Genomic DNA, 53,798 nt, shown 5'->3' with positions numbered 1-53,798 from the left:
GAGTACGGACAGCGCAACGTCCGCGTCAACGCCGGCGACACCGTCGAGGTGCTTCGCGGCGACGCGGCCGGGACGGAGGCGGAAGTCGTCGCCGTCGACCTGTCCGCGGAACGGATCACCGTCGAGGACGTCACCGTCGAGAAGGCGGACGGGGAGGAGGTTCCCCGCCCGATCCCGGCGAGTAACGTCCGGGTGACCGAACTGGACCTGGACGACGAGCGCCGGGAGGCGCGGCTCCAGGAGGATAACGAATGACGCGACATCAGAAGCGACTGGCAGTACCGAACTCCTGGCCGGTCGAGCGAAAGACGAACACGTTCACCGTCAAGGCCGGCGCCGGCCCGCACGGTGAGGCGGGCGTTCCGCTCGTCGTCCTGCTGCGGGACGTGCTCGGCTACGTCGACTCGACGAAGGAGGCGCGCTACGCGCTGAACAACGACTCGGTCCTCGTCAACGGGGACGCGGTCTCGGACGAGCAGCGTCCGATCGGGATGTTCGACATCCTGGCGTTCCCCGAGCGCGGGGAGTTCTTCCGCGTCTTCCCCGACGAGGGCGGTCGGCTCGCGCTGACCCCCGTTGACGAGGAGGCCGCGGGCAGCCGGCTCGGGAAGATCACGAACAAGTCGGTCGTCCCCGGCGGCGCCGTCCAGCTGACGCTCCACGACGGAACGAACGTGCGCGTCGACGCTGACACGCCGTACGACACCAAGGACTCGATCGTCGTCGACAACGAGACCAAGGAGGTCGTCGCCCACTTCGAGTACGAAGAGGGCGCGCTCGTCACCGCCGTCGCCGGCCAGCACGCCGGCCGGATCGGCGAGGTCGACGACATCGACGTGACGCTCGGCTCGGGCTCGAACACGGTCTTCGTCGGCGACGACGAGGACGGGTACGAGACGGTCGAGGAGTACCTCGTCGTCATCGACGAGAACTTCACCGGCGACGACGCCGAGGAGGCGGGTGATTCGGATGAGTGAAGCCGAGAGCGCATCTCACGAGATGCGCGAGCCGTACCTCGAGAAGGTCGTCGTCCACATGGGCGTCGGGCAGGGCGGTGAGCCGCTCGCCGACGCCGAGGAGATCATCGAGGAGATCACGGACCAGCAGTCGGTCCGGACCACCTCGAAGCGCACCATCGCCGAGTTCGGGATCCGCAAGGGCGACCCGATCGGCGTCAAGGTGACGCTGCGGGGCGAGGACGCGCACGAGTTCCTCGCGACCGCGCTCGACGTCACCGAGATCTCTCGGAGCCAGTTCGACGACACGGGCAACCTGAGCTTCGGGGTCGAGGACCACACCGACTTCCCGAGCCAGGAGTACAACCCCAACATCGGCATCTACGGGCTCGACGTGACGACGACGATCGTCCGGCCCGGCTACCGCGTGTCGAAGCGGGACAAGGCGACGGCGTCGATCCCCGCGAAACACCGGATGACAGTCGAGGACGCGGCCGCGTTCCTCGAGACCAACTTCGACGTAGAGGTAACGGAATGAGCGAAGCGAACAACGACACGGGCGAACACGCGGCGAAGCGCACCGACTCCCGGCACACCTGCCGGCGGTGCGACCGCGAGCAGGGGCTTGTCGGCAAGTACGACATCAACCTCTGCCGGCAGTGTTTCCGCGAGGTCGCCCGAGACATGGGATTCGAGAAGTACAGCTGATCATGACAGGAAACGATCCATTCACCAACGCGCTCGCCGGCATGGACAACGCCGAGAGCGTTGGCCACCTGTCGTACACGGTTGAGCCCGCCTCCAACATCATCGGCTCCGTCCTCGAGGTCCTCTACGACCGCGGGTACGTCGACGGCTTCGAGTACGTCGACGACGGGAAAGCCGGGAAGTTCGAGGTCGAACTGAAAGGCGCGATCAACGAGTGTGGCGCCGTCAAGCCCCGCTACTCCGCGGGTGCGGACGAGTTCGAGAAGTGGGAGAAGCGGTACCTCCCCGCCCGTGACTACGGGACGCTCATCGTCACGACGAGCCACGGCGTCATGAGCCACTACGAGGCCCGCGATCAGGGCATCGGTGGCCAAGTGATCGCATACGTCTACTAACAATGAACAGAGTCGAAATCGAGATTCCGGACGACGTCTCCGCCGAGACCGACCACCTCGAACTCACCGTCGAGGGTCCCAACGGGAGCGTTACGCGACGCCTCTGGTACCCCGACGTCGAGGTCACGGTCGAGGACGGTGTCGTCGCGATCGCCTCCGAGAACGAGGACGCGAAGACGAACGCCACGGTCGGCACCTTCGAGAGCCACGTCGCCAACATGATCCACGGCGTCACCGACGGATGGGAGTACACGATGGAAGTGTACTACGCCCACTTCCCGATGCAGGTGACCGTGGAGGGCGACGAGGTCGTCATCGAGAACTTCCTCGGCGAGCGAGCACAGCGACGCACTCCGATCCGCGGGGACACGGACGTACAGGTCGACGGCGAGACGGTCACCCTCTCGGGCTCCGACAAGGAGGCCGTCGGGCAGACCGCCGCCGACATCGAACAGCTGACGAAGGTGACCGACAAGGACACGCGCGTCTTCCAGGACGGCGTGTACATCGTCGAGAAGCCCACCGGAGGTGCCTAACCAATGGCCGAAGAACTGGAAGACATCAGCGGTGTCGGTCCCTCGAAGGCGGACGCCCTTCGCGAGGCCGGCTACGAGACGGTCGAGGACGTGAAGGCCGCCTCCCAGTCGGAGCTCTCCGAGGTCGACGGCGTCGGCAACGCGCTCGCAGCGCGCATCAAGGCCGACGTCGGCGGGCTGGAGGTCGACGAGGAGGCGGACGCGGAGATCGAAGACGAGACGGACGAGGAGGCGGAGGCCGACGAGGCCGACGCCGACGAGGACGTCGAGACGGAGCTTCGCCCCCGCGGTCACGCCGACAAGACGCCGGAGCTGGACGACGAGACCGCTCGCGCGCTCGCACAGAAGCACCGCGAGGGGAAACCGCAGTTCAACCGGCAGGACTACCACAAGAAAAAGCGGATCCCGACGTCGTGGCGCAAGCCGCGCGGCGGGCTCTCTAAGCAGCGCCGCCGCATGAAGGCGAAGGGTCCCGTCGTCGAGGCGGGGTTCCGCTCGCCGAAGGCGTCCCGCGACCTGCACCCGAGCGGCTTCGAGGAGGTCCGCGTGCACAACACGGACGACCTCGAGGGCGTCGACGGCGACACGCAGGCGGTGCGTATCGCCTCGAAGGTCGGCGGTCGCAAGCGCGAACTGATCGAAGACGAGGCGGAGGAGCGCGAGATCCGCGTGCTGAACCCGACCTACGTCGAAGTGGAGGTCGACGATGAGTGACCTGAAAGCGCAGAAACGGCTCGCCGCGGACGAGCTTGACGTCGGCAAGGGCCGCGTCTGGCTCGACCCCGAGGCACAGGAGGAGATCGAGGACGCCATCACGCGAGAGGACGTCCGCGAGCTCATCGAACAGGGCACGATCCGCGCGAAGGACGCGAAGACGAACTCCCGCGGACAGGCCCGCGAGCGCGCCGCGAAGCGCTCGTACGGACACAAGTCCGGCGCCGGGACCCGAAAGGGGAAGGCCGGCGCGCGACAGAACACGAAGGACGACTGGAAGGCGCGGATCCGCGCGCAGCGCGCCCGCCTGAAGGAGCTCCGCGACGACGAGGACGTCCTCGACGCCAGCGAGTACCGCACGCTCTACAACAAGGCGAGCGGCGGCGAGTTCGAGGACGTCGCGCGGCTGGAGGCGTACATCCAGACGCAGTACGGTTACGAGGTGACAGAGTAATGGCGACAGGACCACGATACAAGGTGCCGATGCGGCGCCGCCGCGAGGTCCGGACGGATTACCATCAGAGGTTGCGCCTGCTGAAATCGGGCAAGCCTCGCCTGGTCGCCCGGGTGAGCAACGCTCACGTCAGGGCGCAGCTGGTGACTCCCGGACCCGACGGCGACGAGACCCACGCGGCCGCCTCCAGCGAGGACCTCGCTGAGTACGGCTGGGACGCCCCCACGGGCAACCTCCCCAGCGCGTACCTCACCGGGTACCTCGCGGGCGCCCGCGCCGTCGACGCCGGCCTCGACGAGGCCGTGCTCGACATCGGGCTCAACACGGCGACGCCCGGCAACAAGACGTTCGCAGTACAGGAAGGAGCGATCGACGCCGGCCTCGAGATCCCGCACAACGACGGCGTGCTGGCCGACTGGTCGCGTACGCGAGGCGAGCACATCGCCGCGTACGACGAGCAGCTCGACGAGCCGCTGTACGGCGGCGAGTTCGACGCGGCCGACGTACCCGAGCACTTCGACGACGTGCTCGCGACAATCCAGGAGGACCATGAGTAGACACAACGACGGCTGGGAACCGCGGACGCGACTCGGCCGCAAGGTGCAGAACGGCGACATCTCGTCGATGGAACAGGCGCTCGACTCCGGCCTCCCGCTGAAGGAGGCGGAGATCGTCGACCAGCTCCTCCCGGGGCTGGAAGACGAGGTGCTGGACATCAACATGGTCCAGCGCATGACCGACTCCGGCCGCCGCGTGAAGTTCCGCTGCGTGGTCGCCGTGGGCAACCGCGACGGCTACCTCGGCTACGCGCAGGCCCGGGACGACCAGGTCGGCGGCGCCATCCAGAAGGCGATCGACGTCGCGAAGCTGAACATCATCGAGGTGGACCGCGGCTCCGGCTCCTGGGAGGACCAGCCCGGCGGCACGAACTCCCTGACCCGCACGGCGAAGGGGAAGGCCGGCTCCGTCACCGTCGAGATCAAGCCCGCCCCGCAGGGGCTGGGCCTCGCGGCCGCGGAGACGGTCCGGAACATCTTGGAGCTCGCCGGCGTCGAGGACGCCTGGACGAACTCCGACGGCAACACCCGCACGACCGTCAACCTCGCGAAGGCGACGTTCAACGCCCTGGAGAACGCGGCGCAGTCCCGCACTCCGCAGCACGCGCGCGAGGTCCACTACGACGAGGTGAGCGAGTGATGCAGGCGATCGTACAGCTCCGCGGCGACGTCAACCTCGAGTACGGCGTCGAGGACACGCTCGATATGCTGAACATCGGGCGCGTCAACCACGCGACGTTCGTCCCCGAGACGGAGTCGTACCGCGGCATGATCACGAAGGTGAACGACGTCGTCGCGTTCGGGGAACCGAGCGTCGACGCCGTCGCGACCACCATCGCTCGTCGCGGCGAGCCCCTCGAGGGCTCCGCCGACGTCGACGACGAGTGGATCGACGACAACACCGACTACGCCGACTTGGAGGCGCTGGCCGAGGCGCTCGTCGCCGAGGAGACGACCCTGCGCGAGCAGGGGCTCTCCCCGACGCTGCGGCTCCACGCGCCCCGCGGCGGTCACGAGGGCATCAAACACCCCGTGATCGAGGGCGGCGAGCTCGGGAAACACACGACCGAGGAGATTGACGGTCTCCTGGAGGCGATGCGATGACGAGCAAGAAACGTCGACAGCGCGGGTCCCGAACCCACGGCGGCGGCACGCACAAGAACCGGCGCGGCGCCGGTCACCGCGGCGGCCGCGGCGCGGCCGGCCGCGCGAAACACGAGTTCCACAACTACGGACCGCTCGGCAAGTACGGCTTCAAGCGCCCCGAGGACGCGCAGACGGAGGTCCTCGAGGTCAAGGTCCAGAAGCTCGACGAGGACGCGGCGCTGTACGCCGCGGAGGGCCTCGCCGAGGAGGACGGCGACGCGTACGTGGTCGACGCGCGAGACGTCGTCGACGACGGTCACGACGCCGACGTCGTGAAGGTGCTCGGCGGCGGACAGGTCCGCCGCGAGCTCCGCGTCACGGCCGACGCGTTCACCGCCGGTGCGGTCGAGCTGATCGAGGAGGCCGGCGGCGAGGCGGCGCTCTCCGAGCGCGCCGAGGAAGCCGCTGCCGAATCAGAAAACACTTCAGACGACGAGACTGACGAGGCGTAATCATGAGCTGGAAGGAGGCCGCCGAACCGGTGCTCTCGCGGATGCCCGTCGTGGAGCGACCGGCGGGTCACGTCCCGTTCAGGCGCAAGCTCACGTGGACGGCCGGAATCCTGATCGTCTACTTCTTCCTGACCAACATCAACCCGTTCGGGTTGGCCGTCGGTCAGGGGTCCGACTTCTTCGGGCAGTTCCGGTCGGTGCTCGCCGGCTCGTCCGGCTCGCTGTTGCAGGTCGGTATCGGACCGATCGTCACGGCGTCCATCGTCCTCCAGCTGTTGGGCGGTGCGAACCTGCTGGGCCTCGACACCGACGACCCGCGGGACCAGGTCCTGTACCAAGGCCTCCAGAAGCTGTTGGTGATCATCGTGACGGCGCTGACGGCCGCGCCGATGGTGTTCACGGGGCAGTTCCTGCCCGCGGACCCGGCCGTCGGACAGGCCCTCGGTATCGGGACGTTCGGCGTTAAGTCGCTGATCTTCGCGCAGATCTTCGTCGGCGGCGTCCTCCTCCTGTTCATGGACGAGATCGTGAGCAAGTGGGGCGTCGGCTCCGGCGTCGGGCTGTTCATCATCGCGGCGGTGAGCCAGCAGATCGTCGGCGGCTTCTTCAGCTTCTCCGCGCTCGGCGCGCCCGGCTTCTTCGCGAACTGGTACTCGATCGCGACTGGCGGCACCCAGCTGGGATCGCCGTTCACCTCGGCCGGGCTCGAGTCGCTGCTGTTCGAGCCGGGGAACATCCTCGCGCTGTTCACGACCGTGTTCATCTTCGGGATCGTCGTGTACGCGGAGTCCGTCCGCGTCGAGATCCCGCTGTCGCACGCCCGCGTGAAGGGTGCTCGCGGCCGCTTCCCGGTGAAGCTCATCTACGCGTCCGTCCTGCCGATGATCCTCGTGCGCGCGCTGCAGGCGAACATTCAGTTCGTCGGCCAGCTCCTCTCCTCGCAGTGGGCGGGGATGCCGGCGTGGCTCGGGGTGTACGGCGAGCAGGGACAGCCCACGTCCGGGCTGTTCTACTACCTGAACCCCATCCAGCAGCCGGAGCAGTGGATGTGGTTCCGCGGCGCCGCGACCGGCGAACCGTGGATGATCGCGGTCCGGCTCGCGATCGACCTCACCTTCATGATCGTCGGCGGGGCGATCTTCGCCATCTTCTGGGTCGAGACGACCGGGATGGGCCCGGAGGCGACTGCGAAGCAGATCCAGAACTCCGGGATGCAGATCCCCGGCTTCCGACGGAACCCGCAGGTCGTCGAGAAGGTGATGGAGCGGTACATCCCGCAGGTGACCGTCATCGGGGGCGCCCTCGTCGGGTTCCTCGCCGTGATGGCGAACCTGCTCGGTACCATCGGCTCGGTCTCCGGCACCGGACTGCTGCTCGCGGTCTCGATCACGTACAAGCTGTACGAGGAGATCGCCGAGGAGCAGCTGATGGAGATGCATCCGATGATGCGCCAGATGTTCGGGAACGAGTAACGACCGCTTCCCGCTTCTCGCGGTCTCTTTCTCAACGCGTTCGCAGCTACCGCTCCGTCGAGCGGACTCGCTCCGCGACGGCTTCGAGCGTTCGGAACTCCTCGGCCGAGTACGCGATGACCCGGACGTCGGTCAGCGTCGTCGGCTCGTGTGCGTCGATCTCCTCGCAGACGGTCTCGGCACCCGCCTCGAAGCCGAGGCCGGCGGCACCGGTTCCGAGCACCGGAACGACGAGCGACTCGCAGCCCAGTTCCTCTGCGGTCGCCAGCGCGTTCCGGGTCGCGTCGCCGACGCTCTCGGGAGTCGCGCGTCCGTCGCCGTAGTGCGGCATCGCCGCGGCGTGGATCACGTGGTCGGCGTCCAACTCGTACGCGTCGGTGACGGCGACCTCACCGAGATCGATCGGGCCCTTCGCGACGGCGGCCTCGTTTATCGGGCCGCCCGCGTTCCGACGGAGCGCGCCGGCGACGCCGCTTCCCATCTGCAGGCTGGTTCCGGCGGCGTTCACGAGCGCGTCTGCGCGCTGTTCGGCGATGTCGCCGCGGATGACGTCGAACTCCATACGCGACGCTTTCGTCGGCGATCCGGTAACGCTAACGGCCGGATCGGTCCGCGAGAACGGGAGGGGGACACCGTGAGTCAGCCGTGTTACGAATCGCTCCGCTGGTCTTCGTCTCCGTCCGACTCTTCGATCTTCTCGCCCACCGTCTCTTCGACCTTCTCGTCGACGGTCTTCTCGACGGTTTCCTCGACCTTTTCGTCCACCGTCTCCTCGACCTTCTCGCCCACAGTTTCCTCGACCTTCTCGCCGACGGTCTCTTCGACGGTTTTCTCGACGGTCTCCTCGACCTTCTCGCCCACGGTTTCCTCGACCTTCTCGCCCACTGTCTCCTCGACTGTCTTCTCGACGGTCTCCTCGACCTTCTCGCCCACCGTCTTCTCGACCGTTTCACCCACCGTCTCCTCGACGGTCTTCTCGACGGTCTCGCCGACGGTCTCCTCGACCTTCCCCGACACCTCCTCGCTGACGGTGTCGCTGACGTCGTCGGCGACCTCGCTGACCTCCTTGTTGACGGTGTCGCCGACGGTCTTCTCGACGGTCTCCTCGACGGTCTCCTCGACTTTCTCGCCGACGGTCTTCTCGACTTCCTTGCTGACGGTTTCGCCGACGCTCTTCTCGACCTCCTTGCTGACGGTTTCGCCGACGGTCTTCTCCACTTCCTTGTTGACGGTGTCCCCGACGGTCTTCTCCACTTCCTTGTTGACGGTGTCGCCCACGCTCTTCTCGACCTCCTTGCCGACCTGATCGGCGACCTCCCGCGTCATCCAGTCGGGGTCGAACCGGGCCATCTTCCAGACGACGTGGACCACGTAGGAGGCGAACACCCCGATCCCGAACGCGACGCCGACGTCGTTCACGTTCAGCGTCGCGATGAGGACGATCGATAAGACGATCAGCGCGCCGTACGCGAGGTCGGTGAGCGCGTCGACGCGGGCCGGACTCACCATCGCCGATCCGCCTCCGCGGTCGCGTCGCGGTCGCGCGTCGGGCGGCCGTCCCGGTCTCGGTTGAACGTAGCGTACATCAGTGTGTCCACGTATCCGCGGTGACGGGCTAAAAGCCCCGCTTCATGGCCGCCGCGTTCCGAACGGACGCGAGCGGCGCGTCGGGGGAGGTCACCGGCGGAGCGCGGTCCTTTTGTGCCGGATGGCCGAAACCGAGGCATGGACATCGAGGAGGGCGGTCTCACCGTCTCCGTCCCCGAGGCCCGCGACGGGGCAAGCGAGGGCACCGGCGGCGGGGTCTTCTTCAACCCGACCCAGGAGCTGAACCGCGACGTCACCGTCGCGGTGCTGCGCGCGTACCGCGAGCGCGAGCCGCGCGCGGCCTCCTACCTCGACGCGATGGCCGCCTCCGGGGTCCGCGGCGTGCGCGCCGCCGCCGAGGGGTACGACGTCACCTGCGCCGACGTCGATCCCGACGCCGTCGACCTCGCGGCCGAGAACCTCGCCGCCAACGACCTCGACGGGGAGACGGTCCACCGCGACGTCAACGCGCTGCTGTACGAGGACGTCTTCGACGTCGTCGACCTCGACCCGTACGGGACGCCGATCCCGTTCGCGGACGCCGCGCTCGCGAACGCGCGCAACCTCGTCTGCGTCACGGCGACCGACACCGCCCCCCTCTGCGGCGCGCACCTCAACAGCGGGATCCGGAAGTACGGCGCCGTCCCGCGCAACACCGACTACCACCCGGAGATGGGGCTCCGGACGCTGATCTCCGCGCTGGTGCGCACCGCGGCGCGCTACGACAAGGCGGCCCGCCCGATCGTCTCGCACGTCTCTCGCCACTACGCGCGGACCTACCTCGAACTGGAGTCGGGAGCGCAGGCGGCCGACGCCTGTATCGACGAGCTGGGGTACGTCGACAACTGCGAGGACTGCCTCTGGCGCGAGCCGACCCGCGGGCTGATCGCCGATCCCGTCTCGACCTGCCCCGTCTGCGGCAACGACCGCGTGCTCACGGCCGGGCCGCTGTGGCTGGGGCCGGTCGCCGACGCCGACTTCGCCCGCGCGGTCCGCCGACGCGTCACCGACGACATGGGCGAGGCGAAGCGCGCCCGGAAGCTGCTCGGGACCGTCGCCCGCGAGCTCGACACCCCCACGCATTACGACCAGCACCGGCTGTACAAGGAGTGGGGCGAGCCCGCCATCGGCATGGACGAGTTCGTCGACCGACTGCGGGGGGCCGGCCACGAGGCCAGCCGCGCCCACTACCGCGGCACCGCGGTCAAGAGCACGGCGTCGATCCCCGAGATGCGGTCGGCCGTTCTGGACGACGCCGCCTGACGGCTCTCGTTGTCGACGCGGCCTCCCTTCCCGTCACCGACGCCGACACCCGCCCCGCTTTTGTCGCTATCGCCCGAACTCCAGAGCGTGCCCCGACACTCGACCGCCGCGATCGGAACGGTCCGCCGCGTCGTCGACACAGCGATCGACCGGCAGGTGACGTTCCTCGCCGCCGCCATCGCCTACTACGCGTTCGTCTCGCTGATCCCCGCGTTACTCCTGCTCGTCGTCGTCGCCAGCGCCGTCTTCGGCGAGGCGCTCGCGGACGAGCTCCTGGCGATTGCCGGCGACTTCCTCACGCCGGCCGGCCAGGAGGCGGTGACCGCGGCGATCGCCTCCGGCGGCGGCCGGACGGGCGCGGGCCTGTTCGGCGTCGCCGTGCTGCTGTGGTCGACGCTGAAGGTGTTCCGCGCGCTCGACACGGCGTTCGCCGAGCTGTACGACGTCACGGAGCCGCCCGACTTCGTCAAACAGCTCACCGACGCCGGCTCGGTCGTCATCGCCGTCGGCGTCGGCGTCGGCGTGATGGTCGCCGTCGGCGCGTTCGTCGCGGCCGCCGACACGGTCCCGATCGTCGAGGCCGCGAGCATCCTCGCGTTACCGGGCTTCCTCGCGGTCGTCTTCCTCCCGATGTACTACCTCCTGCCCGAGCCCCCGATCGGGATCCGGGAGGCGCTCCCCGGGGCCGCCTTCGCCGCCGTCGGCTGGACGCTGCTGCAGGCCGGCTTTCAGGTGTACGCCGCGAACGCCGGCCAGTACCAGGTGTACGGCGTGATCGGCGGTGTCCTCCTCCTCGTCACGTGGCTGTACCTCGCGGCCACCGTGGTCGTGATCGGCGGCGTCGTCAACGTCGTCCTGGCGGAACGGGGCGCCGGCGCCCCACCCCCCGTCGACGACGCGGACCGGCAGTTACAACACGACCGCGGCCGACCCACGGGTATGAACGGCGAGTCGGACGGCGCGGGCGACGCCGGCGACGAGGAACGGCCGACCGGAGCGCCGGACGTGGCGGCGCTCCAAGAGGAAGTCGGACGGCTGCGGGCGGAGTTCGACGAGTTCGAGGACGACGTCGAGCGGCGCACCGTCGACAAGCCCGCGGTGGAGTCGGAGCTGAAACGCTACGTCCGGTCCCGGATGCGGCGCGGCCACGCCCGCGGCTGGGGGCCGTACCTCGTGCTGCTGTACGGGACGGTGCTGATCTTGGGCGCGTTCTCCTTCCTCGACGGCCTCTACGCCATCGCCTCGATGCTCATCCTCGGGCTGTCGACGCTGGGGCTGTACACCCTCTTCATCGTCGTCGGCATCGGTCTCAACCTGATCGAGACGCCCGGGAAGGCGCTCGACTACGCCCGCGACCGGGGCGACGACTGACCCGTGACGGGACTCGTCTCCGCGGAGCGCGGGGTCGGCGGGACCGCCCTCGCCGACGCGCTCCCCGAGGCCGTCGTCGTCTTCTTCGCGGCCGTCACCCACCTCGCGGACCCGTGGTTCCTCTTCGGGATCTTGGCGGTCGCCTACTGGTTCGCCGGCGACCGGCTCGCGGCCTCGCCGCGCCGCGCCGGCGCGACCGCCGTCGCTGCCGTCACCTGCGCGTACGCCGCCGTCGCGCTCGGCAAGGCGTGGTTCGCCCTCCCCCGACCGCCGGGAGCGATGGGACCGGCCGACGTGCCGACGTGGCTCCCCGGTCTGCTCGCGGGATGGTACGAGGCGCAGGTGCTCTCCGACGGCTTCGGCTTCCCGAGCGGACACGCCACCGGCGGCGCGGCGGCGTACCTCGCGCTGGCGCTGCTGTACGACCGCGCGTGGACCGACCGGACGCGACTGCTCGCGGCCGGCGTCGTCGCCGTCGCCGTCGCCGCCTCGCGGGTGATCATCGAGGTCCACTACCTCGTCGACGTCGTCGCCGGCCTCTGCCTCGGCGCCGGCGTCGTCGCCGTCGCGCTGTGGCTCGCCGGGGACCCGCGGCTCCGCCGGCGGAACGCCTCGTGGGTGGACCGGCGCGAGCCGACCGCCGGGCTCGACCCCACCCCGGCGTTCCTGCTGGCCGGGGTCGTCTCGACCGCCGCGGCCGGCGTCGCGTTCGCCGGCGGACACACCGGGGAGGTCGTCGAGGCGGGGATCGGGATCGCCACCGGGCTCGGCGGCGCGGCGGGCTGGCGGCTCGTCTCCGGCGACGAGCCCGCGGTCCCGGTCCGGATCGCGGTCCCGGCGCTCGCCGTCACCGGCGCGCTCTGGGTCGGCGCGTACTCGCTCGCCGACTCGCTCGTCGTCACGCTGGCCGCGACAACCGCCGCGGTCGTCGCCGTCGTCGCGCTGCCCGCACTGCCGGCGCGGATCGGTGCGGTCCGGTCGGACCGCACCGCGAGCGACTGGTCGAACGGAAACGACTGAGAAAGAAAGAGAGAACGGCCGAAGCGGAGCCTTTCAGAACGTCTCGAGGTAGCGGTCCTCCTCCCACTGGGAGACCTGGGTGAGGTACTCGCTGAACTCCTGGGACTTCGCCTCGGCGAACTTCTCGGAGGTGTGCGGGCCGAGCGCGTCCTGGATGACCTCGTCGGTTTCGAGGGCGTCGACCGCCTTTCCGAGGTTCGCCGGAAGCGTCTCGATGCCGTACTCCTTGCGCTTCTCGTCGTCGAACTCGTAGATGTCTTCGCGGACCGGGTCGCCGGGGTCGGCCTCCGTCTCGATGCCGTGGAGGCCGGCCGCGATCATCGACGCCAGTCCGAGGTAGGGGTTACAGGACGGGTCGGGGCTGCGGACCTCGAAGCGCGCGGAGACGCCGGCCGCGTCCGGGACGCGGACGAGCGCCGAGCGGTTCGTGTCGGACCACGCGACGTAGATGGGCGCCTCGTAGCCGGGCACCAGGCGCTTGTAGGAGTTCACGGTCGGGTTGGTGACGGCCGTGAACGCCTGCGCGTGGTTCAGGATGCCGCCCATGAACTGGTAGGCCGTCTCGCTCAGGTTGAACTCGTCGTCGTCGTCGGCGAAGGCGTTGCCGTCGTCGTCGAACAGCGAGATGTGGCTGTGCATCCCCGAGCCGTTGATCTCGGCGATCGGCTTGGGCATGAACGTCGCGTGGAGGTCGTGCTGCGCCGCGACCGCGCGGACCACGGCGCGGAACGTCGCGATGTTGTCCGCGGCCGTGAGCGCGTCGTCGTACTTGAAGTTGATCTCGTGTTGCCCTTCAGCGACCTCGTGGTGGGACGCCTCGATCTCGAAGCCCATCTCCTCGAGGGTGAAGATGATCTCCTTGCGCACGTCGCTCGCGAGGTCTTTGGGCGCGAGGTCGAAGTAGCCGCCGTTGTCGTGGGGGATCGTCGTCGCGTTGCCGTCGTCGTCCGTCTTGAAGAGGAAGAACTCCGGCTCCGGCCCGATCGAAACCGTGTACCCCATGTCGTCGGCCTTCGAGAGGACGCTCTTCAGCACTTGGCGCGGACCGCCCTCGAACGGTTCCCCTTCCGTGGTGACGATGTCACAGATGATCCGGGCGGCCGCGGAGCCGTCCTCGCCGTCGCTGCGCCACGGGAGCACCGCGAACGTGTCGGGGTCGGGGACGAGGCGCATGTCCGACTCCTGAATGCGCACGAACCCCTCGATGGAGGAGCCGTCGAAGTAGATCCCCTCGGTGAACGCTTTCTCCGCCTGGTGAGCCGGCACGGAGACGTTCTTCACGACGCCGAGGATGTCGGTGAACTGGAGCCGCAGGAAGTCGACGTTTTCTTCTTCGATCTCGTCGAGTACCGCCTGTTCTTCGGCCGTGAGGCCGCCGTCTGGTTTCGCGTGTTCGTCCGTCATGTTCTGGACGCTTCGTTAGTTATCTGCCAGTATAAAGGCCTTATCGCTTGGTGCATGAACCGCCAGTGCGGCAATAATGCTGGACGTTCGTAAAATTATAAACCCCCGAACGCGTGGATAGGTGTGATGACGTACGAAAACCTCGACGCCAAACTCGTCAATTCGCTTCTCAGCAACGGTCGCGCGAGCCTCCGGAGCCTCGGAGACGAGCTCGACGTCTCCGTGACCACCGTCTCGAATCACCTCCGCGACCTCGAGGACGAGGGCGTGATCCGCGGGTACACGCCCATCGTCGACTACGACAAGCTCGGCTACGACGTGACCGCCGTGCTCCAGCTGAAGGTCGAGGGGAGCGCGCTCCCCGACGTGACCGAGAGGCTCCGCCAGGAGAAGCAGATGGTGAGCGTCTACGAGGTCACGGGCGATTACGACGTGATCGCGATCGGCAAGTTCACCGACACGGACGGGATGAACGACCAGATCAAGTCCATCCTCACCGACGCCGACATCCGCGAGTCGAACACGAGCGTCGTCTTGAACGCGGTCACCGAGAACGAGCAGTTCGACCTCGACCTCAACGAGGAGTAGTCCGGACGCGAGCGCGGAGCTCCGGTCCGACGCCCTACTGCCGCCCGGCCGCCGCCTCGAGGACCTCCACGGCCGGCAGCGGCTCGCCCGTCAGCGCGCGGATGTACGCGCCGCCCGCGATGGAGACGTGCGAGAAGTCGTCCTCGCTCAGGCCGTACATCTCGATGGCGCGCGAGGTGTCGCCCCCGCCGACGACCGAGAAGCAGTCGGTGTCGGCGATGGCCTCCAGCACGCCGACGGTGCCGTCGGCGAACCGCTCGTCCTCGAAGACGCCGAGCGCCCCCTTCACGAACACCGCGTCGGAGTCGCGGATCGCGGGCTCGTAGGCCGCGACCGTCTCCGACCCCACGTCGAGGTACCCCGTGTCCTTCTCGTCGACGTCGTCGACGGCGACCTCCGCGCGCTCGCCGTCTTCGCCCTCGTACGCGAGGTCCGTCGCGAGGCGGATCGCGTCGCCTCGCTCCTCGAGCACCGACTCGATCAGCTCGCGGTTCTGCTCCCACTGCTCGTCGAACAGGTCCGACCCGCCGACGTCGTGCCCGACCGGGTGACCCGCGGCGCGCAGGAACAGTTCGCCGGCGACGCCGCCGAGGAGGAAGCGGTCGACCCGGTCGTCTAAGGCGTCCATCACGCCGATCACGTCGGTCGCCTTCGTCCCGCCGACGACCATCGTCACCGGCCCGTCGAACTTGCGGGTCGCGATGGCGGTGTTGGCCTCGTACTCGGTCTCCATCACGCGGCCGGCGTACGCGGGGAGCGCGAGCGGGAAGCCGACCAGCGAGGCGTGCAACCGATGCGCCGCGGAGTACGCGTCGTTGACGTACGCGTCGAACCGCGGCGCGAGCGTCCGGACGAACTCGGTCTCGGCCTTCTCCTCGGGCGACGCCTCGGGGAGCTCGTCCTCGCACATCCGGGTGTTCTCTAACAGGAGGACCTCGCCCGCGCCGAGCGCGTCGATGGCCGAAAGCGCCTCGTCGCCGTACGTGTCCGGGACGAAGGCGACGTCGCGGCCGACGTGCGCCGAGAGGATCGCGGCGTGGCCCGACAGCGACGTGAAGTCGTCGCGGCCGGGGCGGCCCTGGTGGGCCATCAGTACGACGCGGTGGCCCGCCTCGGCGAGTTCGCGGACCGTCTCCGCGTGACGCTCGAAGCGGCGGTTGTCCTGCGGTTCTCCGTCCTCGATCGGCGAGTTGAGGTCGAGCCGAACGAGGACGCGCGAGTCTGCCGGGATGTCGTCGATGGTGTCGAAGGTAGCCATGGGTGAACGGTCGTCGATTGGATATTTAATAAGTGGTTCTCCGGGGGAACGTTGCCGCCCGGTGGGCGCGTCGCGTGAGAGACCGAGCCGCGTCGGCCCCGCCGGGCGCGGTCGGCCGCTTACGCCTCGTCGCGGACGTACGCGGCCATGTCGAGCATCCGGTTCGAGAAGCCGTACTCGTTGTCGTACCAGGTGAGGATCTTCAGGAGCTTCCCGCCGGCGACGACGTTCGTCGACTGCAGGTCGACGTAGCTGGAGAAGGGGAGGCCGACGATGTCGCTGGAGACGACCTCGTCGTCGGTGTAGCCGAGCACGCCCGCGAGCGGACCGGAGTCGGCGGCGTCGCGGAAGGCCGCGTTGACGTCCTGCTCGGTGACGGTCTCGTCGAGGCTGACGACGAACTCGGTGAGCGAGCCGTTCGGGACCGGAACGCGCATCGCCATCCCGTCGATCTTCCCCTCGAGCTGCGGGAGGACCTGCTGTGCCGCGCCGGCCGCGCCCGTCGAGGTCGGCACGATGTTCTCGGCGGCCGCGCGCCCGCGGCGCGTCTTCGCCTTCGGGCCGTCGATGAGCGCCTGCGAGCCGGTGTACGCGTGGACGGTGGTGAGGGTGCCGGCGTCGACGCCGAACTCGTCGTCGAGCACCTTCGCGACCGGCGTGATGGAGTTCGTCGTACAGGAGGCGTTCGAGACCACGTCGTCGCCGTCGTACTCGTCGTGGTTCACGCCGTAGACGAGCTGCTTGACGGGCTTTTCGCCCTTCGGCGGCGCCGAGATGATCACGGTGTCCGCGCCGCCGTCGAGGTGCGCGCTCGCGTCGTCGTACGTCCGGAAGACGCCCGTACACTCCAGGGCGACGTCGACGTCGAGCTCGGCCCACGGGAGGTCCGCGGGGTCCTGCACGTTGTACAGCGGGACCGAGGTGCCGCCGATGGTCAGCGAGTCGCCCTCGCGCTCGACGCCGTCGAGCCGACCCATGACGGTGTCGTACTTCGCGAGGTACGCCATGTCGTCGAACTCCATCACGTCGTTGACGCCGACGAGCTCGATCCGCGGCGCCTCCAGCACCGCCCGGAACACGTTCCGCCCGATGCGGCCGAATCCGTTGAGCCCGACACGCACGACCTCGTCGTCGCTCACGTCGTCGGCCGCGTCGAGATATGATTTACTCATATACGAAAAAGCGAGCCGCAGATACTTAAATCCGGCCGAGTCGGCCTGAGATCGTCACTATCGTTGGATTTCGTTACGATCGCCGTCGGCGACCGTGACGGATTCGCGCTCGGGTCGCGGCGAGTCCGCGGTCGGTCGCGGCGCGCCCGTCCTCCCGCGCGCCGCCGACCCGAGCCGGCCAAAACGGCGACCGACAGAAGGCTTATCGGGGTCACCGCCCTCACGTGAGATATGGATAGAGACGACCGTGACGATCCGTTCGGCGATTTCTTCGAGGAGATCGAACGGATGATGAACGAGATGGCGGGCGGCGAACCGGGCACCGAGGACGCCGGCTTCGGATCGGCGACGCACGTGGACGCGTACGCCACCGACGACGGCGTGCGGCTCGTCGCCGACCTCCCGGCCGTCTCGAAGGACGAGCTCTCCCTGCAGTGCGACGGCGAGGCGCTCACCATCTCGGCGGCCTCCGACCGGCGGGAGTACGACGAGACCGTCGATCTCCCGGTCCCCGTCGACGAGCACTCCGCGAACGCGACGTTCAACAACGGCGTCCTCGAGGTCGCGTTCGACCGCGACGACGACTCCGCGTCGATCGACCTCGAGTAGCGGGTCGCCGCGCTCCCCCGGTCAGTTCTCCCCCGCTGCGGTCCGCTCGACGAGCCCCGCGAGCCGGTCGTAGAATTCCGGCTCGTACTTGGTCGCCGCGTCCACCGTCGGGCGCGCGTTGGTCTCGTTGACGACGAGCCGGTCGTCCGTCTCGAGCAGGTCGACGCCGAGGTAGTCGATCCCGAGGATCTCGGCCGTCCGCTCGGCCAGCTTCCGGGCTCGCTCCGGGAGGTCGACGCCGGTCGCCTCGGCGCCGCGGTGGACGTTGTGTTTCCACCGGCCGCGCTCGCGGGCGTCCGCGGGGAGCTCTCGGCGCACCGCACCGGCGTACGCGCCGTCGACGACCATCGCGCGGTAGTCGCGCGCGTCGGGGAGGAACTCCTGGATCAGGTACGACTTGTCGCCGGTCGCGCGGTAGTCGTGGACGAGGTTCAGGTAGTCGACGACGCCCAGCAGGGAGTCGAGGTCGCCGGCGGTCGCGACGCCGACGCCCCGTGTCGCCGAGTTCGGCTTGACGACGACGGGGTACGAGAACGGCGAGACCGCCTCGGCGACGACCGCCTCGTCGACCGGATTCGACACCAGCGTCGTCCGCGGCGTCGGGAGCCCGGCGTCGTCGAGCGCGGCGAGCGCGCCCGCCTTGTTCCGCGAGGCGAGGACGGCGTCGCGGCCGTTCACCCACGGCACCGACAGCCGCGCGTCGACGACGGCGCCCTCCATGAGCCGGGAGGGGTAGACGAAGCCGACGTCGAAGCCGTCGAACTCGCCGTCGCGACTCCCCTCGCCACCGTCTCCGCCCTCGGCGCGCTCCCCGCCCGAGACGCGGAGCGACCGCTCCTTCGCCCGCACGTGCTCGACGGCGATCCCGCGGTCCGCGAGCGGCCCGCGCACCCGGTCGAACGTCTCCGCGTCGGTCGTCATCGCGAGCCGAAGCATACGCTCGCTCGGGGCCGTTCGGACTTAAAAACGGTGCGGCGGTCGGCGGTCGCTCGTCGACGCCGCGGGGCGCCGGGGTCGGCCGCGCGGAGTCTCGGCGCCGCTCCCGTGGCGCAGCCGGCTCGCTTCGCGATTGCCCCGCGCTCGCGCTACTGCAGGTGGCCTTCCTCGCGGAGCTGCTCCGCCTCGCTCTTCTCGTAGCGCCACGCGATGTCGCCCTTCTCGTCTTGCCAGTCCCACGGCTCGACGAGGACGATGTCGTCCTCGCGGATCCAGACCCGCTTCTGCATCCGCCCGGGGATGCGCGCGGTCCGCTCCTTCCCGTCGGCGCAGCGGACGCGTACCCGGTTCGCGCCGAGCATCTCGACGACCTCCGCGAACACCTCGTCGTCGTCGGGCATCCGGAGGTCGTTTCGACCGTCGCCGTCTCCGTTGCTCATGCGTACGCGGTGATACGCGCTCCCGGAAATAAAAGGGCCGCTCTCCCCGCGGAAGCGCCCTTTTTAAACGCCGCGGCGTCGATCGGCGAATATGCGCGACACGCTCGGATCCACCGGTATCGTCGGCGTCGCCCTCGTCCTCCTCTCGGTCGGGCTGTTGACCGCGTACGACCCCGTCGTCGGCGGCGGGACCGCCCTCCTGCTGGCGGGGCTCGGGCTGATCGCGAAGGGCGTCGCCGACTCGGCGATGCGGACGTTCGGTCTCAAGTAACCGTCCCCCTCGTCTCGGACCGTTCCCGAAAGAGTGATAACCGACCGCCGACGCGGGGCGGTATGGTCGAAATACCCGCGGCCGCCGTCGAACTGGCGGAACTCGTCGCGGTCGTCATCGTGGCCGCCGCGGCCTCGGCGGCCGGCATCGTGCTCGAACAGTTCGGGCTCTCGGCGGCCTCCGCCGGCGACCTCGTCCTCGCCGCGTGGGCGGTCGGGATGGGGCTGCTCGCGCTGTACGTCGGCGTCGTCGCCCTCGGCTACGAGCAGGCGCTCCCCCGGCTACAGCGGCTCGCGGGCGGCGAGTAGGGCCGACGCGCAGTGGTCGCTCATCCGGTCCACGTCGCTCCCCGAGGAGGCGTACGGCTTCGAGGGGGGCACGTCGGTGCCGAACGACCCCATCGCGACGACGTTCGGCGTCGTCGCTCACGAACCGCTACACGGGCGCGGGCGACGTAGGTCCGGGAGCCGAGCGGTCGGGGTCCGGGCCACAACACCCTCCTTTTTACTCGGCGTCGACGAGGGTGGAGTCGTGGACGAAATACTCACGAACTGGCTCCTCGGTCTGATCGCCGCCCTCCTCGCCGTGCTCGTGCTCGACTCGACCGGGCAGTCGTTCCTCGACCCGCTCGCCCCGGTCGCGAACGTGCTCGCGCTCGTGACGTTCCTGGCGTTCGTGCTCCTGACGGGCGCGTTCCTCGTGTACACGGCGTCGTTCCGAAACGCGTAGGTCGCTCCCGCGGCGGTCCCACCGGTGCGGATACCTTTTTACTCCGCGTCCGTCTGGTCGCCGTATGGAGTACACCACGCTCGGCGACACCGGCACGACGGTGTCGAAGATCTGTCTCGGCTGTATGAGCTTCGGCGACCCGGACTGGCGCGAGTGGGTCCTCGACGAGGAGGCGGGGAAAGAGATCGTCGGGCGCGCCTTAGAGCTCGGGGTGACGTTCTTCGACACCGCCAACATGTACTCGAACGGCGAGTCGGAGCGCGTCCTCGGCGAGGCGCTGGAAGGCCACCGCGAGGAGACGGTCGTCGCCACGAAGGGGTACTTCCGGATGGACGAGTCGAACCCGAACTCGGGCGGGCTCTCGCGGAAGGCGATCGAACAGGAGCTCCAACACAGTCTCGACCGGCTCGGCATGGACGCGATCGACCTCTACCAGATCCATCGCTGGGACTACGACACGCCGATCGAGGAGACGCTGGCGGCGCTCGACGACGCCGTCCGCCGCGGCGACGTGCGGTACATCGGCGCCTCCTCGATGTGGGCCCACCAGTTCGCCGAGGCGCTGCACGCGAGCGACCGCGAGGGGTACGAGCGGTTCGCCACGATGCAGAACCACTACAACCTCGCGTACCGCGAGGAGGAGCGCGAGATGCTCCCCCTCTGTGAGAAGGAGGGGATCGGCGTGATGCCGTGGAGCCCGCTCGCGCGCGGCTACCTCACCCGGCCGCACGAAGCGGTCGACAGCACGCTCCGCGGCGAGACCGAGGAGCACCTCTACGAGCACCCGTACCGCGAGGGCGGCGGCCCGGCGGTCAACGAGCGCGTCGCGGAGCTGGCCGACGAGAAGGGCGTGAAGATGGCCCAGATCGCGTTGGCGTGGCTGTTCCACAAGGAGCGGGTCGACACGCCCATCGTCGGGACGACCAGCGTCGAACACCTGGAGGACGCGGTCGAGGCGCTCGACATCGATCTGTCCGCCTCGGACCAAGAGTGGCTGGAGGAGCCGTACGAGCCGGTCCGCGTCTCCGGACACGAGTAATCCGCAGACTCGCGCGATCGGCAGACCCGCGTGACCGGCGGCGACGGTCTCGCGCCCGTTTTAATCCCTTCCGTGGCGTTTTAGGAATTTAGTGATAAGCTATTACTGTGCCAACACGTACAACGGAAGCATGGGAGATGACGACGACCGGTCCCCCGTCCCATCGAGCACCGAGTACGCGCGCACCCGGACGCGGTGCCCGAACTGCGGCAACCGCGTGCCCGCGGTCGGTCGCGACGCGGAGACGACCGAGTGTCCGAACTGCCACCGGCCGGTTCGCCCCTGAGACCCGAAACGCCGCGACGGCGAGGCGAACGTCGCGATCGGGTACCTCGGTATAAACGCACCGTCGGTGCCCGAGCAACAACCCTTTTCGGCCGGGCTACCGAACCGAGACCCATGGCAGACGACGAGACCAACGACGCCGACGCCGGCGAGGAACAGGGTGGCACCGCCACCGAAGATCAGGGCGGCGACGCCGCCGAAGATCAGGGCGGCGACGACGCCGAAGAGAAGTCCTTCCGCGAGCGCGTCGAGGAGATCCGCGAGCGACGCGAGCAGGAGCGCGAGGAGGGCGACCGGCCCGATCCGGAAGAGATGATGGGCGGCGGCGGTCCGCCGGGCATGGGCGGCGGCGGTGGCGGCGGCAACCCGTTCGCGCAGATGATGTCCGGCATGATGGGCGGCGGTGGCGGTCCGGGCGGCGCCGGCGGCCCGCCGGGGATGGGCGGCGGTCCCGGCGGTCCGGGCGCACGCGGCGAGGAGGGCGGCGACCAGGCCGGCAACGAGGAGCTCGTGCGCGAGGTCCGCCAGCTCCGCGACGAGGTCCGCGACGCCACCCGTCAGCTCCAGCGCATCGCGCAGGCGCTCGAAGACGACTGACTCGGCGAGAGCTCTCGGACGTCGCGATTCTGCTTCGTTTTTGTACCCGCCGAAGCGGTGCGCCTGTCTCCCGATCGATAGCGGGAGTACGTCTCTCAGTGTGATGGTGTGGTCGTTTATGACGCGGAGCGTGGCGGTGCTGTCGACTACTTATGAGTTGGCGACGACTCCGCGGTGACAACCTCCAAAGCCCAGACCGCATACAACCCAACCTCACACCTCCCCAGCCTCGCCGCTCGCTCCGCTCGCGGCGTCCCTCGCGCGTGCTGCTCGGCCGCGAGACGGCCTCGCAGGCACGCGCCACCGCACCTCTCATTTATAAGCGACCATCGTTGTCGCTCGCGATCGTTTAAATACCGACCGTAGTCGCCGATCTGTAACACTCACTTTCGCTATCGATCGCACACTGCGCGTCACCGGCGATCGAACGCGTGAAAAATCGCACCGCGGGCGTCGAACGACCGATTCGCTACGCCGTCAGCACTCCGACCAGCCGCACGACTCGCACGTCTTGCAGCCCTCGGAGTAGTAGAGGTTCATCCCGCCGCAGTCGGGACACTCGGGCGACTCGCCCGCCGCGATGAGCTCCTGCATCGCGTCGTCGGCGCCGGCCGCGTCGTCCTCGGCCGCCCCGTTCGCGGTCGGGCCGTCGGTCGCCGCGCCGGCGTCGACCGCGCCGCCGTCGGTCTGGCTCGTCGGCTCGCTCGCCAGGTCGCGCTCGACGTCGTCGAGGCTCTGCTGTTGGGGAATCCCCTTGTCGATCTCGTCGTCGAGATAGCGGCGGAGCGCGGTGCCGATCGCGTCCGGGATCGACTGGATCTGCTCGCCTTTGTCCCAGGCGACCTTCGGGCTCCGGGTGCCCTGCAGCTCGTCGACGATCTCGTCGGGGTCCACGCCCGAGCGGAGCGCCGTCGAGATGACCTTCGCGAGCGCCTCCGTGAAGGAGTTGGTGTAGCCGCCGGAGTGGCCGATGTTCGCGAACAGCTCGAACGGCCGGCCGTTCTCGTCCTCGTTGATGGTGACGTACAGCTTGCCGTACCCCGTCTCGACGCGCTGGGTGACGCCGTTCAGCGAGTCGGGGCGCGGGCTGCGCTCGCTGTAGTCGATCCGCGGCTGCTCGCTCGCCTCCAGCAGGTCCGCGATCTCCGTGTCGATCGCCGCCTGCACGTCCTCGTTCTCGAGGAACGCCTCGACGCCGCCGAACACCTCGCCGATCTGCTCGACGATCGCCTCGGCCGCCTCGCTCTCGTCGGCGAACTCCGCGTTCTTCGCGCGCGTCGTGAGCACCTGCTTCGAGCGGGTGCCGTCGCGGTAGACGGTGACGCCCTTCCCGCCGTGGTCGTAGATGTAGCGGTACACTTCCTCCATCTCCTCGGCGGTGGCGTCGTTCGGGAAGTTACACGTCTTCGAGATGGCGGAGTCGACGCCCTCCTGGCAGGCGCACTGGACCGCCGCGTGCTGCTTACCCGAGAGGTCGCCGGTGACGACGAACAGCTCGCCGATCGCGTCCGGGACCGTCTCTAACCCGTCCACGCCGTCGAACTCGTTGGCCGCCATCTGCTCTTGGGCCTCCTCCTTGACGGCGTCGACGTCGACGTCGTTCTCCTCTAAGGTGCGCAGGAAGTAGTCGTCGAACTCGACGAGCATCTCGTCGCCCTGCACGTCGTCGGAGACGTTCTTGTAGTAGGCGACGTTGTAGATGGGCTCGCAGCCGCCGGTGGTGTTCCCGATCATCGACGTCGTGCCCGTGGGCGCGATCGTCGTCGTGTTGTGGTTGCGGATCGGGAAGCCGTCCGCCCACTCGTCGGCGTCGAGACCGGTGTAGTGTTCGAACCACTCGCGGTGCTCGGTGGGGTTCGCGTACTTCGACTCCTCCCAGTCGTTGAACGTCCCGCGCTCCGTCGCGAGCTCGTGGGAGGTCTGCTTCGACGCGTGGTTGATGTGGGTCATCAGCTGGCGGGCGACCTCGTTGCCCTCCTCGGTGCCGTACGGGATCCCGAGCTGGATGTACAGCTGGGCGAGCCCCATCACGCCCAGCCCGATCTTCCGCATGTCGCGGACCTTCTGCTCGATCTTCTCGACCGGGAAGTCCGACATCGTCACGACGTTCTCGAGGAAGCGCGTGCCGTAGTCGATCCGCTCGTCGAACTCCTCGAAGTCGATCGCCTGCTCGAGGAACGCCGACATGGCGGCCTCCTGCGAGTCGTACTCGTCCGCGTGCGCCTCGGACCAGACGCGCCAATCCGGCGCGTCCTGCGCCGCGAGCGTCGAGAGGTTGATGTGACCGAGGTTACAGGCCTCGTACTCCTCGAGGGGCTGCTCGCCGCAGGGGTTCGTCGCGAGGATGCGGTGGTCCGGGTGCTCCTCCACGTCGAAAGAGTGCTCCTTGTTGACGCGCTCGAGGTAGATGACGCCCGGCTCGCCGTTCTCGTGGGCGCCCTCGATCATGTCGTCCCACAGCTCCTGGGCCGGGATCGAGAGCTCCTCGCCGACCTCGACGTGCTCGCCGAGGCCGAACATGTCGTATATCTCCTTCGTCTCGGGGGTCGCGACGTGCGGCTCCTCCGTGCGGGGGTTGGTGAAGGTGAACTCCTCGTCGTTGTACAGCGCCTCCATGAAGTCGTCGGTGACGCCGACGCTGATGTTGAAGTTCGACAGGTGGCCCTCGACCGCGTTCCGGAGGTGTTCGGGCACCTTCCCGTCCTCGTCGATGAGGTCGCGCGCCTCCTCTAAGGCGTCCGCGAAGGAGTTGTGCGTGAAGTCGTCGGGGTCGTTCAGGCGGAGCGAGTGCGCCAGCGAGACGTCCTTGTTCTTCGAGTGGATGAACTGGATGACGTCGGGGTGCGAGACGCGCATGACGCCCATCTGGGCGCCGCGGCGCGCGCCGCCCTGCGCGATCGTCTCGCACATCTGGTCGAACGTCCGCATGAACGTGATCGGGCCGGAGGCGATGCCGCCCGTCGAGCCGACGGAGTCGCCGTAGGGGCGGAGCTTCCAGAACGCGTACCCCATCCCGCCGCCGGACTGGAACACCTCGGCCGCCTCCTTGGCGGTCTGGTGGATGTCGGTGATGTCGTCGTCGGGGGAGTCGACGAAGCAGGCGGAGAGCTGCTGGAGCTCGTCGCCCGCGTTCATCAGGGTCGGCGAGTTCGGCATGAAGGAGAGCTGCTCCATCCCGTCGCGGAACCGGTCCGCGGTCGCCGCCACGTGGTCGCGCACGCTCTCGGGGAGCTCGGGGACGACGGTGTCGTACGCGAACTTGTTGACGTTGTGCGCGGTGAGCGTCGCCTCCGCGTCGTCCTCGGCGGTGGTGCCGGCGCCGAACACTTCCTCCGCCAGTTCGTCTCGGCGGGGATGGTCGGGCTTCAGCTGGTCGGGCGTGACGGTGACCTCGACGCCCTGCTTCTCGGCCTCGAAGACGGCCTCCGCGAGCGCGACGTTGCGCGCGACGCGGTCGAACAGCTCCTCGGGGTTCTCGATCGTCTCGCCGTCCGCGTTCTTCCGGAGGTAACGCGCGGGCAGGATGTTGTGGTAGGCGTTGGCGGTGAGGCGTTCCTCCATCGTGTCGCCCGTGGTTCGTTTGATCGGCAGTTCGAGTTCGTCGGCGGCGACGCCGTCGCTGCTCATTCGACGGCCACCCCGCTCGGTTGACGTGCGTTCTGGCTCATTTAGTGTATACGTACTGTCGCAGCAGGCCCTTTTGTGTTCCGCTCCCGGCCCGGATAGGTGACTACCTGTTCGATTCGGTATGTAATTCCCGGTCCGCGTGTCTGACGCCGGATTCGATTACGTTACATCTGCACGTGTTCCGGACACATAAGCGTAGCCAGACCAGAGTGAAACTGATATCTGAGGCGAAAAACCGCAAGACGTGATCGCCGCCGCATCGGAACAAAAGGGGGGTCGCTAACCCCTCATTTTCGACGTTATGCTCCGTGTTACCGCGGTCACGGCCCTCGCGAGCGCAACCTCGTCGTCTCCCTGTCGCAGTATTTGCCGGCATACCTATCAGATTTCAATAATCGACGGCGCGGCGCCTCCCCACAAGCTTATGCCCGACGTGCTCGTGGGCCCGGACATGACCGCTTCGCTCGCCGCCGTGGCATCGTCGCTCCCGCTGCAGGCCGGCCTCCTCGCCAGCCAAGCCGGGCAGCTGCTCGTCGCCTTGGTCGCCGTCGCGATCATCATCGTCGTCGGCAAGTTCGTGCTGAAGCTCGCGTGGCGCCTGGTCACGATCGGGATCGTCCTCGTCGCCGCGTTCTTCCTGCTGTCGACGGCGGGACTGATCTAAAAATACGCTTCGTCCGGGTCCGGTCCGTCTCGGATCGCTCCGGTCATTCCGGCCGACCGACGGTCCGACTACTGGAACGCGGTGCCGGGCTCGGCGTCGGCGCGGTCGACCTCCGACCGCTGGAACTGCTTTTCGATCTCCTCGTAGCGCTCCCGCGTCTCGGGGGTGACGCTCGGGTTCACCTCGTCTAAGGCGTCCTCGAAGTGCGCCATCGTCACGCGGACGTTGCCGACGGACTCGCCGACCTCCTCGCGCGTGACGCTGCCGATGAACTCCCGAGAGGCGTTCATCGACGCCTCACGGGCCACGGCCTCGAGGTCGGCGCCGACGTACCCCTCCGTCTTCCGGGCGATCGCGTCGAGGTCGACGTCGTCGGCCAGCGGCTTGTTCCGGGTGTGGACCTCCAGGATCTTCCGGCGGGCCTCCTCGTCCGGCACGGGCACGTGCACGTGGCGGTCGAGCCGGCCGGGCCGGAGCAGCGCCGAGTCGATGAGGTCCGGGCGGTTCGTCGTCGCGATGACGACGACGTCCTCCAGCGATTCGAGCCCGTCGAGCTCGGTCAGCAGCTGGGAGACGACGCGCTCGCCGACGCCGGAGTCGCCGGAGTTCTTCCCGCGCTCGGTCGCGATCGAGTCGATCTCGTCGAAGAACACGATCGTCGGCGCGTTCTCGCGGGCCTTGCTGAACACCTCGCGGACGCCCTTCTCGGACTCGCCCACGTACTTGTTCAGCAGCTCCGGCCCCTTGATCGAGATGAAGTTCGACTCGCTCTCGTTGGCGACGGCCTTCGCGAGCAGGGTCTTCCCCGTGCCCGGCGGGCCGTACATCAGGACGCCCTTGGCGGCCTGCATGTCGAGCTCCTCGAACACCTCGGGGTACTCCAGCGGCCACTGGATCGTCTCGCGGAGCCGCTCTTTGGTGTCCTCTAAGCCGCCGACCTGGTCCCAGGTGACGTCCGGGACCTCGACGAACACCTCGCGGAGCGCGGAGGGCTCGATGCCCTTCATCGCCTCCTTGAAGTCCTCCTCGGTGACCTGAATGGAGTTCAGCACGTCGGCGTCGATCTCGTCGCTCTCTAAGTCGAGCTCGGGGCGGATCCGGCGCAGCGCGTGCATCGCGGACTCCTTCGCGAGCGACTCGAGGTCGGCCCCGACGAAGCCGTGGGTGTTCTCCGCGTACTCGTCTAAGTCGATCCCCTCGACCAGCGGCATGTTCCGGGTGTGGACCTGCAGGATCTCCTTGCGGCCGTCGCGGTCGGGGACGCCGACCTCGATCTCGCGGTCGAAGCGACCGCCGCGCCGGAGCGCGGGGTCGATGGCGTCGACGCGGTTGGTGGCGCCGATGACGACGACCTCGCCGCGCTCTTCGAGCCCGTCCATCAGCGAGAGCAGCTGGGCCACGACGCGCCGTTCGACGTCGCCGCCGGCCTCCTCGCGCTTGGGCGCGATCGAGTCGAGCTCGTCCATGAAGATGATCGAGGGCGCCTCCTCCGAGGCCTCCTCGAAGATCTCACGGAGCTGCTCCTCGCTCTCGCCGTAGTACTTCGACATGATCTCCGGGCCGGAGATGTTGTGGAAGCTGGCGTCGATCTCGTTGGCGACGGCCTTCGCGATCAGCGTCTTCCCGGTGCCCGGCGGGCCGTGGAGCAGGACGCCCTTCGGCGGGTCGATGCCGAGCCGCTTGAACAGCTCCGGGTGCCGCATCGGCAGCTCGATCATCTCGCGGACCTGTTCGAGCTCGCCGTCGAGCCCGCCGATGTCCTCGTAGGTGACGTCCGGGCCCTCGCTCGCGCCCTCGCCGCTCCCGCTCCGCTCGGCGAGCTCCTCGGCGGGGACCTCGGAGATCTCGATCTCGGTGTCGTCGGTGATGACGACCGTCCCCGACGGGGTGGTCGAAGCGACCTTCATCGGCACCGCCTGCGACTGGCCGCCCATCAGGCCGAACCCCATCGACGTGCGGATCGTCTGGCCCTCGGTCACCGGCTGCCCGGAGAGCTTGTCGCGGATGAACGGGGCGATCTGCCCGCGCACGCGGAGCTGGCTCGGGAAGGCGATCGTGACCGACTCCGCCCGGGAGACGTCGACCGATTCGACCGTCACGCGGTCGTCGATGCCGACGTTCGCCTCTTGGCGGAGCCGCCCGTCGATGCGAACGACGCCGCTCCCGTCGTCCTCGGGGTAGCCGGGCCAGACGCGAGCGATCGCGGCCCCGTCCGCGCCCTCGACGCGGACGATGTCGCCGCCGGAGAGCCCCAGCTCCTCGGCCGCGACGCGGTCGATCGCCGCGAGGCGGCGCCCGGCGTCCTTCTGCTTGAGGGGTCTGACGGTGAGCTTCATCGCTCGCCCTCCGTCGTGTCGTCCCCGGGCGTGTCGTCCGCAACCGTGCCGCCTTCGACCGTGATCACGCCGTTCGCGACCGCGGTCGACGCGGCCGGGCCCGGCAGTTCGAACTCCGACTCGACCGGCTCGCCGTCGCCCTCGACGACGACGATCGCCGTCTCGCCGACCGCGTCGACGCTCACGTTCGCGGCGTCGGCACCCAGATCGGCGGCGACGATCCACCCGTCATCGTACTCGAACCGGCGGAGCAGCGCGCCGTCGCCGGTCGATCGGGTCTGTTGGTGATTCATGCTAACTACAAGTTAGGCGCGAGAGTATTTAAACATGTCGCTAAAAACCGCATGACGTGAGATTCCACGGACGTATCGGTGGTGTTGCGGTTCGGGGTCGTTTCGGAGCGATCCGCCCGCCGCTTCCGCCCCGTCTCCTCCCCCAGAAGGCGCCGTTCGCCGGACGTTTATGACCGGGCGCGCGGGAGACGGGGACATGCAGCGAGTCACCCACGACGGCCGCGACACCGCGTACCGCGTCTCGGACCGCGGCGGCGACGGGCCCACGGTCTGTTTCGTCCACGGGAGCGGCGGGAGCAAAGACGTCTGGAAGGCGCAGGCGCGCCTGAGCGACCGGTTTCCGACCGTCGCGCTCGACCTCTCCGGGCACGGCGACAGCGACGGCGTCGACGCGCCGGCCGGGCCCGAGACGCTCGGCGCCTACGCGGACGACGTCGTCGCGGTCGCGGAGGCGACGGGCGCGACCGTCCTCTGCGGGAACTCCCTCGGCGGCGCCGTGGCCCTGTGGATCGTGCTGGAGCGCGACCTCCCGCTCGACGGACTCGTCCTCGCGGGCACGGGCGCGAAGCTCGCGGTCGCGGAGCCGCTGCTGGACGCGCTCGCGACCGACTTCGACCGGGCGATCGACCTGCTCCACGAGCCCGACCGACTCTTCCACGACGCGCCCCCGGAGTACGCCGAGCTCTCTCGGGCCGGCATGCGGGAGTGCGGCCGCGCGGTCACCGAGCGCGACTTCCGGACCTGCCACGCGTTCGACGTGCGCGACCGGCTCGACGAGGTCGCGGCGCCGGGGCTCGCGGTCGTCGGCGAGCGCGACGCGCTCACGCCGCCGGCGTACCACGACTACCTCGCGGACGGGATCGACGACTGCGAACGGGCGACGATCGAGGGGGCCGCGCACCTCGCGATGCTCGAACGCCCCGCGGCGTTCAACGCGGCGCTCTCGTCGTTCCTCGGGCGTCGCTCGGGAACATAAAAAAGACGGCGGCGGGGCTCGCGACGGAGCGGCTCCCGCGAGCGATGTCGCCGGAGCCGGAATCGGAAACGACGGGACGCCAGCGTCACGTCGAGGGGGGACGCCCCGCTACGAAACGCGTGGATCGGACAGTCGCGATCGCGCGGTACCGCTCGACGGTCGATGACTGCGTGGTCGGATCCTCGATGTCGTCGGTACTCACCTCGTGTTAGGTGTTAACACCTCACGATGTATAAACGGTTCGCCGCTCCTCCCGTCGATCCGGCCGCCGATACGCTTTTGCGACGCCCGCGTCGACCGTCCGACAATGGACGGCGACGACTCGGGACGACGGTCCGTCGGATCGGGCTCGTCTCCCGACGGGGACCGCTCGGCGGGGCCGACCGACGAGGCGGACCGGAGCGTCCCGCCGAACGGCGGTCTCGAGAACCCCGACATCAACGACCTGCTCGCGAAGCTCGACGCCCTGAGCGACACCGTCGACGGGGAGCACGAGCGGGAGAAGGTGCGCCAGACCATCTCGCTGGTCGAGCGAATGCCCGGGAGCTCGGCGTTCAGGACCCGGATCACGAAGTACACCTCGCGGGACATGGCCGAGGCGTTCGTGGGTTCAGTCCTCTTCGCGTTACCCCTGCTCGTCGAGGGGGGCGTCTTCGAGATCGCGGCGTGGTTCGCCGCGGTCACGCCCGGCGGCGTGCCCGTCTTCCTGCTCGTCCACGTGGGGTTCGTGCTGGTCATGACCGCCGGACTGCTGTACTTCGCCGACTTCCGGCAGATCGAGATCAGCCACCCGATCTTCGGGCTCGTTCCGCGGCGCTACGCCGGGATCCTGCTCGTCTCGCTGTTCACCTCCGTGCTCATGATGTTCCTCTGGGGGCGGCTCCACGAGGGCGACCCCGCCGCGCTCGAACTGGTCTCCCGCGTGGCGTTCGTCTGGGCCGGGGCCGCGTTCGGCGCGAGCCTCGGCGACATCCTGCCGGGCGAGTCGCAGGGGGCGGACATCAAGCACCTCGACCTGGACGACATCGACATCGATCTGGATTTCAACCGCGACGACTGACCCGCCGACTCCCCGTCTCGGTCCCCCCTTTCCACACCTTTTTCGCCGCGGCGACCGTACCCGTGTACATGTCAGCGTTACGTGACGCGCTCCGGGACCTCCCGGACGCGGTGTTTGCGGACCTGCTCGAATCAGACGACGGGTACGTCCTCGTCGTCGACCTCCCCGGCGCGACCGCGGAGACGACCGAGGTCCTCGCCGAGGACGGTCGGATCGTCATCGAGGGTCGCCGCGAGAAGGGGGTTCCCGAGGGGTTCCGCTACGTCCGCGAGGACCGCCCCCTGTTCCTCGACGCGGAGCTCCCGCTCCCGGGCGACGCCGACGGGAGCGGCGCGGACGCCGAGATGGACCGGGGGGTGCTCGAGGTCACGATCCCGAAGCGGACCGGGGACGCCTCCCGCACCATCCCCGTCGACGAGGCCGACGAAGGGGGCGAGGCCGACGGTTCCGACGACGAGGCCGACGCCTGACGGGTGGTCACGCTGGTCAACCTTCGCGCCTACTGGCGGTTCTTCGTGGTCCTCCGGCGGTTCTCGCCGCTGATCGTCGCCTACTGGCGGGACCGGAAGCGGTTCCTCCTGTTCGGCGGGGGCCGCGAGGTCGACGCGGAGACCCAGCGCGAGCGCGCCGCGGTGCTCCTCGACATCCTGCTCACGCTCGGCCCGACGTTCATCAAGCTCGGCCAGATCCTCTCGACGCGCCCCGACATCCTCCCGCCGGCGTACATCGACGTGTTGGAGGGACTCCAAGACGACGTGCCGCCGGCCCCGTGGGAGGAGTCGAGGGTCGTCCTCGAGGAGGAATTCGGCCCCGTCGACGAGACGTTCGACGACTTCGACCGCGACCCGATAAGCGGCGCGAGCCTCGGACAGGTGTACACCGCCCGCTACGAGGGAAACGACGTCGCCGTGAAGGTCCGTCGCCCGGGGATCGAGTCGCTCGTCGAGGCCGACCTCCGGACGATCCGCTGGTCGATCCCGATCGTCAAGCGGTTCACCGGGAGCGGGCGGGCGTTCTCGCTGGAGAACCTCGCGGACGAGTTCGCGAAGACGATCCGCGAGGAGATGGACTACGAGCGCGAACGCGAGATGCTCGAGGAGATCCGGGAGAACTTCGCCGGCAACGACCGGATCCGGATCCCCACCGCCTACGAGGCGGTCTCCGGGCCGCGAGTGCTCACGATGGAGTACGTCCCGGGCGTGAAGATCAACCGGCTCGACGAGCTCGACGCGGCGGGGTTCGACCGCAACGCCCTCGCCGAGACGCTCCAGGAGGTGTACCTCCAGATGATCATCGACGACGGCGTGTTCCACGCCGACCCGCACCCCGGGAACCTCGCCGTCGACGACGACGGCACCGTGATATTCTACGACTTCGGCATGGCCGGGCGCGTGGACCCGTTCATCCAGGAGAAGATCGTCGAGTTCTACGTCGCCGTCGCCCGGCAGGACATCGACGCCATCCTCGACACGCTGATCGACATGGGGACGCTCTCGCCCGAGGCGGACCGCGAGGTGATGGGCAACGTGATGGAGCTGGCCATCGCCGACGCCAGCGGCGAGGACATCGAGCAGTACCAGGTGAACCAGATCATCGAGCAGGTGGAGTCGACCATCTACGAGTTCCCCCTCCGGCTCCCGCCGGACCTCGCGCTCGTGTTGCGCGTCGCGACCGTCGTCGAGGGAGTCTGCGTCACGCTCGACCCCGAGTTCGACTTCATCTCGACGGCGACGGAGTACCTCAGGGACGAGGGGTACTACGAGCAGACCGCACGCGATCTCGCCGAGGACGCCGGGAGACAGGTCCAGCGCACCACCGAGTCGCTGTTCACCGTCCCGCCGAAGGCCGACGACTTCCTCGAGCGGGCGAACCGCGGCGACCTCCACGTCGACGTCACGATCGAGGACGACTCGAACGTCCTCGACAAGCTCGCGATGCGGATCGCCTACTCGGTGCTGCTCGCGGTCGGCGTCCTCTCCGCGACGATCCTCTACTCGTTCGCCGACGCGTGGCGGCTCGCCGGCGTCGTCCTCCTGCTCGCGGTCCCGCTCGCGGTCGCGCTCTACCGCTCATTCCGGAAGAAGCGCGGCATCCGGGCCACGCCCCAGTTCACCAGACAGGGGATGAAGCAGCGCCGCGACGACTGATTCGAAGGCCGTCGCTCGCGTCGTCCTCGCCGCCGTCGACGCGCCGAGACCCTTCGCCGGTCAGCCGGAGACGACCTGGATCGGAACGAGGAGGAAACAGAGGGCCCCGAGCGCGAACGTCGCGAGGCCGACGGCGAACCGGGGCCAGCCGATCCGCTCCTCGTCGGCCGGGGTCGCCGGGCCGTTGAAGGCGATCACGAGCGCGAACAGGCCCCAGAACCCCCACAGGCCGACCGACTCGTCGATCCCGAGACCGCGCCAGAAGTAGAGGTACGCGGCGATCGAGAAGAGGGCGCCGGGGACGAGCGCCGCGATCGTCTCCTGTCGCGGGCCGGCCATCGCGCGGACGATGTGGCCCCCGTCGAGCTGGCCGACGGGCAGGAGGTTCAGGAGCGTGAAGAACATCCCGACCCAACCGCCGATCACCACCGGATGCGCCGTGAGCGTCGGGTCCTCGTACCCGGTCGGCTGGCCGACGAGGGCGGCGATGATCTCCAGTAGCGGCGGGTTGTTGAAGCGGATCATCGTCCCGGAGGCGTTCGCGAGCTCCGCCGGAACGCGGATCGGGTCGAGCGAGAGGCCGACGGCGGTGACGACGACGGTGGCGACGAGTCCCGCGATCGGTCCGGCCGCGCCGATGTCGAACAGCACCTTCCGGGAGGGCATCCGCCCGCGCATCCGGATCACCGCCCCGAGCGTGCCGAACGGGAAGACGAACGGGATGACGTACGGGAGCGAGACGCTGACTCCGTGGTACCGACCGGCGGCGTAGTGGCCGAGTTCGTGGGTCATCAGCACGCCGAGCACGGCGGCGGTAAAGGGCCACGCTTGCAGTATCGTCAGCGGGTTCGCGGCGATCTCCTCCCAGCCGACGTAGTACCAGCCGTAGGCGCCGACGAACAGGGTGGTACACACCGTCGCCGCGAACAGGACGACGTTGAGCCACGGAACCCCGTCGCGCCCGCGGTCGAAGGGCGTCGCGACGACGACGTGCCCGTCGCCGTTCGCCTCGAGGTCGACGTCGTAGCCGGCGTCCCGGAACGGGGGGACCAGCTTCCGCAGCAGGGTGCGCTCGGGGACGTACGACTCGCCGACGTACCGGACGCGCCCGTCTTCCCGTCGGATCTCGTCCACCCTGAAGAACGTCCGCAGCGGCTCCGGACGCGGGACGTCGGGGGCCGTCGACGCCTCCCCGTCCTCGTGTTCTGGCATCGTCGGTCGTAACTGGTCGGCGAGTATAAACCCCGCGTCGACCGCGGTGCAGATCGAAGGGCGAGCGCCGCCGACCGACGCGTCGCCGGAGCGGTTCGGTGAACGGTCGGCCCCGGGGGAAGGGGGCCGCGTGGGAGAGGAAGCGGGGACGCGCGAGAGCGCGTGGAATGCCGCCGTCAGGCGGGCTCGTCGGTCCTCGTCAGGCGGGCTCGATGCGCCAGGTCGTCGCGCCCGTGTACGACCACTTCTCGACGGTGAGCTCGGTGGCCGAGTCGCGGAGCTTCACCATCAGGGCGCCGATCTCCTTCGGCGAGAGGTCGACGTCGTCGGCGATGAACTTCCCCTTGAAGTACATCTCGCCGTCCTCGGCGCGGTCGAGCAGGTACCGCTTCAGCCGCTCTTCCTTGCTGAGGTCGTCGGTGGGGTTCGCGTTCGCGGAGGGATTTGCAGTCGCGCTCATGGTACACTCCCCGCTTGTCTCCGGAGGGTGTTATAAAGGTGAGACCGTTGGACGGTGTTCAGTGGCTTTTACGGCGTTTCAGGCCGGGGGCATCGGCTAAAACGTGTCTGACAAACCGTTCACAACGTCTCCAAAACGGCTTAGAAATTTTATAGCGTGTTTTGACGCGCTCTTCTGTTGCTTGCCGATCGAGGGTTTAATCGTCTCGATAGATCGGTAATTCACGGCTTAACCGGGTTATATTGCCGGTAAGTAACGGGTCGCGACTCCACTATCGCCGGTCGCGCGGTCGGTTCGCCGGTAGTCGCGCGGTCGAGATCCGGTCAGCTCCGCGGCCGAGTGCCGGTCAGTCGTGAGGCCGAGTGCCGATCAGTCGTGAGGCCGAGTGTCGGTCAGTCGCGCCGGTGAACCCAGAACTCCTCGGCCTCGGTCGTCTCCTTCTTGAAGATCGGCACCTCGTCTTTCAGCCGATCGATCCCGTCCTCGACGGTGCGGAACGCCTCTCGCCGGTGCCCCGCCAGGACGACGACGAAGACGATGTCCTCGCCCGCCTCGATCACGCCGGTCCGGTGGTGCATCCGGACGTCGAACACGCCGTCGCGCTCGGTCAGCTCCGCCGCGATCGCGTCCATGCGCTCCGCGGCGACACCCTCGTACTTCTCGAAGGCCAGGTGGGTGGTGCGGTCGTCATCGGGCGCGTCCCGCGCCCGGACTCGCCCGGTGAACGTCGCGATCGCGCCCGAGCGGTCCGCGTCCGCGGACGCCTCGACCCGTCGCACGAGCGTCTCGCGCGTGATCCACGGCTCCGCGGCGTCGAGGTCGGCGACGAGGCAATCGAGGTCGACGCCCTCGGGCGCGTCGGCGGCGGCGATAACCGTCCCGGGCACGTCTTCCGGTTCCGCGTCCGCTCCGAGCAGGACCGTCGGTACGCGCAGTCGGGAGTCTCCGACGGCGACGAGGTAGTCGTGGTCGGGCGCGAGCCGGTCGAGGAACGCGTCGAGCCCGTCGACGCGACCGCGGCCGATCCACTCGCCGTCCCCCCCGAGCGTCACCTCGGTGTCGGCGGCGGTCCGGTCCGCCGGCGCCTCGACCGCGACGCCGCCGTCGGTGGCCTCGTCGCTTCCGCCGTTCCCGCCGACATCACCGTCCGTGCGGTTCACGACCGCGATTCGGCCGTCGAGCCGGTCGGTCAGCGCCCCCGCGAGGTCCGCCGCGCCGGGGCCCGCGATCGCTATCGGTTGCATACCGGAGGGCGGAGTGCGAGCGGCTTAGGCGTTTCCCGCCGGGCGCCGAGCGCCCGCGTTCGCTCCCGGGTGACCGCCTCGGGAACCGGGGGCGTCCGGCCTTGATAATCCTTAAGAGCGAGACAGGGGTATGCGACGGTAATGAGAGTCGTCGTTTCTATCGGCGGGAGCGTGCTCGCGCCCGATCTCGACCCCGACCGGGTGGCCGCGTACGCCGAGGCGGTCGAGCACATCGTCGCCGACGGCTGCGAGGTGGGCGTCGTCGTCGGCGGCGGCGGCGTCGCGCGCGACTACATCGAGACGGCGCGCGACCTCGGCGCCAACGAGGTCGAGCTCGACCAGCTCGGCATCGGCACCACCCGGCTCAACGCCCGCCTCCTGATCGCCGCGCTCGACGGGCGCGCGAACCTCTCGCCGGCGACGGGGTACGACGAGGCCGCCGCCGCGCTCCGCCGCGGCGAGGTGTCGGTGATGGGCGGCGTCACCCCCGGACAGACGACCGACGCGGTCGCCGCCGCATTCGCCGAGTCCGTCGACGCCGACCTCCTCGTGTACGCGACGAGCGCGAACGGCGTGTACGACGCCGACCCCAACGTCGACCCGGACGCCACGCAGTTCGGGTCGATGTCGCCGGCGGAGCTCGTCGACGTCGTGCTCCCGATGAGCCGGGACGCCGGCGCCTCCGCCCCCGTGGACCTGCTCGCGGCCAAGCTGATCGACCGGGCGGGAATCCGCGCCGTCGTCCTCGACGGCACGGACCCGGGCGTCGTCGTCGACGCCGTGCTCCGGGGCGACCACACCGGAACCGACGTGGTCCCGACCGACGGCGACGAACCGACCTACTGGACCGGGGGGAGCGACGCGTGAGCGGCGACGACTCACCGCACATCCTCTCCGAGCAGGCCGAGGAGACCGCCGGCTTCCGCGCCTTCTGGGCCGACGTGGTCGCAGACGAGATCGAGGCCCGCGATCCCGACGAGCCGATCGTGATCAAGGGCGGCGTCTCCCCCTCCGGCGTCGCGCACCTCGGCAACTTCAACGAGATCATGCGCGGGTACTTCGTCGCCGCGGTGCTCCGCGAGCGCGGTCACGCGGTCCGGCAGGTGTTCACCTCCGACGACAAGGACCCCCTCCGCAAGCTCCCCCGGAAGCTGGCGAACGCCGACGGCGAGATCGTCGGCCTCGGCGAGGTGGACGCGGGCGCGCTCGGTCGCAACCTCGGGAAGCCGTACACCGCGATCCCCGACCCGTTCGGCGAGCGCGAGTCGTACGCGGCCCACTTCGCCGCCCTCCTGAAGGCGGACGCCGACCGGCTGGGGGTCCCGGTGGAGATGGTGTCGAACACCGAACTGTACGCCGACGGCGACTTCGACGGCGTGACCCGGACGGTGCTCTCCGACCTCGAGGGCGTCCGCGAGGTGCTCTCTCAGTACCAGGACAAGGTCGACGACGAGTACGTCCCGTTCAACCCGATCTGCTCGGAGTGCGGGAAGGTCACGGAGACGGTGACGGCGGTCGACCTCGACGCCGAGACGGTCGACTACATCTGCACCGACATGGAGGTCGGCGACGAGGTGATCGACGGCTGCGGCCACGAGGGGACCGCCACGTTCCGCGAGGGGAAGCTCCCGTGGCGCCTGGAGTGGCCCGGCCAGTGGGAGGTGCTCGGCGTCGACTTCGAGCCGTTCGGCAAGGACCACGCCGAGGGGTCGTGGCCGTCCGGCGTCGACGTCGCGCGGAACGTCCTCGGTATCGAGCCGCCCGTCCCGATGGTGTACGAGTGGTTCACGCTCAACGGGGAGCCGCTCTCCTCGTCGGCGGGCAACGTCGTCACCGTGCCGGAGCTGCTCGACCTGCTCGAGCCCGAGGTGCTCCGGTACTTTTTCGCGCTCCACCCGAAGAAGGCCCGCGACCTCGACGTCGAGCGGCTCGACCAGCTCGTCGACCGGTTCGACCGCTTCGAGCGCGCCTACTTCGGCGAGGTCGACGACGAGGACCTGACCGCCTTCGTCGAGCGCGCCTACCCCTTCGTCGTCGGTCGCGCAGACGACCCGCCGACGGAGAAGCCAGTCCGGCTCCCGTACACGTTCGCGGCCGTCCTCGGGATGGTCGACGACCCCGACTTCCGCGAGCGGCTCGCCCGCGACGAGGGTCACATCCCGGAGGACGCCTCCGAGGAGGTCGTCGCGGCCGCGCTCGCGCGCGTCGAGAAGGCGCGCAACTGGGCCGAGCGCACCGAAAACGAGTACGACTACCGGCTCCAGACCGACCTGCCGGACGCCGCGTTCGACGACGACGTGGCCGCCGCGCTCGACGACCTCGCCGACTTCGTCGCCGCGGGCCACGACGGCGACGCGATCCAGGCGGAGATGTACGAGACGGCCCGCGCCCACGACGTCGACGTCGGCGACTTCTTCGCGGCCGGCTACCGCCTCTTCTTCGACGACACGCAGGGGCCGCGGCTCGGCGAGTTCCTCGGCGAATTAGAGCGCGACTACGTCGTGGCGCGGCTCCGCCGGGAGGCGTAGATGCCCGAGGACCGCTCGCTCGACGAGTTCGCCGGGGGCGCGGACGAGGGGGAAGGCGCGGCCGACGCGGTCGACACTGATGAGGAGGCAGGAGCGGTCGACACCGACGAGGAGCGAGGCGCGGCCGACGCGGACGAGAGGGGGACGACCGACGGCCCCACCGCCGACGCCGAACCGGCGACGCCGACCGCGACGTGGACGACCGGCGGCGCCGCCTGTGACCGATGCGGGGACTCGGTCGCGCGGAGATGGGTCGACGACGGCGCCCTCGTCTGTGCCGCCTGCAAGGAGTGGTGACCCGATCAGATTTAAGACGGCCCGCTCTGTGGTTACTTACGACTGAGACCGTCTGAGGTTTATATACTCTAATATGGAATTTTTCTCGGACCGGATCTACGACCGCTCGCCGCGGGCGCTGGCGGTGAGCTTCCTCTGTGCGGGGGCGCTGCTCGTCCTCGTGGTCGACGTGGCGATCGCCGCCGCCGGCGACGCGACCGCGTGGACCCCCGCTCGCCTCGTGAGCGGCTGGACGGTCGTCGGCGTCTCCTCGCTGTTCTTCCACGGCGCGTTGACCTACCACCGCCGCCGTGCCGAGGCGGCCCGTCGGGAGCTGGAGACGTCGAATCAGCAGCTTCAGGTGTTGAGTCGGGTGTTCAGGCACAACGTTCGCAACGACCTCAACGTCATCCGCGGGTACGCGGACCTGCTCGCAGACCGGGTCGACGACGAGCGGAGCCGCGAGTGCCTGGAGACGATCCGAGAGACGACGGACGACGTGGTCGCGATAAGCGAGAAGCTGCGCGTCATCGAGGAGGCGTCGCCCGACCGCCCCGGAGAGCGGATCGACCTGGTCGAGACGGCGCGGGAGGCGGCCGCGGAGGTGGACGGGTCGGACGTGACGGTCACGATGGAGACGCCCGCGGAGGCGTGGATCCGCGCCGACCGGTCGGTCGAGTACCCGATCCGCGAGGTGTTCGAGAACGCGGTCACGCACAACGACGGCTCGACGCGGCGGGTCGACGCGCGGATCGAGGAGAACGGGACGACCACCAGTCTGGAAGTCAGGGACAACGGCCCGGGGATCCCCGACGACGAGCGGGCGGTGCTGCGCGCGGAACAGGAGACGCCGCTCTCGCACGCGAGCAGCATCGGCCTCTGGCTCGTCAAGTGGATGTGCGAGACGCAGGGGGGGACCGTCGGGTTCGAGACGACCGACGACGGGACGACGGTCCGGCTCCGCTTCGAGTCCGCGGCGGCCGGGGCCGAGGCGAAGACGGAGCGGGCGGAGGGACAGGTCGACGCCGAGGACCGGAAGGACGACGGCGAGCCGCGCCGAGACGGTCCGATCAGTCGAGCTCGGTGATCGTCACGGCGTACACCGCCCCGCAGTTCCCGCATTCGACGTGGACGCCGCGGCTCGTCTGTCCACGGGTGAACTCGGAGATCTCCTCCGAGCACGAGCACTCGAACTGAACTTTCATTGTTCCGAATACGTCGTTCCGGTATTTAAAATACGGCGTCTCGGAATCGATTCTGAGAACCGAGCGCCCCCCGTTCGCCCCGGACGCGACGGCGGCGCGGTCAGTCGTCGTCCACGATCACTTCGACGGGGCCGTCGTCGGCCTCGGCGGCGTCGCCATCGCCGTCGCCGCCGGCCGTGCCGGACTGCGTCTGTTGGTAGTAGAGCCCGCCGGCGACCGCGAGAACGACCCACGACCGCCAGTTCGCGAGGTTCAGCGTGTAGCCGATACCGAACGGCTTCTCCACCAACATCCCCTCGCCGGGCTGCCAGTACGACGACAGCAGCCGGCCGAGGCTCGGCCGCTCGAAGTTGTACGGGATCCCGAGTATCTCTCCCGAGGACGGTTTGTCTGCCATACCGGCACATCGCTCGCCGGGGATATAAATCGTGGCGGGACCGGGACCTCGACGGCGGGTCCTCGCCGCCGCCCGGGGCCGACCGAGCCGACTACCGGTACCGCCCGCGCCCCTCGACCGCCCGCAGCCGGTCGAGGACGTCGCCGTCGCCGACCGCCGCGTAGCCCGCCTCGAACGCTTCGATCAGCGGGTCCGGCGCGGTCGCCGTCGCGCGGACGGACCCCTCGAACACGTGGAGGTCCATCGCGTGGTCCTCGACGTGGCCGGTGTGGTAGGCGAGCCCGAAGTCGATGAGCGTCGCCCGCGCGTCGCCCTCCCCTCGGCGTTCGACCCGGACGTTCCGCGTCGTCGGGTCGCCGTGCACGATCCCTGCCTCGTGGAGCCGCGCGAGGTGACGGCCGACGGCGGTCGTCCACCGCTCGTCGAGGTCGGCGGCGAGGTCGCGGTCGCCGACGTGCTGGAGCGTCAGCGTCGCCGCCGGCACGTCGACGTCGTACACCAGGGGGGTCGGGACGCCGGCCCGCCGCGCCTCGCTCGTCAGCCGCGCCTCGGCGACGGTCCGGTCCCGCCTGAGCGCGCGGTCCAACTCGGTGTGTCGGTACCGCTTGGGCACCCGGCGCTTGATCACGCGGCGGGCGGTGCCCGCGTCGTCGGCGTCTTCGCCCGCTCCGGCCGTCGCGATCTCCACGGTCGCCTCCGCGCCGCGTCGACCGGCGTCGCCGTCGCTCTCCCACCCTCCGTCCTCCCGCTCCCGGTCTCCCCGCCCGCGGGCGACCGACTCGTCGCCGTCGCGCCACGTCACGGGTACCTGGTCCGGCCGGAAGTTCGGGTCGATCGCGGAGTCGGCGATCGACACGGTGTCGCCGGCCGCGGCCATCTTCGCGCCCAGCACGGCGATCATCCCCGCGTTGTCGCGGAGGAACCGCGGCTCGGGCGCGTGGAAGTCGGCGCCGCGGGCCGCACACATCGTCGCCAGCATCTCGCGGAGCCGGTCGTTCTGCGCGACGCCGCCGCCGAGGACGAGCTCGTCGGCGCCGGTCAGCGAGAGCGCCCGCTCCGACACCTCCGTCAGCATCGCGAACACGTGCTCCTGCAGCGAGAAGCAGATCTCCTCGACGGGGACCCCGTCGTCGGACGCGTCGTTGGCGGCGGAGCTGATACCGGAGAAGGAGAAGTCCATCCCCTTGACGACGTACGGGAGGTCCACCAGTTCCGCGTCCGGGTCGCGCTCGGCGGCCGCCTCCGCGGCCGCGGCCTCGACCTTCGGCCCGCCGGGGTGGTCCCAGCCGACGTGGCGCGTGAACTTGTCGATCGCGTTGCCGACGCCGGCGTCCATCGTCTCGCCGAGCACGCGGTAGCGGCCGTCGTGGTAGCCGAGCAGATGCGCGTTCGCCCCGGAGGCGTTCAGACACACCGGGTTCTCGAAGCCGGACCGGTGGCGACCGATCTCCAGGTGCGCCACCATGTGGTTGACGCCGACGAGGGGGACGTCGAGCGTCCCCGCGAGCGCCCGCGCGGCCGTGCCGACGGTGCGGAGACAGGGGCCGAGCCCCGGTCCCTTCGAGAAGGCGACCGCGTCGATCGCGTCCGGGCCGTGCTCGTCCTCGGCGGCGGTCAGGACCGCGTCGACGACCTCGGGGATCGCCTCGGACATGTGCTCGGCGGCCTCGCGCGGGTGAATGCCGCCGCTGTCCGGCTCGTACGGGTTCGATTCGATGAGAACGGAGTCCGTCTCGGCGTCGTACAGCGCGGCGCTCGCGCACCACGCGGTCCCCTCGATGCCGAGAACGCGCATCCGGCGCGGCGTCAGGCCTCTTCGGCGTCCGCGTCGGCCTCGTCGCCGATCTTGTTGCGTTCGAGCATGTGCTCCTGCTCGACGTCGAGCGCGTCCTCGGCGGTGTCGTACACCTTCGCGTAGCCGACCGTCTTGCGCATGCCGAACTTCGTGTCCAGCTCGTGGACGACGACCTCCTCGGAGGCCTTGTCCAGCTTGGCCGCGAGCGAGTCGCGGACCGACAGGCGGGAGGGCGTCGCCTCCTCGTGAGTCGTCTCGAATCGGATGTCCGTGCGGTGCAACATCGGGTTCTCCTCCTCGGAGATGATATCGACGTCCATGGTTCAGTTACGGGTATATCCCCTCGAAAGCTGTAAAAGGATTTCGAAGCGGGGGTGCCGCCGGCGCCGACCGTTCGGCCGTCTCCGCCCGGATCTCACCGATCGTCGTCGGGGAGGCGCCCGAGCGCCTCGTAGGCCGCCTCGACGTCGCCGTCGAGCGCCTCGAACAGCGCCCTCGCCTCCGCGCGGGACTCCGGCGTGACCGCGACCCGGACCATCCCCTCGCCGGGCTGGCCGTAGACGACGCTCGCGCCGTCGGGCGCCGCGAGGATCGCCGGCAGGGCGGCCAGGTCCTCCTCGCCCGTCACCTCGATGATGACCGGTTCGGCCGCGGAGAGCGCCTCGCCGAGCGCCGCGAGCAGCTCCGCCGACAGCGACGCGGCGGGGTTCTCGACGCGCACGCGACGGTCCTCGGCGGCCGCGAGCGCCGACTCGATCTCCGCGTCGACCGCCTCGCGCTCGGTCTTGCCGTCGATCAGCGCGACGTCGGGGACGCGGCCCGCCTCCCGCAGGTGGTACGTGACCACGTCGCCGACGGCGATTACGGGGGCGTCGGCCGCGACTCGCTCGCCGCGGGTCTCCGCCGCGGCCGCGAGCAGCTCGTCGGCGTCAGTCGTCACCGGGCCGAGCGGCTCCTTGAACGCGTCGCGCATGGAGTCTGGAAGGGTGAGCATTGTTGTCTTCATCGCCCGTGTCGGCGTCGCTACCGGACCTTCAGCGCGTACGAGCCGGCCTTCGTGACGTTCATCTCCTCGGCGATCTGGCTCTCCTCGGGTTTCGTGATGATGACGTAGCCCGCCCAGTCCTCCGTCAGCGACGACGACCCGCAGTGCTCGCAGGTCTGCGAGTCGGGGTCGTTGACGTGGTGGCACTCACGGCAGGCGAGGCGGTCCTCGGCCATCAGTCGGCCTCCTCACCGGTCTGCTCGCGGTGAAGCCGCTTCCCCTCCAGCCACTCGTGTTTCCCGAGCCCCGGCTGTTTCGCCGTGAGCCCGATCTTCGAGTCGCGGGGGTTGCGCTCGTCGATGCTCTTCGTCACGACGCGGACCCGGACGGCGTCGTCCACGCCGAGGGTCTTGTCGGAGTCCGAGGAGGCGAGCTGCTGGTTCGCCCCGTCGAACGTGAGGTACTCGTCGGTGATCTGCGAGACGTGGAGCAGGCCGTCCACCGGCCCGATACCGACGAAGGCGCCGAACTCGACGGTCTCGACGACTGTCCCGTCGGCGACCTCCTGCATGTCGGGGTCGTACGTCAGCGCGTCGAACTCGGCCTCGTAGTAGACGCCGGGGCGGTTGTGTAACACCGCTCCCTCGCCGATGTCGTGGACACCGATGACGCTCACCACGCTGCCGACGTCCTCGTCCATTCGTCCTTCCAGTTTGTCCTGCAGCAGGGCTTTCACCCGCTCGTCGGTGACGTCCGCCAGGTGTTTCGGCGGCACCTCGACCGTATCCTTGAGTCGAACTCGTTTGTACATGATTGGTTGTCCGCGTCCGCTAGGGTTCCGTTATCGCCAGTGCGTTCCGACCCCTTAAACCGATTACTGGTGCGCCCGCCTCCAGCACCCGGTTCGCCAGCGGTCGATCGTTGGTGACGACGCCGTCGACCCGGCCCTCGGTGACCAGCTCGACCAGCGCGTCGTCGGCGTACGATTCGTCCGTTTCCACCGTCTCCGCCCGCGCCGCGAGGTCCGCGCCCACGCTCGCCGCGGTCGCTTCCTCGCCGTTCCCGCCCTGCAGCCGGTCGAGCTCCGACGCGACCGCCGTCGGGACGACCGCCTCGTACGCGCCGAGGAGCCGGTCGAGCTCCTCGAACAGCCGCAGGTTCGCCTCGATCGGCGCCATCAGCGCGCTCGCGTCGAGCGCGACGACCGGGGCGCCGTCGGAGCCGTCTCCCGCGAGGCCCTCGGTACGGGCGTCGCCCGCGGAGGCCGATTCCGATCCGTCCGCGCGGGCGTCGTCGGTCACGTTACGAGAGGGTCCCGACGCCGATGAGCCGCCAGCGCGCGCCGACGCGCCGGTTGATCGCGATCTGTGCGCCCTCCTCGGCGCAGACGGGCCGCTTGAGGCTCACCTCGCACTCGCCGTCGCGCGCGCTCGTCACCGCGCCGACCGTCGTCGCGGTGCCGACCGTGAGCATCAGGGGCTCGCCGGTGCTGATCTCCTCGATGTCGCTCTCGCCGCTCTCGTCGTCCTCCTTCCCGACGACGCGGTCGAGGAGGTCGACCTGCATCTCGAACTCGTTGCGGGTCGGCGGGAGGGTGCCGGGCTCGCCGGCGACCTGCCCGGCGAGCGCGTCGCCCTTCGTCAGGCTCGGGTCGAGCCCGGTGCCGACGCCGAGCAGCCCGCCCGGCCGGGCCGACTGCACGTCGTTGCTCCCGGCTTGGAGCGACCGGACCGTGGTCTCGAGCGGCCGCCACTCCGTCTGGCCCTCCTCTTCGACCTCGCGGCCGGGGCGGATCTCCAAGCCGTCGCCGACCGAGAGCTCGCCGCTGACGAGCGAGCCGCCGACGACGCCCCCCTTCAGATCCGCCGCGGTCGCGCCCGGGCGGTTGATGTCGAACGAACGCGCCGCGTACATCCGGGCGTTCTCGCCGGGGTCGCGGTCGGGGGTCGGGATCTCCGTCTCGATCGCGTCGATGAGCAGGTCCATGTTGACCTCCTGCTGGGCCGAGACGGGGACGATCGGCGCGTCCTCCGCGACGGTGCCCTCGACGAACTCCTGGATCTGCCGGTAGTTGTCGACCGCGCGGTCGCGGTCGACGAGGTCGACCTTGTTCTGCGCGATGACGACGTTCTCGATCCCGATGAGGTCGAGCGCCATCAGGTGCTCTTCCGTCTGCGCCTGCGGGACGTCCTCGGTCGCGCTCACGACCAGCACGGCGCCGTCCATGATCGAGGCGCCCGAGAGCATCGTCGCCATCAGCGTCTCGTGGCCGGGCGCGTCGACGAACGAGACCGTCCGGATCGGCTCGCTCTCGGAGCCGTCCTCGCACTCCTCGTCGACGGTGTAACACTCGGGCGCGTCGACGCCGGGACAGCGCCGGAACGTCGCGTCCGCGTACCCCAGCCGGATCGAGATACCGCGTTTCATTTCCTCGCTGTGCTGGTCGGTCCACGAGCCGGACAACGCCTGCACGAGCGTCGTCTTCCCGTGGTCGACGTGACCGACGAGACCGATGTTCACCTCCGGTTGTGTGTTGGCTTCAGTCACTGTTGGACCTCCTAACGGAGTAGTCTTACCGGAAATTCGCCCCGTGCGAGTGATAAAGTTGCTGTTATAGTGGCGCCAGCGGCGTCGACGACGGCGGACGACCGGCCGGGGAGAGCGACGGAACGATAGGGAAACCGTCGAGCGCGGCTGCGACGACTGGTTATAAATGCCCGCGCGGAGCGGTTGCGGTGGTGTTTGGAAGTCGTCACCGCGCCGTCGATGACGTTGACGGGTCGGTCGAAATTCTCAGCGATAGACAGACGTTCGGCTATACAGGAGGTTCCGGATCTGAGTATTATAATTATTAATAGTTATCTTTATCTCTTGAGGGGTCGTAGTAGAAGACGACTATGCCCCTATTCATGGACGTTCACAGAAACGTCGGCGGGAGTGCCAAGGACGTTGCAGAGGCCCATCAGAAGGATCTCGAAACCCAAGAGAAGCACGGAGTGAAATATCTGAACTACTGGGTCGACGAGGACCAAGACGCCGTCTTCTGCCTGTTCGAAGGCCCCAGCAAGGAAGCGGGTGAGACGGTGCACCGCGAAGCCCACGGTCTCACCGCAGAGGAGATCTTCGAGGTCCAGCAGGGGGAGTGACCCGACTGCTGAGATTCCGTCTGATTTTCCGTCTGAAGAACGGGGTTTCGACAGCGCGAAACCGACCATATACGACCGGACGGCCTCGTCGCCGGACGCGTTCGACGCGACTTTACGCCTCACCTGCGTACGCACGCTCGACATGGGATACGCGTGCCCCGTCTGCGAGACCCCCCAGCGCGACGGCGAGCACCTCGCGCACCACCTCGCGTTCACGGCGATGCTCCACGGCGACGACCACGAGGCGTGGCTCGACGACCGCGTCCCCGACTGGAACGACCGCGATCCGGACGGGCTCGCGGCCGAGGTGACGCCCCACGCCGAGACGGCCGAGTACCACGAGGTGTTCGAGGACACCGTCGACCGCGGGCGGCCGGACGTCGACCTCGGGGACCACGACCACGCGGGGCACGGTCACGGCGCTCCCGAAGCTCCCGGCGCGAGGGGCGCCGTCGACGAGTCGGGCGCGACGGACCCGGAGACCGAAGCCGCGCTCCGCGAGGCCCGCGAACTGACGCGGAAGATGTTCGAGGAGGACGACGGCGGCGACGCCGAAGGCGATGACGCCACCGAAGCCGATGGTGACGACCCCGACCCGTCTGCGTAACGGAACGCCCTTTTCAGTCGATACCGAACGCGAGGTATGCACACCAGAGGGACGTTCGCGCCCGAGACCCGCGCCGACGCGCTCGAACGCTACGAGGAGATCGGTCCCGTCGCGCAGGTCGTCGTCCGCGAGGCGACGAAGGCGATGGATTTCGACGCCGACGAGTACGACGAGCGCGTCACGCCCGAGGTGATCCGGACCGCACGAGACGCCACGTTCGCCGAGCTGCTCGCGGTCCACGTCGGCGACGAGGCCGAGTTCGACGCGTGGCTCGCCGACAGCGAGTTCGACGCGGACGACGTCGTCCGGATCGGCTCCGACAACGTCGACAACCTCGTCTGGCACCCGATCCCCTTCGCGGACACCGTGATCGCGGCGACGTTCCAAGAGGAGCCCGACGCGGCCGCCAGCACCCTCCGCCGGAACGCGTTCGGGCGCGTCTACCGCGAGGAGTTCTACGAGTCGGGGCGATAGCGATTCGCGCGTCGGATCGGCGCCGCGGCTCGGTGTTCAGGTAGAATAAAAAAAAAACGAGACGGTGGAGTGCGCGTTTACGCGAGTTCTTCGATGTTCTCGACGACGGCGTCGGCGAACTCGCTGGTGGTGAGCTTCTCGCCGCCTTCGATCTGGCGGTGGAGGTCGTAGGTGACTTTCCCGGAGGAGATGGTCTCTTCGACGGCGTCGCGGACGAGGTCGGCGGCGTCGGACCAGCCGAGGTAGTCGAGCATCTCGCGGCCGGAGAGGATCATCGCGGTGGGGTTCACCTTGTCTTCGCCGGCGTATTTGGGTGCGGAGCCATGGACGGGTTCGGCGAGACAGCGGCCGTGGCCGCGGTTGATGCCGGGGGCGATGCCGAGGCCGCCGATTTGGGCGCCGGCGGCGTCGGACATGTAGTCGCCGTTGAGGTTCATCGTCGCGATGACGGAGTAGTCGTCCGTGCGGGTCAGCAGCTGCTGGAGCATGTTGTCGGCGATGCGGTCCTTGACGACGAGGGTGCCGTCGGGCTGTTCGCCGTCGTGTTCTTCCCAGAGGTGGTCCTCGGTGATGACGTCGTCGCCGTACTCCTCTTCGGCGACCTCGTAGCCCCAGTCGCGGAAGGCGCCCTCGGTGAACTTCATGATGTTCCCTTTGTGGACGAGGGTGACGGAGTCGCGGTCGTTCGCGAGCGCGTAGTCGACCGCCTCGCGGATGAGGCGTTTCGAGCCGAATTCGGAGACGGGCTTGACGCCGATGCCGACGGGGCCGTCGTGGATGATGTCGGTGACGCCCATGTCGTCTTCGACGAACTCGCGTACCTGTTCGGACTCGTCGGTGCCGGCCTCCCACTCGATGCCGGCGTAGACGTCCTCGGTGTTCTCCCGGAAGGTGACCATGTCCATCTTCTCGGGGCTCTTGACGGGCGAGGGGACGCCGTCGATGTAGTAGGTGGGGCGGACGTTGGCGTACAGATCGAGGGTCTTGCGGAGCGCGACGTTGAGCGAGCGGAAGCCGGCGCCGACGGGGGTGGTCAGCGGGCCTTTGATCGCGACGCGGTGGGTGCGGATGGCCGAGACGGTGTCGTCGGGGAGGTTTTCGTCGTACATCTCACGGGCGCTGGCGCCGGCGTAGACGCGCATCCAGGCGATGGAGCGTCCGGTGGCCTCCGCGGCCGCGTCGAGGACCTGCTGTGCGGCCGGCCCGACGTCGGTGCCGATCCCGTCGCCGTGGATGATCGGGATGATGGGGTTGGACGGGACGCTCAGCTCGCCGGTGTCCTCGTCGGCGAGCGTGATCGCCTCGCCGTCGTCGGGGACGTCGACCTTATCGTAGCTCATTATCATGTGGCCAGTCCGCTCGTTCCAACAAAAAGATGCGTGTTTCCGTACCGCTCCAGATCCACTTACTTTTGGCTGTTCGCGGCTGGGACTTCCGTGTCGTCGTTTTCGATGTAGTCGGACGCCGTCTCAGCGGCCACTCGCCCGAATACGGCAGCGTTCGTCAGTCCGGACCCGCCGGGATAGTTGTTATAAAACAGGCCCCCAGTCACATTTCCGGCGGCGAACAGTCCCGGAATAACGCTGTCGCTGGTATCGAGCACCTCCGCGTCCGGTGTGATCGCCACGCCCCCGAACGTGAATGTCATCCCTCCGGTGACCGGGTATCCCGTGTACGGCGGGTCGTCGAGTGGAAGCGCCCAGTTCGACTTCGGTGGATCGATATCCTCCGCTGTGTTGCCGTCCAAGACGTCCGGGTCGTACCTGTCGACAGCTTCGTCGTTGCATGCTTGGTTGAACGTCTCAACTGTCTCGACCGCCTGCTCAGGGTCTTCGATATCAAGCCGTCGGACGAGCGCCTCGACGGAGTCAGCGGTGATGGCCCGTGACGGACCCATGTGGGCTACGTCGTCAACGACCTTGGAGTCGACGATGATAAACGCCTCGTGGTAGGGCTGCTCGAAAATCCGCTGTCCGAACTTGGCGTAGGTGTGCGCTCGTGAGTCCTCCCCTTCATTGACGAACCGCTCGCCGGCGTGATTCAGAATGAGCCCGTATTGATACCCGTCGATACGGGTGATCCCGCCCTCTATGTCAGGGGATCCGACGTCGATGATCGCCATGTGGGCGTCACCCCACTCGCCCTCGGACTTCGCACCGATATCCATCGCCGAATCGATAACTTCACCTGTGTTGTATCGGCTCCCTCGGACCTTCATGTTCCCGTACCCAGGACCGAAGTACCGAGTCCGCTTCTCCTTGCTGGAACCGTAATCGCCCGCGGCGAGCACAACAGCGTTGGCCTCGAATCGGGTACGCCGGCCATCGACAAACCCCTCGACACCAGCGGCGGTTCCGTCGTCGCCCCGGAGGATGTCCTGCACTTCCGCGTCGTATCTCACCTCACCGCCGAGTTCTTCGAACTGGTCGACAAGCTGGTCGATCATCCGCTCTCCATCGAGCCAAACACGACCAGCAGTGTAGCCTGGGTGGGGAGCTTGATACTCCCAGTCAACTCCTATTTCCGTGAGCCACTCGAACGTTTCTGCCGCCTCCTCTGTCACGGTTTGAGCCAGATCCTCGTCGGCCATGTAGTTCGCTGTCTTCATCAAATCTGAATAGAAATCAGCGGCGGTGTAATCCTCGACATTGAACCCAACGTCCAAGTCGATATCGGCCGTCGGAAGACGGAACGACTCCGTGAAACGTGTGTGACCTCCACGACGCTCCTTTGGTGACTTCTCGAGGATCAAGACCGGAATATTACGCTCTGCCAGACGGATCCCGGCCGAGAGTCCCGCGATTCCACAGCCGACGACAACCGCATCGTACTCGTGGGACGACATATTTGTGGTACTCCCGAGTATGTGGAAGCCAAGCGCGGTTAGTGATTCGGCTGAATATGTTCGGGATTCATCGCTAATTCACGGAAATTTTTCCAATTGTGCCGTCTACACTCAGACACGCTCCGGCAACGATTCCCTCACACGGACCCCCGCATCGGGTCGAGCGTATACTGTATCAACGTCTCGATTACTGTTCTGCAAGCTCTCATTCTCTATCTTATGGCGTGGTACGTTGCAAATTTTCGGACTCGATTCGTGGTGAACCACCCGCCAACAGGTCGATTTTGAGAACGTCGAGAAAGCGATGACGAGTAATTCAGTCGTTTGCGTGTCTCGGTGAGCACGCAAATAGCGAAGGCGATCTGCTCGTCGAACGCTAACGTGCCAATCGGGAATAAAAGAGTACGTGGAACGGATGTGTCTCCAGTCAGGTGTGTCTGGCGACCAGTTGCTGGAGTTTCGGCCCAACGAACGGACCGAGTAGAACGACGAGGATTGCGATAACTAACATCAACGAGAGCGGCTTGCTGATGAAGATATTGAGTGAACCGCCGGAGAGATGCAGCGACCGGATGAGGTTCTGCTCGGCAATCGGTCCGAGGACGATTCCCAAGACGAACGCGACCATTGAGAAGTTGTGCTTGCGCATGTAGTAGCCGATGAATCCCAGTGCGAGGATCGTGAAGACGTCGACCCAGTTGTTCCGGAGCGCTAGGGCGCCGAGTGTCGCGAGTACGAGGATAATCGGGATGATGTAATTGGTGTCTATCTGCGTCACGTAGCTGAGCTTCGTGATAACGGTGAGGCCCAACACGAGGATGACAATGTTCCCCACAAACAGCGCGATGAACAAACTGTACGTCTGAGGCAGTTGGCTGGTGAACAGGTCCGGACCGGGAATGAGTCCGTGCATGATGAGCCCTCCGAGTAGGACTGCGGTCGAACCGCTCCCGGGGATCCCGAACGAGAGCGTCGGAATGAGTGAGCCGCCGACGGTTCCGTTATTCGATGCTTCTGAGGAGATAACGCCTTCAGGGTTCCCGTTACCGAATTCCTCAGCGTTTTCCGAGGTTCGCATTGCTTCACCGTATGCGAGGAAGTTAGACACCGAGGCCCCTGAGCCCGGTATTGCGCCAATACCCATCCCGATGAATGCCGACTTCACTACCGTGACCGGGTGTCGAATAGTCTCTCTGATTCCTTCTCGAAGACTCCCGCTGATGGAGATGTCGGCGTCCGCAATTTCCGTCTGATCACGAGCGAGTATCAGCATCTCCGTCACGGCGAACAGCCCGATCAACGCCGCGACGTATGACAACCCGTCTCGGATCGCGAACCAACCGAACGTGTACCGGAGTGTGGGTTGGACAGGTGCGATCCCAATGGTGGTCAATAGAAGTCCAAACATCCCCGCAACGAGCCCTTTTACCATCGATCCCTGCGAAACGATGGTAATCATTGAAAGGCCCAACAGCGCGATGAGGAAGTACTCGGGCGATCCGAAAAGCAGGACAATCTCAACGAGCACGGGAGAGATAATAAACAGCGCAATGATGGTGAACAGCCCACCGATCGACGAAGCAACGGCTGACATCGCAAGAGCGTTTTTTGCTTTTCCCTGTTTGGACATCGGGTAGCCGTCGAATGTCGTTGCTGCTGCCGCTGCGGTTCCGGGAACGTTGAGGAGGATTGCGGCGATACTACCTCCGTACATCGCGCCGCTATAGATGCTCACGAGGAGAATGATCGCACTGATACCGTCGAGGGGAAGCGTCAGTGGGAGGATAATGGCCATCCCGAGAGAGGAACCGATGCCTGGAAGTGACCCGAAGAAGATACCGAGGAGCAGTCCGAGTAACATCAGGCCGACGGTGGGCCACCCAAATGCGATGCCAACTGCCTCATAGAGGGCGCTAACGGTCGCCATCTACACCACCCCCCCTACTCCGATCTGAAGCAGATCGCCGACGTATATTCCGCGATCAACCGGAACGATCAGCACGGTAGAGAACGCGTAGGCGAGGAGTGTTCCGATCCCAGTCAAGAACGCGATCATGTACCACGGCTGATCGAACCACGCGGTGTATGCGATCACGAACAGCGGCGTCATCAGGAACATCGAGAACAGGTAGCTCAAACCGATATACAGCGTAATGAGGACCGCAGTGAATACGGCAGGAGAGAGTGGCCGGTCGGGGATATTCGCTGTCGTCTCGGCTACGGATTGTTCCTCGCTTTTTTTCTCCTGTATCTCGTCCGTCTCTCGACTCCCGCCGACAATTGAAGTCGAACCGGCCACGACGGCGTGGAGCGGCTCCGGCAGGTAATCCCGGATCAAAAGCAGAACTGACCCGATCAGCGTGGCCACTCCTGTGAACCGTGGGAAGATCGCCGTCGTTTGGCCCCACTGGAAGGTCTGAATGACCATGAAGCCGGAAACGACTATCAGAAATCCAAGAAGGACCTGTTCACTGTCCAAATCGTCGAGTTGCTGTTGTACCATGTTAGGTTGTGACATTCTTTCGGGGTTTTATGTAGTTTTCGTCCGGCCTCGAGAGCCGTAGCCGCTCGGACTGTTTCATCGATATCTGCTGACTAATCGCAGTCGGTTTATCGCACGATCTCAAAAAGCTAATCAATGAAACAAGCGGAGGGTGATTAGCTTGTTTCTTCCCGCATCGCCTCGAGGTCCACGTTCTCGGGGATCTGCTCGAAGGCGTCCTGAAGCACCTGATCGGCGAATTCGGGTGGATTATACTCAATGATGTTGCCGGTCTCCTCGGACCACGACTGGACCGGCTCCGTCTGGAGCGCCTCCTCGACGGCGTTCGACACCGTCTGAACCCGCGAATCTGGCGTCTCGCCCGGCATCCACATACAGCGGGTGAGCTGACCGACGTAATCGATGTTGGGGAATCCCTGGTCCGTCACCGACTGCACGTCGGGGAAGACGTTGCTCCCTTGGCTAGACAGGACCGCAATCACATCGACGCGGTCGTCCGAAGCCGCGCTGAGACCGGACGCGTCGGTGGTGATGCCTACCGGTACCTCGCCCGACGCGACGGCTTGGACCAGCGGTCCACCACCGTCGTAACCGATGTAATTCTGCCAGCCCACGCCGTATTCGTCGTTGTTCTTCATGATCTCCGCGATGACATTGACGATGCCACCACGCTGTTGGCCACCGAAGTTGGTAATGTCACCGCTGCCGTACGCCTCGATGGCAGCTGAGAGATCACTGAATCCTTGGTCGGGATTCGCGTATACGACGTACGGCGTCCGGGCGTATCCGGCCACTCCGCGGAGATCCGTCAGTTCCCAGTCATCCGCCGGGTTCAACATGTAAGAGACCGGTGTCGACGGCGGGTTGAATCCGCCGAAAGTGTAGCCGTCCGGATCGGCACGGACCATCTGCCCCGCGCCGCGAAGCGACGCCGAACCCGGAACGTTGTTAATCTGGATCGGAACGCCGAGTATCTCCGACACCTCCGGCATGATCGTTCGGGCGTACGTGTCAGTACCGCCGCCCTCGCTGAAGGGAACGATGTACTCGAGCCGCTGA

General features: G+C 67.9%; 63 protein-coding genes (2 of these 63 cut by a window edge). 36 read left to right on the top strand and 27 right to left on the bottom strand.

The features are described from left to right. The 13 genes in view from rplX to secY are tightly spaced (at most 3 nt apart) and all read left to right on the top strand, a layout consistent with a single transcriptional unit that may run on beyond the window. Positions 1-255, top strand: the 3' portion of a protein-coding gene (gene rplX / locus B4V04_RS16630; protein ID WP_498232814.1) for a 50S ribosomal protein L24. It extends 102 nt beyond the left edge of the window; 255 of the gene's 357 nt are visible here — the last part of the coding sequence; its start codon lies beyond the left edge, outside the window; it ends in the stop codon at positions 253-255. Then, positions 252-977, top strand: coding sequence for a 30S ribosomal protein S4e (locus B4V04_RS16625; protein ID WP_498232813.1), 726 nt, complete (start codon positions 252-254; stop codon positions 975-977). Before rplX ends, B4V04_RS16625 begins: the two co-directional genes overlap by 4 nt. Beyond that, positions 970-1,494: a 50S ribosomal protein L5 gene (locus B4V04_RS16620; RefSeq protein WP_144798166.1), complete on the top strand. Its 525-nt coding sequence runs from the start codon at positions 970-972 to the stop codon at positions 1,492-1,494. The genes B4V04_RS16625 and B4V04_RS16620 overlap by 8 nt, the downstream gene beginning before the upstream one ends. Then, positions 1,491-1,664, top strand: a complete 174-nt coding sequence (locus B4V04_RS16615) for a 30S ribosomal protein S14 (protein WP_004597423.1) — start codon at positions 1,491-1,493, stop codon at positions 1,662-1,664. Before B4V04_RS16620 ends, B4V04_RS16615 begins: the two co-directional genes overlap by 4 nt. 2 nt (positions 1,665-1,666) lie before the next feature. Beyond that, a complete protein-coding gene (locus B4V04_RS16610; protein WP_144798165.1) occupies positions 1,667-2,059 on the top strand; it encodes a 30S ribosomal protein S8 in 393 nt (130 codons plus the stop codon). Between the two features lie 2 nt (positions 2,060-2,061). Further along, positions 2,062-2,595: a 50S ribosomal protein L6 gene (locus B4V04_RS16605; RefSeq protein ID WP_123113262.1), complete on the top strand. Its 534-nt coding sequence runs from the start codon at positions 2,062-2,064 to the stop codon at positions 2,593-2,595. 3 nt (positions 2,596-2,598) lie between these two features. Further along, positions 2,599-3,309, top strand: a complete 711-nt coding sequence (locus B4V04_RS16600; protein ID WP_498232812.1) for a 50S ribosomal protein L32e — start codon at positions 2,599-2,601, stop codon at positions 3,307-3,309. Beyond that, entirely contained in the window at positions 3,302-3,763 is a 462-nt protein-coding gene (locus B4V04_RS16595; protein ID WP_498232811.1) for a 50S ribosomal protein L19e, read from the top strand. Before B4V04_RS16600 ends, B4V04_RS16595 begins: the two co-directional genes overlap by 8 nt. Then, positions 3,763-4,320, top strand: coding sequence for a 50S ribosomal protein L18 (locus tag B4V04_RS16590; protein WP_498232810.1), 558 nt, complete (start codon positions 3,763-3,765; stop codon positions 4,318-4,320). Before B4V04_RS16595 ends, B4V04_RS16590 begins: the two co-directional genes overlap by 1 nt. Further along, positions 4,313-4,960, top strand: coding sequence for a 30S ribosomal protein S5 (locus B4V04_RS16585; protein ID WP_144798160.1), 648 nt, complete (start codon positions 4,313-4,315; stop codon positions 4,958-4,960). The genes B4V04_RS16590 and B4V04_RS16585 overlap by 8 nt, the downstream gene beginning before the upstream one ends. Then, a complete protein-coding gene (locus B4V04_RS16580) occupies positions 4,960-5,424 on the top strand; it encodes a 50S ribosomal protein L30 (protein ID WP_498232809.1) in 465 nt (154 codons plus the stop codon). Before B4V04_RS16585 ends, B4V04_RS16580 begins: the two co-directional genes overlap by 1 nt. Continuing rightward, positions 5,421-5,918, top strand: a complete 498-nt coding sequence (locus B4V04_RS16575; RefSeq protein ID WP_498232808.1) for an uL15m family ribosomal protein — start codon at positions 5,421-5,423, stop codon at positions 5,916-5,918. The genes B4V04_RS16580 and B4V04_RS16575 overlap by 4 nt, the downstream gene beginning before the upstream one ends. A gap of 2 nt (positions 5,919-5,920) precedes the next feature. Next, complete coding sequence (gene secY / locus B4V04_RS16570; RefSeq protein WP_498232807.1) at positions 5,921-7,390, top strand: preprotein translocase subunit SecY; 1,470 nt, start codon at positions 5,921-5,923, stop codon at positions 7,388-7,390. A gap of 46 nt (positions 7,391-7,436) precedes the next feature. Here the strand turns inward: secY and B4V04_RS16565 are convergent, their stop codons facing one another. Both B4V04_RS16565 and B4V04_RS16560 read right to left on the bottom strand, forming a co-directional pair. Beyond that, a complete protein-coding gene (locus tag B4V04_RS16565) occupies positions 7,437-7,952 on the bottom strand; it encodes a macro domain-containing protein (protein ID WP_498232806.1) in 516 nt (171 codons plus the stop codon). A gap of 86 nt (positions 7,953-8,038) precedes the next feature. Further along, on the bottom strand, positions 8,039-8,899 hold the full coding sequence (locus B4V04_RS16560; protein WP_498232805.1) for a hypothetical protein: 861 nt from the start codon (positions 8,897-8,899) through the stop codon (positions 8,039-8,041). A gap of 216 nt (positions 8,900-9,115) precedes the next feature. Between B4V04_RS16560 and B4V04_RS16555 the strand changes: the two genes are divergently transcribed. The 3 genes from B4V04_RS16555 (at position 9,116) to B4V04_RS16545 (ending at position 12,631) form a co-directional block, all read left to right on the top strand. After that, complete coding sequence (locus B4V04_RS16555) at positions 9,116-10,240, top strand: tRNA (guanine(26)-N(2))-dimethyltransferase (RefSeq protein ID WP_498232804.1); 1,125 nt, start codon at positions 9,116-9,118, stop codon at positions 10,238-10,240. An 87-nt stretch (positions 10,241-10,327) separates the two neighbouring features. Next, positions 10,328-11,611 carry a YihY/virulence factor BrkB family protein gene (locus tag B4V04_RS16550; protein ID WP_498232803.1) on the top strand — a complete coding sequence of 428 codons (1,284 nt, stop codon included), beginning with the start codon at positions 10,328-10,330 and terminating at the stop codon, positions 11,609-11,611. Between the two features lie 3 nt (positions 11,612-11,614). After that, on the top strand, positions 11,615-12,631 hold the full coding sequence (locus B4V04_RS16545; RefSeq protein WP_498232802.1) for a phosphatase PAP2 family protein: 1,017 nt from the start codon (positions 11,615-11,617) through the stop codon (positions 12,629-12,631). 33 nt (positions 12,632-12,664) lie between these two features. Here the strand turns inward: B4V04_RS16545 and glnA are convergent, their stop codons facing one another. After that, a complete protein-coding gene (glnA, locus tag B4V04_RS16540; RefSeq protein ID WP_498232801.1) occupies positions 12,665-14,035 on the bottom strand; it encodes a type I glutamate--ammonia ligase in 1,371 nt (456 codons plus the stop codon). A gap of 126 nt (positions 14,036-14,161) precedes the next feature. Here glnA and lrp point away from each other — a divergent pair, with 126 nt between their 5' ends. Continuing rightward, positions 14,162-14,623, top strand: coding sequence for an HTH-type transcriptional regulator Lrp (gene lrp / locus B4V04_RS16535; RefSeq protein WP_498232800.1), 462 nt, complete (start codon positions 14,162-14,164; stop codon positions 14,621-14,623). 34 nt (positions 14,624-14,657) lie between these two features. On the opposite strand, the gene B4V04_RS16530 is transcribed toward lrp, so the two are convergent. Beyond that, complete coding sequence (locus tag B4V04_RS16530; protein WP_498232799.1) at positions 14,658-15,881, bottom strand: phosphoglycerate kinase; 1,224 nt, start codon at positions 15,879-15,881, stop codon at positions 14,658-14,660. Positions 15,882-16,000: 119 nt separating this feature from the next. Beyond that, positions 16,001-17,053: a type I glyceraldehyde-3-phosphate dehydrogenase gene (gene gap, locus B4V04_RS16525; RefSeq protein WP_498232798.1), complete on the bottom strand. Its 1,053-nt coding sequence runs from the start codon at positions 17,051-17,053 to the stop codon at positions 16,001-16,003. Between the two features lie 231 nt (positions 17,054-17,284). On the opposite strand from gap, the gene B4V04_RS16520 reads away from it, so the two are divergent. Next, entirely contained in the window at positions 17,285-17,662 is a 378-nt protein-coding gene (locus B4V04_RS16520; RefSeq protein ID WP_498232797.1) for an Hsp20/alpha crystallin family protein, read from the top strand. Positions 17,663-17,683: 21 nt separating this feature from the next. Here B4V04_RS16520 and B4V04_RS16515 read toward each other — a convergent pair whose 3' ends face one another. Together B4V04_RS16515 and eif1A are read right to left on the bottom strand one after the other, a co-directional pair. Continuing rightward, positions 17,684-18,598: an ATP-grasp domain-containing protein gene (locus B4V04_RS16515; RefSeq protein WP_498232796.1), complete on the bottom strand. Its 915-nt coding sequence runs from the start codon at positions 18,596-18,598 to the stop codon at positions 17,684-17,686. A gap of 149 nt (positions 18,599-18,747) precedes the next feature. Then, the gene (eif1A, locus tag B4V04_RS16510) at positions 18,748-19,038 is read right to left on the bottom strand and encodes a translation initiation factor eIF-1A (RefSeq protein ID WP_094527997.1); all 291 of its coding nucleotides are present in this window, start codon (positions 19,036-19,038) and stop codon (positions 18,748-18,750) included. A gap of 91 nt (positions 19,039-19,129) precedes the next feature. Between eif1A and B4V04_RS16505 the strand changes: the two genes are divergently transcribed. The 6 genes from B4V04_RS16505 (at position 19,130) to B4V04_RS16480 (ending at position 21,959) form a co-directional block, all read left to right on the top strand. Beyond that, the gene (locus tag B4V04_RS16505) at positions 19,130-19,309 is read left to right on the top strand and encodes a DUF7470 family protein (protein ID WP_498232795.1); all 180 of its coding nucleotides are present in this window, start codon (positions 19,130-19,132) and stop codon (positions 19,307-19,309) included. Positions 19,310-19,371: 62 nt separating this feature from the next. Beyond that, a complete protein-coding gene (locus B4V04_RS16500; RefSeq protein ID WP_498232794.1) occupies positions 19,372-19,617 on the top strand; it encodes a DUF8151 family protein in 246 nt (81 codons plus the stop codon). Positions 19,618-19,840: 223 nt separating this feature from the next. Beyond that, complete coding sequence (locus B4V04_RS16495) at positions 19,841-20,038, top strand: hypothetical protein (protein ID WP_144798139.1); 198 nt, start codon at positions 19,841-19,843, stop codon at positions 20,036-20,038. A gap of 64 nt (positions 20,039-20,102) precedes the next feature. Next, entirely contained in the window at positions 20,103-21,077 is a 975-nt protein-coding gene (locus tag B4V04_RS16490; RefSeq protein WP_498232793.1) for an aldo/keto reductase, read from the top strand. A 130-nt stretch (positions 21,078-21,207) separates the two neighbouring features. After that, positions 21,208-21,363: a hypothetical protein gene (locus B4V04_RS16485; protein WP_498232792.1), complete on the top strand. Its 156-nt coding sequence runs from the start codon at positions 21,208-21,210 to the stop codon at positions 21,361-21,363. 113 nt (positions 21,364-21,476) lie between these two features. Next, positions 21,477-21,959 (top strand): hypothetical protein, encoded by a 483-nt coding sequence (locus tag B4V04_RS16480; RefSeq protein WP_498232791.1) that lies wholly within the window; start codon positions 21,477-21,479, stop codon positions 21,957-21,959. Positions 21,960-22,436: 477 nt separating this feature from the next. Here B4V04_RS16480 and B4V04_RS16475 read toward each other — a convergent pair whose 3' ends face one another. Then, the gene (locus tag B4V04_RS16475) at positions 22,437-25,586 is read right to left on the bottom strand and encodes an adenosylcobalamin-dependent ribonucleoside-diphosphate reductase (RefSeq protein WP_498232790.1); all 3,150 of its coding nucleotides are present in this window, start codon (positions 25,584-25,586) and stop codon (positions 22,437-22,439) included. A gap of 424 nt (positions 25,587-26,010) precedes the next feature. On the opposite strand from B4V04_RS16475, the gene B4V04_RS16470 reads away from it, so the two are divergent. Continuing rightward, a complete protein-coding gene (locus B4V04_RS16470; protein ID WP_498232789.1) occupies positions 26,011-26,250 on the top strand; it encodes a DUF8029 family protein in 240 nt (79 codons plus the stop codon). A gap of 68 nt (positions 26,251-26,318) precedes the next feature. Here B4V04_RS16470 and B4V04_RS16465 read toward each other — a convergent pair whose 3' ends face one another. After that, positions 26,319-28,586, bottom strand: coding sequence for a CDC48 family AAA ATPase (locus B4V04_RS16465; RefSeq protein ID WP_498232788.1), 2,268 nt, complete (start codon positions 28,584-28,586; stop codon positions 26,319-26,321). Continuing rightward, on the bottom strand, positions 28,583-28,879 hold the full coding sequence (locus B4V04_RS16460; protein WP_498232787.1) for a DUF7127 family protein: 297 nt from the start codon (positions 28,877-28,879) through the stop codon (positions 28,583-28,585). The genes B4V04_RS16465 and B4V04_RS16460 overlap by 4 nt, the downstream gene beginning before the upstream one ends. Positions 28,880-29,075: 196 nt before the next feature. On the opposite strand from B4V04_RS16460, the gene B4V04_RS16455 reads away from it, so the two are divergent. From B4V04_RS16455 to B4V04_RS16440, 4 genes are all read left to right on the top strand, one after another. Next, the gene (locus B4V04_RS16455; RefSeq protein WP_498232786.1) at positions 29,076-29,855 is read left to right on the top strand and encodes an alpha/beta fold hydrolase; all 780 of its coding nucleotides are present in this window, start codon (positions 29,076-29,078) and stop codon (positions 29,853-29,855) included. 307 nt (positions 29,856-30,162) lie between these two features. After that, the gene (locus B4V04_RS16450; protein ID WP_498232785.1) at positions 30,163-30,915 is read left to right on the top strand and encodes a DUF2391 domain-containing protein; all 753 of its coding nucleotides are present in this window, start codon (positions 30,163-30,165) and stop codon (positions 30,913-30,915) included. Positions 30,916-30,983: 68 nt separating this feature from the next. Continuing rightward, positions 30,984-31,385 (top strand): Hsp20/alpha crystallin family protein, encoded by a 402-nt coding sequence (locus B4V04_RS16445; protein WP_498232784.1) that lies wholly within the window; start codon positions 30,984-30,986, stop codon positions 31,383-31,385. 3 nt (positions 31,386-31,388) lie between these two features. Next, a complete protein-coding gene (locus tag B4V04_RS16440; protein WP_498232783.1) occupies positions 31,389-33,062 on the top strand; it encodes an ABC1 kinase family protein in 1,674 nt (557 codons plus the stop codon). Positions 33,063-33,122: 60 nt separating this feature from the next. Here B4V04_RS16440 and B4V04_RS16435 read toward each other — a convergent pair whose 3' ends face one another. The 3 genes from B4V04_RS16435 to B4V04_RS16425 all read right to left on the bottom strand — a co-directional run bounded on the left by B4V04_RS16435 (position 33,123) and on the right by B4V04_RS16425 (position 35,978). Beyond that, complete coding sequence (locus B4V04_RS16435) at positions 33,123-34,274, bottom strand: site-2 protease family protein (protein WP_498232782.1); 1,152 nt, start codon at positions 34,272-34,274, stop codon at positions 33,123-33,125. 199 nt (positions 34,275-34,473) lie between these two features. After that, on the bottom strand, positions 34,474-34,734 hold the full coding sequence (locus tag B4V04_RS16430; RefSeq protein ID WP_123113226.1) for a DUF7123 family protein: 261 nt from the start codon (positions 34,732-34,734) through the stop codon (positions 34,474-34,476). A 392-nt stretch (positions 34,735-35,126) separates the two neighbouring features. After that, positions 35,127-35,978, bottom strand: a complete 852-nt coding sequence (locus B4V04_RS16425) for a molybdopterin synthase (protein ID WP_498232781.1) — start codon at positions 35,976-35,978, stop codon at positions 35,127-35,129. Between the two features lie 141 nt (positions 35,979-36,119). On the opposite strand from B4V04_RS16425, the gene pyrH reads away from it, so the two are divergent. The 4 genes from pyrH to B4V04_RS16405 all read left to right on the top strand — a co-directional run bounded on the left by pyrH (position 36,120) and on the right by B4V04_RS16405 (position 39,869). Next, positions 36,120-36,845 carry a UMP kinase gene (gene pyrH, locus B4V04_RS16420; protein ID WP_498232780.1) on the top strand — a complete coding sequence of 242 codons (726 nt, stop codon included), beginning with the start codon at positions 36,120-36,122 and terminating at the stop codon, positions 36,843-36,845. Continuing rightward, complete coding sequence (lysS, locus tag B4V04_RS16415; RefSeq protein ID WP_498232779.1) at positions 36,842-38,506, top strand: lysine--tRNA ligase; 1,665 nt, start codon at positions 36,842-36,844, stop codon at positions 38,504-38,506. The genes pyrH and lysS overlap by 4 nt, the downstream gene beginning before the upstream one ends. Beyond that, positions 38,507-38,803, top strand: a complete 297-nt coding sequence (locus B4V04_RS16410) for a DUF7573 domain-containing protein (RefSeq protein ID WP_498232778.1) — start codon at positions 38,507-38,509, stop codon at positions 38,801-38,803. It abuts the gene before it with no gap. 73 nt (positions 38,804-38,876) lie between these two features. Then, a complete protein-coding gene (locus B4V04_RS16405; protein WP_498232777.1) occupies positions 38,877-39,869 on the top strand; it encodes a sensor histidine kinase in 993 nt (330 codons plus the stop codon). Here B4V04_RS16405 and B4V04_RS16400 read toward each other — a convergent pair. From B4V04_RS16400 to B4V04_RS16360, 9 genes are all read right to left on the bottom strand, one after another. Beyond that, complete coding sequence (locus B4V04_RS16400; RefSeq protein WP_004047153.1) at positions 39,853-39,987, bottom strand: hypothetical protein; 135 nt, start codon at positions 39,985-39,987, stop codon at positions 39,853-39,855. The two genes, B4V04_RS16405 and B4V04_RS16400, sit on opposite strands and share 17 nt — an antisense overlap. A 100-nt stretch (positions 39,988-40,087) precedes the next feature. Next, positions 40,088-40,384 (bottom strand): DUF5808 domain-containing protein, encoded by a 297-nt coding sequence (locus tag B4V04_RS16395; protein WP_498232776.1) that lies wholly within the window; start codon positions 40,382-40,384, stop codon positions 40,088-40,090. A gap of 91 nt (positions 40,385-40,475) precedes the next feature. Beyond that, positions 40,476-42,179, bottom strand: coding sequence for a bifunctional N(6)-L-threonylcarbamoyladenine synthase/serine/threonine protein kinase (locus B4V04_RS16390; RefSeq protein ID WP_498232775.1), 1,704 nt, complete (start codon positions 42,177-42,179; stop codon positions 40,476-40,478). Positions 42,180-42,190: 11 nt separating this feature from the next. Next, positions 42,191-42,499 (bottom strand): 30S ribosomal protein S24e, encoded by a 309-nt coding sequence (locus B4V04_RS16385; RefSeq protein WP_498232774.1) that lies wholly within the window; start codon positions 42,497-42,499, stop codon positions 42,191-42,193. 95 nt (positions 42,500-42,594) lie between these two features. Further along, positions 42,595-43,173: a GTP-dependent dephospho-CoA kinase family protein gene (locus tag B4V04_RS16380; RefSeq protein ID WP_498232829.1), complete on the bottom strand. Its 579-nt coding sequence runs from the start codon at positions 43,171-43,173 to the stop codon at positions 42,595-42,597. 29 nt (positions 43,174-43,202) lie between these two features. Further along, positions 43,203-43,400 (bottom strand): transcription elongation factor subunit Spt4, encoded by a 198-nt coding sequence (spt4, locus tag B4V04_RS16375; protein WP_008001262.1) that lies wholly within the window; start codon positions 43,398-43,400, stop codon positions 43,203-43,205. Continuing rightward, on the bottom strand, positions 43,400-43,975 hold the full coding sequence (locus tag B4V04_RS16370; RefSeq protein ID WP_498232773.1) for a DNA-directed RNA polymerase: 576 nt from the start codon (positions 43,973-43,975) through the stop codon (positions 43,400-43,402). Before B4V04_RS16370 ends, spt4 begins: the two co-directional genes overlap by 1 nt. Before the next feature lie 19 nt (positions 43,976-43,994). Further along, complete coding sequence (locus B4V04_RS16365) at positions 43,995-44,465, bottom strand: type II toxin-antitoxin system VapC family toxin (protein ID WP_498232772.1); 471 nt, start codon at positions 44,463-44,465, stop codon at positions 43,995-43,997. 1 nt (position 44,466) lies between these two features. After that, entirely contained in the window at positions 44,467-45,711 is a 1,245-nt protein-coding gene (locus B4V04_RS16360) for a translation initiation factor IF-2 subunit gamma (RefSeq protein ID WP_498232771.1), read from the bottom strand. Between the two features lie 362 nt (positions 45,712-46,073). Here B4V04_RS16360 and B4V04_RS16355 point away from each other — a divergent pair, with 362 nt between their 5' ends. From B4V04_RS16355 to B4V04_RS16345, 3 genes are all read left to right on the top strand, one after another. Beyond that, complete coding sequence (locus B4V04_RS16355; RefSeq protein ID WP_498232770.1) at positions 46,074-46,310, top strand: DUF4242 domain-containing protein; 237 nt, start codon at positions 46,074-46,076, stop codon at positions 46,308-46,310. A gap of 142 nt (positions 46,311-46,452) precedes the next feature. Beyond that, positions 46,453-46,917 (top strand): DUF5810 domain-containing protein, encoded by a 465-nt coding sequence (locus B4V04_RS16350; RefSeq protein WP_498232769.1) that lies wholly within the window; start codon positions 46,453-46,455, stop codon positions 46,915-46,917. Between the two features lie 36 nt (positions 46,918-46,953). Next, positions 46,954-47,391: a DUF5809 family protein gene (locus tag B4V04_RS16345; RefSeq protein WP_498232768.1), complete on the top strand. Its 438-nt coding sequence runs from the start codon at positions 46,954-46,956 to the stop codon at positions 47,389-47,391. A 77-nt stretch (positions 47,392-47,468) separates the two neighbouring features. Here B4V04_RS16345 and icd read toward each other — a convergent pair whose 3' ends face one another. The 5 genes from icd to B4V04_RS16320 all read right to left on the bottom strand — a co-directional run. Continuing rightward, positions 47,469-48,731, bottom strand: coding sequence for an isocitrate dehydrogenase (NADP(+)) (gene icd / locus B4V04_RS16340; protein ID WP_498232767.1), 1,263 nt, complete (start codon positions 48,729-48,731; stop codon positions 47,469-47,471). Positions 48,732-48,796: 65 nt separating this feature from the next. Further along, positions 48,797-50,236 (bottom strand): FAD-dependent tricarballylate dehydrogenase TcuA, encoded by a 1,440-nt coding sequence (gene tcuA, locus B4V04_RS16335; RefSeq protein ID WP_498232766.1) that lies wholly within the window; start codon positions 50,234-50,236, stop codon positions 48,797-48,799. Between the two features lie 427 nt (positions 50,237-50,663). Continuing rightward, positions 50,664-52,163, bottom strand: coding sequence for a tripartite tricarboxylate transporter permease (locus tag B4V04_RS16330; RefSeq protein WP_498232765.1), 1,500 nt, complete (start codon positions 52,161-52,163; stop codon positions 50,664-50,666). Next, entirely contained in the window at positions 52,164-52,739 is a 576-nt protein-coding gene (locus tag B4V04_RS16325; RefSeq protein WP_498232764.1) for a tripartite tricarboxylate transporter TctB family protein, read from the bottom strand. 155 nt (positions 52,740-52,894) lie between these two features. Beyond that, a protein-coding gene (locus tag B4V04_RS16320; RefSeq protein ID WP_498232763.1) for a Bug family tripartite tricarboxylate transporter substrate binding protein crosses the window boundary here: on the bottom strand, positions 52,895-53,798 show its 3' portion. It continues 200 nt past the right edge of the window; the window shows 904 of its 1,104 coding nt (coding positions 201-1,104); the start codon falls outside the window, past its right edge; it ends in the stop codon at positions 52,895-52,897.

It is taken from the genome of Halorubrum sp. B52, assembly GCF_059752555.1.
Note: the sequence above shows the minus strand (reverse complement) of the source record. Positions and strands in the feature narration are given on the sequence as shown.

Coding starts and splice junctions, on each gene's coding strand:
- B4V04_RS16625 (WP_498232813.1), top strand. CDS start 252: ATGACGCGACATCAGAAGCGACTGGCAGTACCGAACTCCTGGCCGGTC.
- B4V04_RS16620 (WP_144798166.1), top strand. CDS start 970: ATGAGTGAAGCCGAGAGCGCATCTCACGAGATGCGCGAGCCGTACCTC.
- B4V04_RS16615 (WP_004597423.1), top strand. CDS start 1,491: ATGAGCGAAGCGAACAACGACACGGGCGAACACGCGGCGAAGCGCACC.
- B4V04_RS16610 (WP_144798165.1), top strand. CDS start 1,667: ATGACAGGAAACGATCCATTCACCAACGCGCTCGCCGGCATGGACAAC.
- B4V04_RS16605 (WP_123113262.1), top strand. CDS start 2,062: ATGAACAGAGTCGAAATCGAGATTCCGGACGACGTCTCCGCCGAGACC.
- B4V04_RS16600 (WP_498232812.1), top strand. CDS start 2,599: ATGGCCGAAGAACTGGAAGACATCAGCGGTGTCGGTCCCTCGAAGGCG.
- B4V04_RS16595 (WP_498232811.1), top strand. CDS start 3,302: ATGAGTGACCTGAAAGCGCAGAAACGGCTCGCCGCGGACGAGCTTGAC.
- B4V04_RS16590 (WP_498232810.1), top strand. CDS start 3,763: ATGGCGACAGGACCACGATACAAGGTGCCGATGCGGCGCCGCCGCGAG.
- B4V04_RS16585 (WP_144798160.1), top strand. CDS start 4,313: ATGAGTAGACACAACGACGGCTGGGAACCGCGGACGCGACTCGGCCGC.
- B4V04_RS16580 (WP_498232809.1), top strand. CDS start 4,960: ATGCAGGCGATCGTACAGCTCCGCGGCGACGTCAACCTCGAGTACGGC.
- B4V04_RS16575 (WP_498232808.1), top strand. CDS start 5,421: ATGACGAGCAAGAAACGTCGACAGCGCGGGTCCCGAACCCACGGCGGC.
- secY (WP_498232807.1), top strand. CDS start 5,921: ATGAGCTGGAAGGAGGCCGCCGAACCGGTGCTCTCGCGGATGCCCGTC.
- B4V04_RS16565 (WP_498232806.1), bottom strand. CDS start 7,952: ATGGAGTTCGACGTCATCCGCGGCGACATCGCCGAACAGCGCGCAGAC.
- B4V04_RS16560 (WP_498232805.1), bottom strand. CDS start 8,899: ATGGTGAGTCCGGCCCGCGTCGACGCGCTCACCGACCTCGCGTACGGC.
- B4V04_RS16555 (WP_498232804.1), top strand. CDS start 9,116: ATGGACATCGAGGAGGGCGGTCTCACCGTCTCCGTCCCCGAGGCCCGC.
- glnA (WP_498232801.1), bottom strand. CDS start 14,035: ATGACGGACGAACACGCGAAACCAGACGGCGGCCTCACGGCCGAAGAA.
- lrp (WP_498232800.1), top strand. CDS start 14,162: ATGACGTACGAAAACCTCGACGCCAAACTCGTCAATTCGCTTCTCAGC.
- B4V04_RS16530 (WP_498232799.1), bottom strand. CDS start 15,881: ATGGCTACCTTCGACACCATCGACGACATCCCGGCAGACTCGCGCGTC.
- gap (WP_498232798.1), bottom strand. CDS start 17,053: ATGAGTAAATCATATCTCGACGCGGCCGACGACGTGAGCGACGACGAG.
- B4V04_RS16520 (WP_498232797.1), top strand. CDS start 17,285: ATGGATAGAGACGACCGTGACGATCCGTTCGGCGATTTCTTCGAGGAG.
- B4V04_RS16515 (WP_498232796.1), bottom strand. CDS start 18,598: ATGCTTCGGCTCGCGATGACGACCGACGCGGAGACGTTCGACCGGGTG.
- eif1A (WP_094527997.1), bottom strand. CDS start 19,038: ATGAGCAACGGAGACGGCGACGGTCGAAACGACCTCCGGATGCCCGAC.
- B4V04_RS16505 (WP_498232795.1), top strand. CDS start 19,130: ATGCGCGACACGCTCGGATCCACCGGTATCGTCGGCGTCGCCCTCGTC.
- B4V04_RS16500 (WP_498232794.1), top strand. CDS start 19,372: ATGGTCGAAATACCCGCGGCCGCCGTCGAACTGGCGGAACTCGTCGCG.
- B4V04_RS16490 (WP_498232793.1), top strand. CDS start 20,103: ATGGAGTACACCACGCTCGGCGACACCGGCACGACGGTGTCGAAGATC.
- B4V04_RS16485 (WP_498232792.1), top strand. CDS start 21,208: ATGGGAGATGACGACGACCGGTCCCCCGTCCCATCGAGCACCGAGTAC.
- B4V04_RS16480 (WP_498232791.1), top strand. CDS start 21,477: ATGGCAGACGACGAGACCAACGACGCCGACGCCGGCGAGGAACAGGGT.
- B4V04_RS16475 (WP_498232790.1), bottom strand. CDS start 25,586: ATGAGCAGCGACGGCGTCGCCGCCGACGAACTCGAACTGCCGATCAAA.
- B4V04_RS16470 (WP_498232789.1), top strand. CDS start 26,011: ATGCCCGACGTGCTCGTGGGCCCGGACATGACCGCTTCGCTCGCCGCC.
- B4V04_RS16465 (WP_498232788.1), bottom strand. CDS start 28,586: ATGAAGCTCACCGTCAGACCCCTCAAGCAGAAGGACGCCGGGCGCCGC.
- B4V04_RS16460 (WP_498232787.1), bottom strand. CDS start 28,879: ATGAATCACCAACAGACCCGATCGACCGGCGACGGCGCGCTGCTCCGC.
- B4V04_RS16455 (WP_498232786.1), top strand. CDS start 29,076: ATGCAGCGAGTCACCCACGACGGCCGCGACACCGCGTACCGCGTCTCG.
- B4V04_RS16450 (WP_498232785.1), top strand. CDS start 30,163: ATGGACGGCGACGACTCGGGACGACGGTCCGTCGGATCGGGCTCGTCT.
- B4V04_RS16445 (WP_498232784.1), top strand. CDS start 30,984: ATGTCAGCGTTACGTGACGCGCTCCGGGACCTCCCGGACGCGGTGTTT.
- B4V04_RS16435 (WP_498232782.1), bottom strand. CDS start 34,274: ATGCCAGAACACGAGGACGGGGAGGCGTCGACGGCCCCCGACGTCCCG.
- B4V04_RS16430 (WP_123113226.1), bottom strand. CDS start 34,734: ATGAGCGCGACTGCAAATCCCTCCGCGAACGCGAACCCCACCGACGAC.
- B4V04_RS16425 (WP_498232781.1), bottom strand. CDS start 35,978: ATGCAACCGATAGCGATCGCGGGCCCCGGCGCGGCGGACCTCGCGGGG.
- pyrH (WP_498232780.1), top strand. CDS start 36,120: ATGAGAGTCGTCGTTTCTATCGGCGGGAGCGTGCTCGCGCCCGATCTC.
- B4V04_RS16410 (WP_498232778.1), top strand. CDS start 38,507: ATGCCCGAGGACCGCTCGCTCGACGAGTTCGCCGGGGGCGCGGACGAG.
- B4V04_RS16405 (WP_498232777.1), top strand. CDS start 38,877: ATGGAATTTTTCTCGGACCGGATCTACGACCGCTCGCCGCGGGCGCTG.
- B4V04_RS16400 (WP_004047153.1), bottom strand. CDS start 39,987: ATGAAAGTTCAGTTCGAGTGCTCGTGCTCGGAGGAGATCTCCGAGTTC.
- B4V04_RS16395 (WP_498232776.1), bottom strand. CDS start 40,384: ATGGCAGACAAACCGTCCTCGGGAGAGATACTCGGGATCCCGTACAAC.
- B4V04_RS16390 (WP_498232775.1), bottom strand. CDS start 42,179: ATGCGCGTTCTCGGCATCGAGGGGACCGCGTGGTGCGCGAGCGCCGCG.
- B4V04_RS16385 (WP_498232774.1), bottom strand. CDS start 42,499: ATGGACGTCGATATCATCTCCGAGGAGGAGAACCCGATGTTGCACCGC.
- B4V04_RS16380 (WP_498232829.1), bottom strand. CDS start 43,173: ATGCTCACCCTTCCAGACTCCATGCGCGACGCGTTCAAGGAGCCGCTC.
- spt4 (WP_008001262.1), bottom strand. CDS start 43,400: ATGGCCGAGGACCGCCTCGCCTGCCGTGAGTGCCACCACGTCAACGAC.
- B4V04_RS16370 (WP_498232773.1), bottom strand. CDS start 43,975: ATGTACAAACGAGTTCGACTCAAGGATACGGTCGAGGTGCCGCCGAAA.
- B4V04_RS16355 (WP_498232770.1), top strand. CDS start 46,074: ATGGACGTTCACAGAAACGTCGGCGGGAGTGCCAAGGACGTTGCAGAG.
- B4V04_RS16350 (WP_498232769.1), top strand. CDS start 46,453: ATGGGATACGCGTGCCCCGTCTGCGAGACCCCCCAGCGCGACGGCGAG.
- B4V04_RS16345 (WP_498232768.1), top strand. CDS start 46,954: ATGCACACCAGAGGGACGTTCGCGCCCGAGACCCGCGCCGACGCGCTC.
- icd (WP_498232767.1), bottom strand. CDS start 48,731: ATGAGCTACGATAAGGTCGACGTCCCCGACGACGGCGAGGCGATCACG.
- tcuA (WP_498232766.1), bottom strand. CDS start 50,236: ATGTCGTCCCACGAGTACGATGCGGTTGTCGTCGGCTGTGGAATCGCG.
- B4V04_RS16330 (WP_498232765.1), bottom strand. CDS start 52,163: ATGGCGACCGTTAGCGCCCTCTATGAGGCAGTTGGCATCGCATTTGGG.
- B4V04_RS16325 (WP_498232764.1), bottom strand. CDS start 52,739: ATGGTACAACAGCAACTCGACGATTTGGACAGTGAACAGGTCCTTCTT.